Origin of the sequence: Arthrobacter sp. AZCC_0090, assembly GCF_014207375.1 — a bacterium.
In the GTDB taxonomy this organism is placed as follows: Bacteria; Actinomycetota; Actinomycetes; order Actinomycetales; family Micrococcaceae; genus Arthrobacter.
Genome location: NZ_JACHEE010000022.1, coordinates 1 through 46,667 on the forward strand (window position 1 = coordinate 1; position 46,667 = coordinate 46,667).

The 46,667-nt window shown below is 63.4% G+C and carries 43 protein-coding genes and 2 pseudogenes; 20 read left to right on the forward strand and 25 right to left on the reverse strand.

Features of this window, described 5'->3' with window-relative positions:
- The 4 genes and pseudogenes from HNP00_RS22380 to HNP00_RS22395 all read right to left on the reverse strand — a co-directional run.
- The coding region (locus HNP00_RS22380; RefSeq protein ID WP_184741921.1) for an ABC transporter permease at window positions 1-869 on the reverse strand (869 nt) is incomplete at its 3' end.
- Window positions 847-1,789: pseudogene (locus HNP00_RS22385) on the reverse strand (ABC transporter permease). The pseudogene HNP00_RS22385 and the gene HNP00_RS22380, both read right to left, overlap by 23 nt.
- 97 nt (window positions 1,790-1,886) lie before the next feature.
- On the reverse strand, window positions 1,887-3,560 hold the full coding sequence (locus HNP00_RS22390) for an ABC transporter substrate-binding protein (protein WP_184741922.1): 1,674 nt from the start codon (window positions 3,558-3,560) through the stop codon (window positions 1,887-1,889).
- Between the two features lie 314 nt (window positions 3,561-3,874).
- Window positions 3,875-6,847 carry a BTAD domain-containing putative transcriptional regulator gene (locus tag HNP00_RS22395; RefSeq protein WP_184741923.1) on the reverse strand — a complete coding sequence of 991 codons (2,973 nt, stop codon included), beginning with the start codon at window positions 6,845-6,847 and terminating at the stop codon, window positions 3,875-3,877.
- 568 nt (window positions 6,848-7,415) lie between these two features.
- Between HNP00_RS22395 and HNP00_RS23570 the strand changes: the two genes are divergently transcribed.
- The 3 genes from HNP00_RS23570 (at window position 7,416) to HNP00_RS22400 (ending at window position 9,043) form a co-directional block, all read left to right on the forward strand.
- Window positions 7,416-7,541 carry a hypothetical protein gene (locus HNP00_RS23570; RefSeq protein WP_260405132.1) on the forward strand — a complete coding sequence of 42 codons (126 nt, stop codon included), beginning with the start codon at window positions 7,416-7,418 and terminating at the stop codon, window positions 7,539-7,541.
- Window positions 7,542-7,593: 52 nt separating this feature from the next.
- Window positions 7,594-7,719: a hypothetical protein gene (locus HNP00_RS23575; protein ID WP_260405133.1), complete on the forward strand. Its 126-nt coding sequence runs from the start codon at window positions 7,594-7,596 to the stop codon at window positions 7,717-7,719.
- Between the two features lie 244 nt (window positions 7,720-7,963).
- Window positions 7,964-9,043, forward strand: coding sequence for a tetratricopeptide repeat protein (locus HNP00_RS22400; protein ID WP_184741924.1), 1,080 nt, complete (start codon window positions 7,964-7,966; stop codon window positions 9,041-9,043).
- 1,360 nt (window positions 9,044-10,403) lie between these two features.
- On the opposite strand, the gene HNP00_RS22410 is transcribed toward HNP00_RS22400, so the two are convergent.
- From HNP00_RS22410 to HNP00_RS22425, 4 genes are all read right to left on the reverse strand, one after another.
- A complete protein-coding gene (locus HNP00_RS22410) occupies window positions 10,404-11,906 on the reverse strand; it encodes an NAD-dependent succinate-semialdehyde dehydrogenase (protein ID WP_184741925.1) in 1,503 nt (500 codons plus the stop codon).
- A 33-nt stretch (window positions 11,907-11,939) separates the two neighbouring features.
- Window positions 11,940-12,467, reverse strand: coding sequence for an NUDIX domain-containing protein (locus HNP00_RS22415; RefSeq protein ID WP_184741926.1), 528 nt, complete (start codon window positions 12,465-12,467; stop codon window positions 11,940-11,942).
- Window positions 12,468-12,593: 126 nt separating this feature from the next.
- Window positions 12,594-14,027, reverse strand: coding sequence for a cytosine permease (locus HNP00_RS22420; protein ID WP_184741927.1), 1,434 nt, complete (start codon window positions 14,025-14,027; stop codon window positions 12,594-12,596).
- A gap of 104 nt (window positions 14,028-14,131) precedes the next feature.
- Window positions 14,132-15,070, reverse strand: coding sequence for a flavin reductase (locus HNP00_RS22425; protein WP_184741928.1), 939 nt, complete (start codon window positions 15,068-15,070; stop codon window positions 14,132-14,134).
- 139 nt (window positions 15,071-15,209) lie between these two features.
- Here HNP00_RS22425 and HNP00_RS22430 point away from each other — a divergent pair, with 139 nt between their 5' ends.
- The 9 genes from HNP00_RS22430 to HNP00_RS22465 all read left to right on the forward strand — a co-directional run bounded on the left by HNP00_RS22430 (window position 15,210) and on the right by HNP00_RS22465 (window position 23,122).
- The gene (locus tag HNP00_RS22430) at window positions 15,210-15,893 is read left to right on the forward strand and encodes a GntR family transcriptional regulator (RefSeq protein ID WP_184741929.1); all 684 of its coding nucleotides are present in this window, start codon (window positions 15,210-15,212) and stop codon (window positions 15,891-15,893) included.
- Between the two features lie 3 nt (window positions 15,894-15,896).
- Complete coding sequence (locus tag HNP00_RS23580; protein ID WP_260405134.1) at window positions 15,897-16,022, forward strand: hypothetical protein; 126 nt, start codon at window positions 15,897-15,899, stop codon at window positions 16,020-16,022.
- Complete coding sequence (locus HNP00_RS22435) at window positions 16,022-16,630, forward strand: amino acid synthesis family protein (RefSeq protein ID WP_184741930.1); 609 nt, start codon at window positions 16,022-16,024, stop codon at window positions 16,628-16,630. The genes HNP00_RS23580 and HNP00_RS22435 overlap by 1 nt, the downstream gene beginning before the upstream one ends.
- Complete coding sequence (locus HNP00_RS22440; RefSeq protein ID WP_184741931.1) at window positions 16,627-17,181, forward strand: amino acid synthesis family protein; 555 nt, start codon at window positions 16,627-16,629, stop codon at window positions 17,179-17,181. The genes HNP00_RS22435 and HNP00_RS22440 overlap by 4 nt, the downstream gene beginning before the upstream one ends.
- A 12-nt stretch (window positions 17,182-17,193) precedes the next feature.
- Window positions 17,194-17,931, forward strand: coding sequence for an alpha/beta fold hydrolase (locus HNP00_RS22445; RefSeq protein ID WP_184741932.1), 738 nt, complete (start codon window positions 17,194-17,196; stop codon window positions 17,929-17,931).
- On the forward strand, window positions 17,921-19,408 hold the full coding sequence (locus HNP00_RS22450; RefSeq protein WP_184741933.1) for an aldehyde dehydrogenase: 1,488 nt from the start codon (window positions 17,921-17,923) through the stop codon (window positions 19,406-19,408). The genes HNP00_RS22445 and HNP00_RS22450 overlap by 11 nt, the downstream gene beginning before the upstream one ends.
- Before the next feature lie 62 nt (window positions 19,409-19,470).
- Window positions 19,471-19,671, forward strand: a complete 201-nt coding sequence (locus HNP00_RS22455; RefSeq protein WP_184741934.1) for a tautomerase family protein — start codon at window positions 19,471-19,473, stop codon at window positions 19,669-19,671.
- A gap of 57 nt (window positions 19,672-19,728) precedes the next feature.
- The gene (locus HNP00_RS22460) at window positions 19,729-20,796 is read left to right on the forward strand and encodes an LLM class flavin-dependent oxidoreductase (protein WP_184741935.1); all 1,068 of its coding nucleotides are present in this window, start codon (window positions 19,729-19,731) and stop codon (window positions 20,794-20,796) included.
- Window positions 20,797-20,965: 169 nt separating this feature from the next.
- Window positions 20,966-23,122 carry a glycogen debranching N-terminal domain-containing protein gene (locus HNP00_RS22465; RefSeq protein ID WP_184741936.1) on the forward strand — a complete coding sequence of 719 codons (2,157 nt, stop codon included), beginning with the start codon at window positions 20,966-20,968 and terminating at the stop codon, window positions 23,120-23,122.
- Window positions 23,123-23,141: 19 nt separating this feature from the next.
- Here the strand turns inward: HNP00_RS22465 and HNP00_RS22470 are convergent, their stop codons facing one another.
- From HNP00_RS22470 to glnT, 7 genes are all read right to left on the reverse strand, one after another.
- Window positions 23,142-23,780 carry an XRE family transcriptional regulator gene (locus HNP00_RS22470; protein WP_184741937.1) on the reverse strand — a complete coding sequence of 213 codons (639 nt, stop codon included), beginning with the start codon at window positions 23,778-23,780 and terminating at the stop codon, window positions 23,142-23,144.
- A gap of 47 nt (window positions 23,781-23,827) precedes the next feature.
- Entirely contained in the window at window positions 23,828-25,081 is a 1,254-nt protein-coding gene (locus HNP00_RS22475; RefSeq protein WP_184741938.1) for an allantoate amidohydrolase, read from the reverse strand.
- 63 nt (window positions 25,082-25,144) lie between these two features.
- Window positions 25,145-26,302, reverse strand: coding sequence for an FAD-dependent oxidoreductase (locus tag HNP00_RS22480; protein WP_184741939.1), 1,158 nt, complete (start codon window positions 26,300-26,302; stop codon window positions 25,145-25,147).
- Window positions 26,302-27,663, reverse strand: coding sequence for an FMN-binding glutamate synthase family protein (locus HNP00_RS22485; protein WP_184741940.1), 1,362 nt, complete (start codon window positions 27,661-27,663; stop codon window positions 26,302-26,304). Before HNP00_RS22485 ends, HNP00_RS22480 begins: the two co-directional genes overlap by 1 nt.
- A gap of 13 nt (window positions 27,664-27,676) precedes the next feature.
- Entirely contained in the window at window positions 27,677-28,387 is a 711-nt protein-coding gene (locus HNP00_RS22490) for a protein glxC (RefSeq protein WP_184741941.1), read from the reverse strand.
- Window positions 28,375-29,283, reverse strand: coding sequence for a glutamine amidotransferase (locus tag HNP00_RS22495; RefSeq protein ID WP_184741942.1), 909 nt, complete (start codon window positions 29,281-29,283; stop codon window positions 28,375-28,377). Before HNP00_RS22495 ends, HNP00_RS22490 begins: the two co-directional genes overlap by 13 nt.
- 29 nt (window positions 29,284-29,312) lie before the next feature.
- The gene (gene glnT, locus HNP00_RS22500) at window positions 29,313-30,701 is read right to left on the reverse strand and encodes a type III glutamate--ammonia ligase (RefSeq protein WP_184741943.1); all 1,389 of its coding nucleotides are present in this window, start codon (window positions 30,699-30,701) and stop codon (window positions 29,313-29,315) included.
- A gap of 254 nt (window positions 30,702-30,955) precedes the next feature.
- On the opposite strand from glnT, the gene HNP00_RS22505 reads away from it, so the two are divergent.
- Entirely contained in the window at window positions 30,956-32,245 is a 1,290-nt protein-coding gene (locus HNP00_RS22505) for an ammonium transporter (protein WP_184741944.1), read from the forward strand.
- A gap of 253 nt (window positions 32,246-32,498) precedes the next feature.
- On the opposite strand, the gene HNP00_RS22510 is transcribed toward HNP00_RS22505, so the two are convergent.
- Genes HNP00_RS22510 through HNP00_RS22520 form a run of 3 tightly spaced genes read right to left on the reverse strand, consistent with a single transcriptional unit; the run spans window position 32,499 to window position 35,886 of the window.
- Window positions 32,499-33,278 (reverse strand): enoyl-CoA hydratase/isomerase family protein, encoded by a 780-nt coding sequence (locus HNP00_RS22510; protein WP_184741945.1) that lies wholly within the window; start codon window positions 33,276-33,278, stop codon window positions 32,499-32,501.
- Window positions 33,275-34,570: a CaiB/BaiF CoA-transferase family protein gene (locus tag HNP00_RS22515; RefSeq protein WP_184741946.1), complete on the reverse strand. Its 1,296-nt coding sequence runs from the start codon at window positions 34,568-34,570 to the stop codon at window positions 33,275-33,277. The genes HNP00_RS22510 and HNP00_RS22515 overlap by 4 nt, the downstream gene beginning before the upstream one ends.
- A complete protein-coding gene (locus tag HNP00_RS22520) occupies window positions 34,567-35,886 on the reverse strand; it encodes an MFS transporter (RefSeq protein WP_184741947.1) in 1,320 nt (439 codons plus the stop codon). Before HNP00_RS22520 ends, HNP00_RS22515 begins: the two co-directional genes overlap by 4 nt.
- Window positions 35,887-36,130: 244 nt before the next feature.
- Here HNP00_RS22520 and HNP00_RS22525 point away from each other — a divergent pair, with 244 nt between their 5' ends.
- A complete protein-coding gene (locus HNP00_RS22525) occupies window positions 36,131-36,832 on the forward strand; it encodes a FadR/GntR family transcriptional regulator (RefSeq protein WP_311770655.1) in 702 nt (233 codons plus the stop codon).
- A gap of 760 nt (window positions 36,833-37,592) precedes the next feature.
- Here HNP00_RS22525 and HNP00_RS22530 read toward each other — a convergent pair.
- Window positions 37,593-37,802: a hypothetical protein gene (locus tag HNP00_RS22530; protein ID WP_184741949.1), complete on the reverse strand. Its 210-nt coding sequence runs from the start codon at window positions 37,800-37,802 to the stop codon at window positions 37,593-37,595.
- Between the two features lie 194 nt (window positions 37,803-37,996).
- On the opposite strand from HNP00_RS22530, the pseudogene HNP00_RS22535 reads away from it, so the two are divergent.
- From HNP00_RS22535 to HNP00_RS22545, 3 genes and pseudogenes are all read left to right on the forward strand, one after another.
- Window positions 37,997-38,305: pseudogene (locus HNP00_RS22535) on the forward strand (sugar ABC transporter ATP-binding protein); the annotation flags it as partial.
- Between the two features lie 162 nt (window positions 38,306-38,467).
- The gene (locus HNP00_RS22540; RefSeq protein ID WP_184741950.1) at window positions 38,468-39,958 is read left to right on the forward strand and encodes a mannitol dehydrogenase family protein; all 1,491 of its coding nucleotides are present in this window, start codon (window positions 38,468-38,470) and stop codon (window positions 39,956-39,958) included.
- Between the two features lie 129 nt (window positions 39,959-40,087).
- Window positions 40,088-41,134, forward strand: a complete 1,047-nt coding sequence (locus tag HNP00_RS22545; RefSeq protein WP_184741951.1) for an NAD(P)-dependent alcohol dehydrogenase — start codon at window positions 40,088-40,090, stop codon at window positions 41,132-41,134.
- Window positions 41,135-41,476: 342 nt separating this feature from the next.
- Here HNP00_RS22545 and HNP00_RS22550 read toward each other — a convergent pair whose 3' ends face one another.
- Both HNP00_RS22550 and HNP00_RS22555 read right to left on the reverse strand, forming a co-directional pair.
- Complete coding sequence (locus tag HNP00_RS22550; RefSeq protein WP_184741952.1) at window positions 41,477-42,130, reverse strand: hypothetical protein; 654 nt, start codon at window positions 42,128-42,130, stop codon at window positions 41,477-41,479.
- A gap of 443 nt (window positions 42,131-42,573) precedes the next feature.
- Window positions 42,574-43,176, reverse strand: a complete 603-nt coding sequence (locus tag HNP00_RS22555) for a TetR/AcrR family transcriptional regulator (protein WP_184741953.1) — start codon at window positions 43,174-43,176, stop codon at window positions 42,574-42,576.
- A gap of 105 nt (window positions 43,177-43,281) precedes the next feature.
- Here HNP00_RS22555 and HNP00_RS22560 point away from each other — a divergent pair, with 105 nt between their 5' ends.
- Entirely contained in the window at window positions 43,282-44,019 is a 738-nt protein-coding gene (locus tag HNP00_RS22560) for an SDR family NAD(P)-dependent oxidoreductase (RefSeq protein ID WP_184741954.1), read from the forward strand.
- A gap of 67 nt (window positions 44,020-44,086) precedes the next feature.
- On the forward strand, window positions 44,087-44,434 hold the full coding sequence (locus tag HNP00_RS22565) for a VOC family protein (protein ID WP_184741955.1): 348 nt from the start codon (window positions 44,087-44,089) through the stop codon (window positions 44,432-44,434).
- Between the two features lie 187 nt (window positions 44,435-44,621).
- Here HNP00_RS22565 and HNP00_RS22570 read toward each other — a convergent pair whose 3' ends face one another.
- The 4 genes from HNP00_RS22570 to HNP00_RS22580 all read right to left on the reverse strand — a co-directional run bounded on the left by HNP00_RS22570 (window position 44,622) and on the right by HNP00_RS22580 (window position 46,377).
- Window positions 44,622-44,969 (reverse strand): UBP-type zinc finger domain-containing protein, encoded by a 348-nt coding sequence (locus HNP00_RS22570; RefSeq protein WP_184741956.1) that lies wholly within the window; start codon window positions 44,967-44,969, stop codon window positions 44,622-44,624.
- Window positions 44,970-45,095: 126 nt separating this feature from the next.
- Window positions 45,096-45,815: a DUF5996 family protein gene (locus tag HNP00_RS22575; RefSeq protein WP_311770656.1), complete on the reverse strand. Its 720-nt coding sequence runs from the start codon at window positions 45,813-45,815 to the stop codon at window positions 45,096-45,098.
- Between the two features lies 1 nt (window position 45,816).
- Complete coding sequence (locus HNP00_RS23045; protein ID WP_221451742.1) at window positions 45,817-46,038, reverse strand: DUF5996 family protein; 222 nt, start codon at window positions 46,036-46,038, stop codon at window positions 45,817-45,819.
- A 120-nt stretch (window positions 46,039-46,158) separates the two neighbouring features.
- Window positions 46,159-46,377 carry a hypothetical protein gene (locus HNP00_RS22580; RefSeq protein WP_184741957.1) on the reverse strand — a complete coding sequence of 73 codons (219 nt, stop codon included), beginning with the start codon at window positions 46,375-46,377 and terminating at the stop codon, window positions 46,159-46,161.
- Window positions 46,378-46,488: 111 nt separating this feature from the next.
- On the opposite strand from HNP00_RS22580, the gene HNP00_RS22585 reads away from it, so the two are divergent.
- The coding region (locus HNP00_RS22585) for a TetR/AcrR family transcriptional regulator (protein ID WP_184741959.1) at window positions 46,489-46,667 on the forward strand (179 nt) is incomplete at its 3' end.

A 46,667-nucleotide genomic window follows, 5' to 3' on the forward strand; every position in this document is an offset into this window, starting at 1 on the left:
GCGGTTGCCGGGTAAAGCAGCACTTCGGGGTTGGTGCGCAGCGTATCCTTGGCCGCCGAAATGTCGTTGCCCCACGACATGATGCTGCCGGGCAGGCCGATGCCGAGGAAGGACAACGTCGCCTCCGTCACGATGAAGACACCCAAATCCAAGGTCGCCAGCACGACAACGGGAGCCATGGAATTAGGTAGTACATGACGGACCAACGTGCCGATCTTCGAGACGCCTAGCGAGCGTGCAGCGGTGACGAAGTCGGCGTTGCGGACCTCGATCACGGCGCCGCGCGTAATGCGGGCCATTTGCGGCCACGCCAAAATGGAGATGACAAGAACGACGGTCCAGACGCTCTTGTTCTCCCGGAAGAACGGAAGCTGAGTGACCACGAGGGCGCCCAGGACCAGAGGCAGCGCGAAGAAGATGTCGCCAAGGCGGGCAATAACGGTATCGATCCAGCCGCCGAAGAAGCCCGCGAGCGCGCCGAGGGTCACACCGATAACTAAGTCCCCGAGGACCGACAACACCCCGACTGCCAATGACGCCTGTGTCCCGTGGATGACACGGGAGTAGATATCGCAGCCTTGGAAAGTGAATCCAAGTGGATGACCCGGCATCGGCGGTCCGCTCGAGTTTGCCAGAAGGCAGTTTCTATTCGGTGCCGTCTGGGTGAAGAGCCCCGGGAAGACCGCCACAACAGTGATCAGCAAGATCATGAATGAGGAGATGATGAACAACGGCCGACGCCGGAGCTTCCGCCAGGCATCGGCCCAGAAGCTAAGTGGCACTGGCCCTGCATTGACGGAATCCGCGGGCAGCAGAGGGGTGTCATCTCCCGATGCCACGAAGTGGCTATTTTGATGATTGCTCTTCATACCGGATCCTCGGATCAAGCCACGCATAAAGGAGGTCGACGAGAAGGTTAGCCACCACAAAGACGAGCACCAGCACGCTGACAATAACCAATACCGTTGGCCCCTCACTTCGCAGGACGGCCTGAAAGAGCTTGTTGCCCACTCCAGGGACGTTGAAGATTCCCTTCGGTGACGACCGTGCCGCCCATCAACCCGCCCAGGTTCGCGCCCAGGTAGGTGACTACGGGAATCATGGAGTTGCGCAGGATGTGCGCCAGGACCACGCGAGGGCGCGATAGACCCTTGGCGGTAGCGGTGCGAACGTAGTCGGCATTCATGTTCTCGATCACCGAGGCGCGCGTCAGCCGCAGCACGTAGGCGAACGACACCAGGCCGAGCACTGTTGCGGGCAGGATGAGCGTGCCCCAATCGGCGTTGGATCCTACTGTCGGTTTTGCCCAACCAAGCTGCACGCCGACGACGAGCTGCAGCACGAAGCCGAGGACGAAGGTCGGGACGGCTATGACGACGAGCGAAGCGACCAGGACGGTGGAGTCAAAGAGCTTCCCCTTGCGCAGGCCGGCGATCAGGCCGAAGGCCACACCGAAGACGGCCTGGATGGCAAGGGCCTCGACGGCGAGCATGGCGGTCACCGGGAAGATCCGGCCAAGGGTCGCGGCGATGGGCTGGCCGGTGAAGTCGACGCCGAGGTTGAAGGTGAACAGGTTCTTCAGGAACAGTCCGTACTGGACCCAGAACGGCTGGTCGAGGTTGTATTGCTGGCGCAGCGCGGCAATGACGGACTCGCTGGGCGGCCGGTCACCGAATAGGGCGCGGATGGGATCGCCCGGGAGGGCAAACACCATGAAGTAGACGAGGAGCGTGGTTCCCAGGAAGACAGGAATGACCTGCAGCAAACGCCGGAGGATGTAACGAACCAACTTGCGGCGCTCCTTCCAGTGCTGATGCTGAAGAGACCCCGGTTGCTTGCGAGCAACCGAACCCTAACGCCATCACGGCAGCTTCAGATCCGGCGGACTATTTGGGCGAAACGTTGTAGTACAGAATGGCTCCATTCCAGCCCGTCTCGGCCGAATTGACATGGTTGCTCCACACAATCGGATGGTTGACGTACCAAAGCGGCAGTCCGGGAAGTTCTTTGAACAGCACCTCCTGGGCCTGATTGAACTTGAGGTCCGCCCCGGTCGTGTCTTTCGCTTGGAGACCTTCCTCGAGCAGGCTGTCAAACTCTGGATACGAAAACCTCTCATAGTTGGACGCTGCTCCGGTCTTCCATACCGGTCCAAGGAAGTTATATAGCGACGGGTAGTCGCCCTGCCAACTACTAGGGGTCAGACCTGGGAGAGTCTGAGATTTACGCAAGTCTAGGAGCTCGGCAAACCGGGCTAGGGATTGAATCTCGACTTGGATGCCGAGGTTATTCCGGAACCCGTTTGCCACGGCTTCCACCCATTCCTTGTTGCCACCGTCCGTGTTCGAGGCAATCTGCAGCGGCTTGGACGAGTCATACGGCTTGATCTTCTCAGCCTGAGCCCACAGATCCCTTGCCATCGCAGGGTCGAATCTCAGCACATCGTTGCCCGGGATCTTGTCGCTGTAGCCGTCAAGGACAGGCGCAGTGAATTCCGTAGCCGGGATTCGTGTACCGCTGAACACCACTTGGCAGATTTCCTCGCGGTTGATCGCATGAGAGAGCGCCTGACGGCGGAGCTTCCCCGCCTCGCCTTGGAAGTTCGGGTTGTAGGGCGGGATGTTCAGTATTCCGTTCAATGCGGCAGGCTTGGCCGCATTCCGGTTTTGGAAGTCTGTTTTATACGTTTTGAGAGCGTTGGATGGTACCACGTCGGTTAGGTCCAGGTTGTCTGCCTGCAGGTCGACGTAGGCTGGGCCTGGATCGGTATAGAACTTGAACGTGACTCCGCCGTTCTTAGCCTTGCGCGGTCCGTCGTACGCATCGTTCCTGACCAGGGAGATGGACTGATCATGAACCCATGCGCCCGTCTTGGCGAATTTGTATGGGCCGTTACCAACGGGATTCTCGCCGTAGGTCTTTGGGTCCTTCAGCGCCGCCGATGGCAAAGGATAAAAGGCAGAATAGCCGAGGCGCGTTGACCAATCTGCTTCCGGTTGGGCGAGCTTTACAGAAATCGTCGAGTCATCCTTGAGCACCAAGCCGGACATAACCTGGGCCGTTGGAGCAGGCACCGTGGTGGTTTTACCGTCGGCGCCGATCGACGTCTGGACGGCGCTCACGGCGTTGTACCCCTCAATAGATTCAAAGAACGAACCGTTAATCTGCAGGTTGGTGCTGAGAGCGGCGAAGTTCCACGAGTCCACAAATGTTTTTGCCGTGATCTCTTCACCGTTGGTGAATTTCTCGCCCTTCTTGACTTTGATGTTCCAGTTCTGAGCGTCAGCGGTCTCGATTGATTCAGCTAATGCATTGACTGGTTTGCCATCCGAGTCGTACGCCCGGAGACCTTCGAACAGTAATTCAACCACCCGGCCACCAAAAGTCTCGTTTGCGTCTGCGGGCAACAGTGGACTCTGTGGCTCATTGCTGTAGGCAGTGATAATTCGGCTTGGGTCGCTGGAGGTACCGCCACCCGTGTTGCCGCCGTCGCATTGAGTCAGGGCAACCAAAGCGATCGCCGCCATACCCAAAGCCGTAGCAATGCGCGTGAAACGCATTCCGCCTCCTCTATGCCGCTGGAGTGGCCAAGGCCATTCGTGCGGAAGCTTTGGCTCGCGCTAGTCGTGCGAGGTGACCTGCGTAGGACCTAATTTTAGTCTCATGGGGTCCAAACTTAGGAAGGCTTTTCGAAACCGGATTCTATGCTTAGGGTGTTTCGCAAAGGGTCCTCGCCAATGTTTTAGCGGTTCTGAATGCGGCCGGCTGTGCTCGGGTGATCCTCGCAAACCGTCTTGCCGAATATACCCAGCGGCACGGTTATAGATGTTTTCGTATCGTCCTTGAACGTGGGACTCGTCCTGACAGGCGAGGATCATTCCCATGGCGCAGCGTTCAGGGTCACGGTGGCGGCCGGGCCGGAGTCTGCGGGAATATGCTGATCCGTTGCTAGTTCCTGCTGTGTACTTTCCTGTTCGATGTGGAGCACTTCGCGGACAACCTGGGTGAGGGTCAGCATGTGTCCACCTGACCAGGCCAGACCGAATTGGATAGGTCCGGCTTGGGACCGCGCCCTAGTGATGATTGATTCGATGCGTCGCTGTTCGGCGGCGAAGAGTGGACGCCCTCGGTCTATACGGTGAGCATCGGCGGCTGCAAGCACGCGGATGGCCTGCTCAACGCGGTGTTGTTCGATGTAGACCCCCGCAAGTGACTCGAGGAGGGCCACGACATTGCCCTGTGCACCAAGCTCAAGAGTCGCGTCGATTGCCTCGTAGATGAGGTGTTCTGCTGTGTCGTAGTCGCCCGCTTGCTCTGTGCTGTCGGCCAGATTGAGCAAGGTGTTCGCAAGGAGAGCACGATCGCCGAGCGGTCGGGCGAGTTCAACGCATTGGCGGCACAGATCGAGGGAACGGGCGAAGTCCCCTGAGTAGAACGCCAACAGACTCAGAACAATCAAGGACGCGACACGTGTCCGAGTGCTTGCACTCGGCAGCGATAATGCTTCTGCCGCGAGTCCCTGAGCAGTGATAGTGTCGTCTCGCTCGGCCGCCTGTGTAGCTAGGCACATCGTTGCCCAAGCAACGCCCTGGTCGTTGCCAGCGCTCAGGAATGCTTGGCGTGACTGGTTGTGAAGGTCGGTGGCTTCGTCGTTGCGACCGAGCATCCAGCACAGTGTGGCTGTTCCGCTGAGGGCGGGAGCCTTAAGTTTCGCCGGGACATCCCGAGCGTCTGCGAGCAGCTTGAGTGCGATTTCGCATTCTTCGGCGACGTTTCCAGTGAGCTCCCAATAGCGCCACAGTTGTCCGACCAGCCGCAGCGCTATGTCAGTGGAGCCGTCCGTGCCGGTGGCCCATAGGAGTGCGGCGCGCAGATCCTGCGCATCGGCATGTAGCAATTGGAAAGTCTCCACTTGATTCTGTCCCCACAGCCGTGGGCCGACGGCTTCGGCTAGGCAAAGGTAGAACTCGGCATGCCGGCGCCGCACCGTTGCCGCATCGGCATGTAATCTGAGGCGGTCGCGGGCGAATTCCCGGATCGAATGTAGCATCGACAGCCGGGTTGCCCCCGAGGTGTCGATGTAGCGACGGAGCAGGCTGTGGCGTGCGAGTACGGTAAGTAGGTCATCGGTCACGTCCTCTAATTCGCGAGCTAATCCGCAGATACTACTGATCGCCGCGATTGTGGGGTCAGCGGCGAAGACTCCGAGCTGATCGAAAAGTTGCCGTTCGGCGGCGCCGAGTAGCTGATAGCTCCATTCAATCGTCGCGGTGAGTGTCCGCTGACGTTCCGGGAGATCGCGGAACGCTGCGGGGAGTGCGGCAAGACTGATCTCGAGATCGTCAAGGAGCGACTGCTCGCTACGATGCCGCAGTTGGGCTGCGGCCAGTTCGATTGCCAGAGGGAGACCGTCCAAGAGACGGCAAAGCTGCGATACGACGGCGGCGTTGCTGGTGTCGAGCCTTAGCTGCGGACGGGCGGCGCGACCGCGTGTCAGAAAGAGTTTCACGGCTGGCACTTCCTGCAGCATCTGCGGCGTCAGCGGCGGGTCGACTGGTGGGAGAGCCAAGGGTGCGAGCTCGTATTCGTACTCTGCGCGCAGTCCAAGAGGTCGTCGACTGGTTACCAGGATGCGCACTCCGGGCGCAGAGGTGAGCATGTCGAGCACCACCGGCCATGCCTCATCTAGTTGCTCGAAGTTGTCCAGCACCAACAACAGCTGGCGGGACCGCAGGAAACCAATCAAGATCTTTAGCAGGTCGACACCTGCCCAGTTGTCCAAGCCAAGCGCGGTGGCTATAGCTGCTGGCACTTGCTCTATCTGAGTAAGCGGGGCAAGGTTGACCCAGCAAATGCCGTCAGCCATTTGCGGGCCGAGGTGCCTTGCGGCCGCCATCGCCAGCCGAGTTTTTCCGCTCCCGCCCGGCCCCGTTAGGGTGACCAGCCTCCATCCTTCGGCGTCGTACAGGGCGCGCAGGGCTTCCAGCTCCGCATCTCGCCCAATTAGTGGCGTAAGATCGGACGGAAGGTTGTCCAGTCGTTGCCTGATCCTGCGATGCCCATCAGCGGCAGGTGCTGCGATTGAACTATCTTGTTGAAGAATCGACCGCTCCAATTGTCGTAGACGCGATCCTGGATCGATGCCCAGTTCTTCCATGAAGACCTTGCGGGCGCTGCGGCAGGTTGCAAGCGCGTCGGCCTGCCGATCGGAGCGGTATAGCGCGAGCACTAGCGACGCCCACAACCGCTCCCGATACGGCTGCTGGGCCACCAACGACTGCAACTCGCCCACCAGCGCGCCGTGCCGACCCAGCGCTAGCTCAACGTCCATCAGGTCCTGGAAGACGTCCAACCGCGTTTGTTCCAACTCATCCAACTCTGGTCGGAGCATCTCGAGATCGGCCAGATCAGGAAAGGCTGGTCCGTTGAAGAGCTCCACTGCCTGGCGAATACTATCGGCTCCTCCGAGCAGATCCCCGGCTTGCACTGCAAGTCCACCGGCAGCCACCTGCTCGCGGAATCGAAGGAAATCGAGCTCGTCCTCTGTTACAGCCAGCACGTAACCGCCGGGATGGCTCGCCAGACGCTGGGATGGAACGCTCGTCGGCCGGCTAGGTTCCAGCATGCGTCTCAGACTCGATATGTACACCTGCAACTGCGGGCCCGGCTTTGCGGGCGGGTTATCGGCCCAGAGAGCTTCTACCAAGAAATCGGATGTCACGACCGAATTGGCCCTTAGTGCAAGGCATTCCAGGACGATTCGCTGCTGACGGGCGCGTATTGCGACCGGCAATCCGTCAACGACAATCTCCAACGGACGTAGGACCCGTATCCAAAGCGCACTCATCGCATTGCACCCCTCACCGGTCGACCCTGCCACCCACCCGACTCACCGCTTATTTGAGATTGGGAGTTGAAGGTCCGCCGCTTCATCCCAATGATGCCCTGCGAACGATAGAGGGTCCAGTGTGTGCCCTTCAAGGCCAGCCCCGGCTCGCAAACGATCCGTGAAACCAGAAACACACCACTTCGCCGACCGCCTAGATCGCTAGGTGTTCGCGGCCAGTCGGATTAAGGCTCGCTTAAGCCCTCGGAGCGACCCTATTACCAAGGACCGATACAAGTCGTACCGATCCGAAGGCACTAGGTGATCAAGAGGAGATTCTGATCATGAAAAGAGTAGAAACTTCCGGGATCAGCAAACCGTCGCACGGGAGCACTTATGTGGAGGCAGCCCGAGTCCATTACCCGCTCGCGGGGTCAGCATCAAGCACTGAGCGGCGGACCACACTGATAAAAGATCACCATGAAAGCTGGGGTCAGAATCTTTGGCCAGACTGCCTGGACTGACGGCCCGCAGCGCGCGCCGCCCCTTTTCAGCAAAACCACCCGCCGACATTCATCTGGAGTTCGTCATGATCCGCAAAATCTGGACAACAGCCATCCTTCTCGCCACCGCCCTCGGTTTCGCCGCTGCCGCTGCCGGACCAGCAGCCGCCGGGCTACAGACGAACCACTGCGAACCGCCAAACCGCCGCTGACCCCGCGTCGCGCTCCGCCAAATCCAAGCTCATCACCTGATAGGAGATCGTCATGTTCCGCAAAATCTGGACAACAGCCATCCTTCTCGCCACCTCGGTCGGTATCGCCGCAGCTACCGCGGGCGCCGCAACTGCCGGAGAAAGACTCAACCACTGTGAACCGCTCATCGTCCGCTGACACTCGGGCCAACCCAATTATTTGCCACAGGACCTGGAGCGCATCATTTTCCGCAGAATTTGGACGAGCGCCCTTTCACTGATAGCCGTCATCGGCTTCGCAACCGCCGGCCCAGCAGCCGCAGGAGTGGCAATCAACCATTGCGACCCGGTCCGCAGTCGCCAATCATCGACCTCCCCAGTCCCTTGCCCTCAGCATCGTCACTGAGGGCAGGGGCCGGCGACGACAACGGGAGGGGATCTAGATGATACTGACAGCCATCAAGGCGCGACGGCTGCACAACAAAGCCCGCTCCCTCTGGAGGGCTGGTCAAGGTGAACGTGCAGGTCAAGTAGCGCTCCGCGCACTGGAGCTATTGCCTCCGCCTCGAGGAAAACGCTTATCCCAAGCCGCTGACCGCGTCGCGACCCTGGTGACCCTCGCACAATTCGCTTCCGGTCTAGCAGAACACGACGAGGCACACAGTCGATGCGACGAAGCTCTGACCCTTCTCGAGCAGGCCGAACCTGGCTACCGTAGGGACAAATGGCTCGTCGAAGTCCTTGTCCATCAGGGAAACACACAGCGGTTGACTGCACGATTCAGTGAAGCGCTGGCCACACTGACCCGTGCATTGGAAATCTCTCAGCATGTCCCAGACGCACCGGTGCTGCCGTCCGGCCCGCTCAATGCCCTTGGGATCCTGGCGAAGGATCTCGGTGACTATGCGGAGGCAGCCCGCCGCTACAATGATGCCCTGCAGTTGCTGAGGAAGAACGGAGGACGCAACTCGGCACAGCTCGCGGGTATTCACCACAATCTTGCAGGCCTGGCCTATGCCCAGGGATTCTTCTATCAAGCTGACGACCCGGCGCATGAAGCGGTCCGGTTGCGGCGCAGCGCCGTTCCTCCGGACCTTGACGGACTCGCCGCCGATTTGTCCGTCCTTGGCTCTGTCCTTGCGGGGCAAGAGCGCTTTGAGGAAGCCGGATTGGTCCTGTCCGAGGCACTCGCTTACTGGCGCTCACGCTACGGCGACAGCCACTACGAAGTGGCCGTCCAACTCAATAGTCTCGCTGCGATCTATCAAACCCGGCGAGAGTATTCATCTGCCGAGGCAGCACTCGACGAAGCCTTGGCGATCAAACGTAACCTCCTCGGAGATCACCATCCGGAAATCGCCGTAATACTGAACAACCTTGCAACTGTGTACACCGATACAGGTCGCAAGTGGGCGGCGGCGAATTGCTACAAGGAGGCCATCGAGATATTCAGCCAGACCCTGGGGGGAAACCATCCGAGCACGCTCATTTGCCTTCAGAACCAACGTGGGCTCGCGGAGTAGCGCCTCAGAAGAACGAACCCAAGCCCGCAAACAATCGCCCAAGCGCCGATCGCTGTGCCAGCCCGCGCCCCACGACGACAGAGGGAAAAGAAGGCTCAGTGCAAACGATCCGTCCCCCACACCGGAAAATAGCCTGGCATTGCTTCGGGTAGTCATGTTGCCTGCCATCCCACGCCCCATGGACGAATGACAGACCACGAAGGCGCCACCTTCAGACACAGGAACAAGGACCCCCATTCACTCGACGCGGATCACAGAAGAGCGACACGCACACCCGCTCGACCCAAGTCATGTTGCCACCCGATCGAGCGACCATGAACAAATGAAAGACCACACAAGCCGCACGGCACATGAGGAGCGGAACAAGGAGTAGATGCGCAACATCCGACCCGGAGGAGCGAACCGGCACCAATTCTGCTCAGGTCATGTCGCCAAAGATCCCAGTCGCCATGAACAAGCAGGAAACAACAACAGGGCACGCGCCAGCAGAGGGAAGAGGAACCAAATGCACACGACACGACTCTCGGAAAGAGAAGCCGGAAACGGCTTGATCCTCGTCATGCGCCAGGACCAGGACCACCCATGGAGAAGTGCTGATCACCCCAACGGCGGACCACGGCAAAGGAAAGGAGAAAGCCGGCCACAACAAGGGCCACCACCAAAACTCCATAATGCTGTACACACCAAGAGATGATTTGTGCACACTCAGAGGCCCAAAAAGGGCCCCTGACATGGGAAAACGTGCCCGAGGTGGGACTCGAACCGCATTCCTCCCCTTGATATCCCGCCCCTCCCCCGAAAACATAGCCAATACGAGCCAGTCCGGCCGATATACGGCCGACTCCGACACCCCAGGGTGTGTACGTTGTACACACCTTCTTTTCTGGCCACTTTGCTGCAAGATCCAGACGATTGCCGCGCCTGCCGAGGCGCGATAATTCTGCATCACGCCCAAACTGAATCAGGTCCCGATGGCCAGCTGTCAAGGATCGCGCCGGGACGAAGCCGATCGCGGCGGCGACCGAAGGCCGATGGAAGCAAAAAGAAACGGGCTGGAATTCGATGGATGGCATGGCGCGGTCTTCACTCCTTTCAACCATCTCATGGCTTGAATGGCCGGAACCGGCGTGACCGCACACTAACCGGGGCGGCAAGAGCAGTCAGAAACGGCGCACGATACCGTTCGGTAACATAATGGAATCCAACGTGGGAGGACACATGGCAGATGCCAACAGCATCGACACCCCGCGAGGGCCGGTGGCCTTATCGGTTCCCGCCGTAAGGAACAAGGGCTTTCGCAACAGGCGCTGGCCGATGCCGCCCGGGTTTCACGAAAATTCGTCGTTGATCTCGAAGCCGGTCACGAACCCTGGCTGGCATGGGGATCGGCGATGCCAATGTATTGGGTGGTTGTGTACTCGGCGATGCCTTCGGCGCCGCCCTCGCGGCCGAGTCCGGATTGCTTGACGCCGCCGAAGGGTGCTGCGGCGTTAGAGATGACGCCGGCGTTGAAGCCGACCATGCCGAACTCGATCTGCTCGGCTACGCGGAACATGCGAGCGTAGTCGCTGGTGTACAGGTATGAGGCGAGACCGTATTCGCTGGCGTTGGCCAAGGCGATCGCTTGTTCCTCGGTGCTGAAAGTCGTTATCGGCGCGACGGGACCGAAAATCTCGGTACGCAGGATTTCGGCATTGTTGGGGACGTTGGCCAGCACCGTGGGCGGGTAGAAGTAGCCGGGACCATCCACGGGTGCACCGCCGGTGACCGCGACGGCTCCGGCGTCGACGGCGGCACTTACGAGGGCATGGACTTCGTCGCGAGCGCGGGCGTCGATGAGCGGGCCGACCGTCGAGTCCGGTGCGGTGCCGCGGCCGGTGGTGAGGGCGCCCATGGCCGCGGCGAGCTTGGCGGTGAATTCCTGGGCGACGGATGCCTGGACGAGGAAGCGGTTGGCCGCGGTGCAGGCCTCGCCCATGTTCCGCATTTTGGCGGCCATCGCGCCTTGCACGGCCTTATCCAGGTCGGCGTCTTCGAAGACGATGAAAGGCGCGTTGCCTCCGAGGTCCATCGAAGTACGCAGGACGTTCTGCGCGGCGTCGGCCATGAGACGCTTGCCCACCGGGGTGGAGCCGGTGAAAGAGACCTTCCGGAGCCGGGGGTCTGCGAGCAGCGGCCCGGAAATCCCGGAAGCGCTGGCGGACGCCACGACGTTGAGGACTCCGGCGGGAAGGCCTGCGTCGAGCATGGTCTGGGCGAAGAGCTGGGCGGTCAGCGGGGTGAGTTTGGCGGGTTTAAGGACCATAGTGCAGCTGGCGGCGACGGCGGGGGCGACCTTGCGGGTGGCCATGGCGAGGGGGAAGTTCCACGGGGTAATGAGCAAGCACGGGCCCACCGGTTTGTGCTGGACCAGGATCTTGTTCTTGCCCTCGGGGCTCGTGAGGTAGCGTCCGTAATCGCGGACCGTCTCCTCGGCGAACCAGCGCAGGAACTCCGCACCGTAGGCCACCTCGCCACGGGCCTCGGCCAGGGGCTTGCCCATTTCCAGGGTCATCAGGAGCGCGAAGTCCTCCGCCCGTTCGGTCACTAGGTCAAACGCGCGGCGCAGGATTTCGGACCGTTCCCGGGGTGCGCTGCGCGCCCAGGCGGCCTGGGCCGCGTCGGCGGCGTCAAGGGCGGCGACAGCGTCCTGGCTCGTCGCGGAGGCCAACGTGGAGAGCACGTCCCCGGTGGCGGGATCGTTCACGTCGAACGTGCCGCCGTCGGACGCCTCACGCCACTGCCCGTTGATCAGCAGCCCGGTCGGGACGGACGCGAGGAGTTCTGCTTCACGCTCGAGGGTAACGGTGTTTCCTGCAGCCACTGAGGGCTCCTTCCAAAGGTCTTGGTGCGTTGGTCATCGTGTGGAAATCTCCATCCTCGATCCGGTCGTTGAAGAGCTGGATGATCCAGTTTCCGCCGTGGGGCACCGCTCAGCCGCAGTGAGGACCTCATCGAGCCACGCCACCCGATTGCTGAATCGGGTGATCTTCGAAGGCGCCGCCCACCGGAAGGCGTCGTGTTCGTCATTGATCGTCAACCTGCGTCGCGGCGTGACAACCGTGAAGGTGTGCACGAGCCATGGATTGCCTTCCTGGTCTACGAGGAGAAGCAGCGCCCCTTGGCGGAAATCGATCAGCTCGTTGTCGGTCAGCCCTGTTTCCTCGCGGAGTTCCACAAGAGCATGCTCTTCCGGTGTGGCTCCGGACTCCAGATATCCGGTAATGCAGTGCCAGCGTCCCCGGTCGTGTCCGACGGATTGGCTTCGTTTGAAGAGGGCAATTCGTCCGCGCCACTCGATGATCACAGCCACTACCTCACGGGCCGTGGATTCTGCGGGCGGGCTTGCTTCTTCGCTTTCCGGTAACAGGGTTGCGAGACTCATCTTGATCCTCGTCCAGTTCGATCGGTGGGCGGCGGGTTGGATTGCGCCGGGTGTCGGCGCCGGCCGAACCGCCGTCGTGCGGTCGGGTCCGTGGCTCCCCGCATGTCTGTGGGGAGCCACCTCGCTTTAGAGGGTCCGTCCAGTTGCGCTGCGGTCCAGCATGTCGTGCCCGGAGAGGCGCCGACGGCGGTGGGTGAGGAAGTAGACGCCGGTCGCGACGGCTGCTCCGACGTAGTAGGAGAGGTCACCGATCTGCGGGAATGCTGTGGCGATGGGGCCGGTGTAGATGGACGACATCCAGAACGGGGAGGAAAGGACGACGCCGGCAGCCCAGGCCACGAAGCCCCATTCGAACTTCCTGCTCTTATCGAATAGCTCGCGAAGTCCTCGCTCGGTCCGCCGGCCTCCGAACAAGTAGTCGCAGACGAGGACCGCGACGTACGGGGCGATGCAATATGCGGTCAGGTTGAGGAATGCCGTGAAGCCTTCGTTGAACCCGCCCTGGCCCCAGAGTGCCACAAGGTAGGAGGCAATGCAGATGAAGATGACTCCGGTGTGGCGTTTGACGGGCACACCCATGGTCTGGATGGAGATGGCACCGCCGTAGACGTTCAGGAAGTTCTGCGTGAAGGAGGACAGTGCGACGACGCCGAGGCCGATCGGCGCCCACCCGCCCATGAGTTCCTTGAGGGCGCCGATACTGTCGGAGGCGGTGGCGGTTGAGCCGAGGACCGTGCCGAGAATGCCCATCCAGACCATCGTGACGGCGTTGCCGAGCATGGTGGCCCATCCGGCGCCGCGGCGGTTGCCGGCGGTGTTGGGCAGGTAGGGAGAGTAGTCGGAGGCGAAGGGCATCCAGGCCACGATGAAGGAGAAGAACCAGCCGAAGAAGATGATCCATCCGCCGATGCCGTCGAAACCCTTTGCCGCGGGATTGAAGTCATTGACGATACGTCCGTTGGCGGCGGCCACGACGGTGATGAAGACGAAGCCGATCACCAGGACGAAGGAAAGGATGCGCTGGAGGAAGTGAATCAAGTTGTACCCGATGACCGCCACGCCAAGCTGGATGCCCATCAGGACGAGCGACGAGAGCCAGAAGGGAATGTCGGTGAGCAGTGCGATGGCCTTGCCGCCGAGGATGACAGTCACTGCCGCCCAGCCGATGCCGGCGAAGACGTTCACGTATGCCACGGGGAACAGGTTGCCGATGAATCCGAGCGGACCGCGCCCTTGCATCTGCTGCGGCACGCCCAGCCGGACGCCCATCGCGGAGAGGTAACCCATTCCGGCCGAGGAGGTCACACCTGCAAGCACGATCGCCAGGGCTGCGGCCCAGAAGGGGAGTCCGAAGTAGGTGGCGCTGAAGCCGAGGACGACGATGGGGAAGTTCATGCCGGCCGCGAACCAGAGGAAGAACTGCGAACGCGGCTTGCCGTGGCGTTCGACGTCGGGGATGTGCTCGATGCCGTACGGCTCGATCTTGGTGAGGCTGTCGCGATAGCCGCGATCTACAGCAATGCTGTCTTCTGAGACGGAACTCATGGTGTCTGGGCTCATTTTTTGTCCTATGGTGGAATGCGCACCTAGGTGCGCTGCTTGAGAGAGCAGGTTGTGTCGGTGCGGCTGGTTTCCCGTGCAAGGCTCATCAGCCGTGCCGACACTTAGAGTTCGGCGAGATTTCCGCCGTCGTAGAACCGTCCGGCCTTATAGACCATCGGCGCAGAGTCGTCGATTTCGGCGTGCCGGACTCGACAGATGAAGACCGTGTGGGTCTTGGCTTGGAAGCGCTCTTGGATCTCGGCTTCCAACGAGGCCGCCGATCCATCCAGAAGCGGACTGCCGTTGGGTCCCTCGTGCCACTCGAGCTCTGCAAACTTGTCCGGAGCTTTGGAGGCGAAAACACGAACAGTTTCGCGTTGTCCGGTTCCCAGGATGTTGATGCCCAGGTGGCTCGATGAGAACAACGCCGGGTATGTGCTCGAGGTTTTCTGGACACAGATCAAAACCAAGGGCGGCTCAATGGAGACCGAGCAGTACGAGTTTGCGGCCAGCCCTTTAGGGGTTTCGCCTTCCTTGGTGGTGACCACGGTGACGCCGGTGATGAACTGGCGGTTGAACGCTTTCATCAAGTCTGCGTGAAGCTCCGGGGACTCCCCGCTGTCTCCAACTTCAGGTGTAGCCGTCCCCCGCAGTGGGCGAATCCCGAGTGCGGCCAGCAGCTCACTACCGTCCCACGTCACGGTTTCCTTCGTGATCTTTCCGTCCTTGAGGACCAGGATGTTTGAGCCCCTGGTCTGGACGGTGAGTCCTGTTGCCGGAACGCCGAGGTACTCGTGGATGTGGGTGCCGGTGGACGTCCAGAAGACGGCAACCGTTCCGTCCCCTTCAACGATGTTGTCGATGGTCGTGCGCAGGTCCGGGAAAGCTTCCCGCACCGCGGCGATCTCGGCTTTTAGACCGGTGATGTCGACGGTTGCGCCCGTCGCCTTGCTGATTCGCGTGTAGCCATCCGCTACGAGACCGTCAAGGGCATTGAGGTCACCCTTGTCCCAGGCGTCGCGCCAAGCTGATGTGATGAGCGGTTCCAGAGTCTGTTGCATACCAATGACGGTAAGGCAGGTCACATGTTGGGGTCAATAGTCTGACTAAAAGTCCTTGAAATTAGCGGAAGTTCCCGGAAGTCGAGAAAAGTTGATCGAACTCTTGACCGGCTTCATGCATGCATCATAAGCTGCTTGCATGCAAGACGCTCTGATATCCACTACCGAAGCCGTCGAGCAGGAAGGCCTCCTCGACAGGATCCGGAGGCTCGTCCTGGGCGGCGAGTTCCCGCCCGGCGCGCTCCTGCCCGAGGCTTACCTCGCCCAGGAGTTCGAGGTCAGCCGGACTCCTGTTCGGGAGGCGCTTAAACAACTCCAGCAAGAAGGGCTGGTGGAAATCCGCCCGAAGGTCGGAACCTTCGTGCGGGAGCCCACCCGTCGGGAGATCGTCGAACTCTTCCAGCTCAAGGAATCCTTGGAGGGCTTGGCCGCATCGCTGCTGGCCCGGCGCGGGGAGGCCTCCGAGCTGTCGGTGCTCCGACGGAACCTCCAGGACTCCGACGAGGCAGTCCTCACGGGAGACAAGGAGGCCTATGCCCGGCTCGTCCACGAATTCCACTGGACGATTGTCCGCGGCTCGGACAACCTCAAGCTTTACGAACACTATGAACGGCTCATGAACCAGCTGGCGTACCAGAGGCTCGTAGTGCGCACCGTCGAACACCCGGGCCGGATCGCCGCCTCCACCCGGGAGCACCATGCAGTCCTCGAAATGATTGAGCACAAGGACCCCTTCGGCGCGGAAGCGGCCATGCGGAACCACGTATACGCTACGTCCCGCGAAGCCCTGAACCCCGACCCTGCGTTGGAACGCCGGAACTAACAGATGACAACACGAGAGGAAGCCATGCGTTTCTCCATTATTAAAGAGCTGCAGCGTGCAGTGGGGCTCGTCTCCCGGAAGGTCATGCCCCGGTTCGCCAGTCAACCCGCCCTGGCCGGTACCAAGTGATGAGCGACCAGGGCTGCGGTATCCGCAAGATCGTCTATTACAGCGAGGAGTTCCTCCTCGAAAACGGGTCTGCCCCGGCTGTGCCCGCAGTCCGTGCTACGGCGGCCGCCGTCGTCGCAAATCCCTGGCTGGGCGGAAAGCCAAGCGATGACCTGTCCGCGGAAGTGGTCCAGTTTGCCCCCGTTCTCGCCCGGAAACTCACTGACGTCCTCATTGCCGGGCTAGGTGGCGTGGATGCCATCCAGGCCTTCGGCAAGGCAGCGATCGTGGGCACGGGCGGTGAGATCGAGCACGGCGCTGCGCTCATTCACACTCCGTTTTTCGGCAACCTCGTCCGCGAGTATTTCGAAGGCGAATCGATCATCTGCTTCGCAGATGACCGGGGCGACGCCGGCAGCACTCTCGTCGTGCCCCTTTGGCATAAAAACGCTGCCGCAACCCGCTCGCACTACCAGACCATCACCACGCGGATCGGTGACGCTCCCCTGCCAGGCGAGATCGTCGTCGTACTCGGCGCATCCACCGGGCCCCGCCCCCATTCGCGTATCGGGGACCGCCTCACCGACCCGATCGTTAAAGCAGACACACTAGGAGAATTGATTTCATGAGCATCCGCAAGATCGTCACCTTCACCGAAGACGTACTCATCGAAGGCGGACGGGAGGTCGCACCCTCCGCGCGTGTCGCCGTCGTCGCGGCCATTGTCAAAAACCCCTGGGCCGGCCAGGGCTTCGTCGAGGACCTCTCCGCAGGAATCGACGCTAACGCCTCCGACATCGGGGCGCTGCTTGCCCCCCGCGTGCTCGAAGCTCTCGGCGCCCCCGCCCAAGCGTACGGCAAGGCCGCAATCGTCGGCCTGAACGGTGAAATCGAACACGGTTCCGGCCTCATCCACACCCTTGCCTTCGGAAACCACTTCCGTGACGCAGCCAACGCCACAACGCTCCTGCCAGCCGTGGAAAAGCGTGGGCCCGCCGGGGTTGTCTTCGACATTCCCCTCAAGCACATCACGGACGCGACCATCCGCTCCCACCATCAGAGCATCGAGGTCCGCATCAATGACGCACCCCACGCAGATGAAATCGTGATCGCCCTCGCCGCCGCTTCCCAGGGACGCCCGCAGCAACGCCTCGCGGCGTTCGCCACCGAAACGAAGTAGGTGACCGCCGTCGTGAGCCGCGTCCGCATAGCACTGATCCACGGCGTCGGCCTCGACGGCTCGATGTGGGGGCCAGTGCGCGAATTCCTTGAGCCGGAATACGACGTCCAGGTTCTCGAACTCCTCGGGCATGGACAGCGACAAAAAGCCCCCGAAGGCGTCACGCTTGGCGAGCTTGCCGCAGACGTGGCGGAGCGCCTCGAACCGGGCACCCATGTTGTCGGCTTCTCGTTGGGCGCCCTGGTAGCGCAGCATCTGGCCCGGTTCCGGCCCGACCTCGTCGCCTCCCTGGTTTCGCTCGGATCCGTGTGTGCCCGGACCCCGGATGAGCACACTGCGGTGATGATGCGGCTGGCCGCAGCGCAATCGGACTTCGCCGCAACGGTGGAGGCATCAATCCGCCGTTGGTACCCAGAAGGCACCCCCGTCCCGGCGGAACAAGTCGAGGCCACACGCAGGGTGCTGCAGCGCAACGACCCGCAATCGTTCGTTGCCTGCTACCGCGTGTTCGCAACCGCAGACGCGGAAATAGCGCCCGAACTCTCCCGGATCACCGTTCCCTCCTATGCAGTGACCGGTGCGCTGGACCCCGGGTCGACGCCGGAGATGAGCGCCCGGCTGGCCGCGGCCATACCCGGCAGCACCTACTCCGTCATCAGCGGGGCCAGGCACATGATGCCGGTAGAACGTCCCCAAGAGCTCGCCACCGCTCTCATCGCATTCATCAAGGAGCATTCACATGTCCACTGATCGCCGCTACGAACACTTCATCAACGGGGAGTGGATGCCGCCGTCCTCCGGGGATTACTTCGAAAGCACCAACCCGGCGACCCTGGACGTGCTGTATCGGGCCGCTCGCGGCAACGAAGCCGACGTCGCCCGGGCAGTGTCTGCCGCGGCGGCAGCCTTCGAAAATCCTGCATGGCGGGACCTCAGCCAGACAAAACGCGGGCACTTGCTGCGCCGCTTGGGCGACCTCGTGGGCGAGCACGCCGAGGAACTCGCCCGGATGGAGTCCGAAGACAACGGCAAGCTCCTGCGGGAAATGCGCGCCCAGCTCGCCGCAATGCCCGAGTATTACTACTACTATGCCGGGCTGGCTGACAAGATACAGGGCGACACTATCCCGGGCTCCAGCAAAGCAATGCTGAACTACACCCTCCGCGAACCGCTCGGGGTGGTGGGTGCCATCACCCCGTGGAACTCTCCCTTGACGCTGACCACAAGCAAGCTCGCCCCGGCCCTTGCGACCGGCAACACCATCGTGATCAAGCCCTCCGAGTACACCTCGGCAACGGTGCTGCGCTTGGCGGCGCTGGCCGACGAAGCCGGCTTCCCGCCCGGTGTCATCAATGTGGTCACCGGCTTCGGAGCAGAAGCCGGAGCGGCCCTGGTCGATGACCGCCGCCTGGCCAAAATCTCGTTCACCGGCAGCACCGCCACGGGCGCCCGCATTGCTTCCTCTACCGCGTCCCGCTTCATCGGTTCGACGCTGGAACTGGGCGGCAAATCACCGAACATTGTCTTCGCCGATGCCGACGTCGCCAATGCCTCGATGGGAGTGGTGGCCGGCATCTTCGCCGCGGCCGGCCAGACCTGCATCGCCGGCAGCCGCGTGTTCGCCCACAAGGCCGTTTACGACGAACTGCTGGAGCGTGTCGCCAACCGTGCCCGCAGCATCGTGATCGGAGATCCGCTCCTTGACGCCACCGAGCTGGGGCCGCTGGCCTTCCAGGACCAGCGGGACAAGGTCGCCGGCTACGTCGATCTCGGCGTCTCCGAAGGTGCCACTGTCCTCACCGGCGGCGGCCGGCCCAACATCGGGCTCGGCGGCTACTTCTTCGAACCTACAGTCCTCACCGACGTCGACAATTCCATGCGCGTGGTCAGGGAGGAGATCTTCGGCCCTGTCGCAGCCATCATGCCGTTTGAAACAGAGGAGGAAGTGCTCCGACTGGCAAACGACACCAGTTACGGGCTGGCCGCCGGAATCTGGACGACCAACCTTGCCAGGGCCCACCGAATGGCCAGCCGCCTGGAAGCAGGCACGATCTGGGTCAACACCTACCGCACGATGTCTCCCCAATCACCGCGGGAGGGCTTCAAGACCAGCGGGGTCGGCGTCGAACACGGCATGGAGAGCATCCGCGAATACACCAGGCTCAAGAGCGTCTGGATCAACACGGACGAATCCCCTATTGCCGACCCTTTCATCATGAGGAGCTGACCATGCCCCTCCTCAACCAGCCTGCTGCGTCGGTTCGTCCTGCGTAGTTAAGGGAGCCCGTCATGCCTCTTATCGAAGTATCCATCGCCCGGGGCCGCACCCCGGAGCAGCTCCGCGCGCTCATCCGCGAGCTTCACCGTGCCGCCGAAAGCTCGGTGGGCGCTGCACCCGAAAACACCACGGTTATCATCCGCGAAATCGAGCATGAACATTGGTCCCGCGGAAATCAAACCATCGCCGAACGCAACACTGCCGCCCAGTAAGCGGCACCCATCCAGCACGTGTCGGCGAACGTCGCCGGTAGAACGAAGGAGTCACTAATGCGCTTTTCCCTTTTCGCACATATGGAGCGCTGGGACGAAACCGTCTCACACCAGGAATGCTTCGAAAACCTGACCGAGCTCGCGCTCATCGCTGAGGCCGGAGGCTTCAGCACCATCTGGATCGGTGAGCACCACTCGATGGAGTACACCATTTCTCCCAGCCCCATGCCCCAGCTCGCATACTTGGCGGCGCGCACGTCACGCATCCGCCTGGGTGCCGGAACGATCATCGCACCCTTCTGGAACCCGCTCCGCGTCGCCGGCGAGACGGCGCTCCTGGACGTCATCAGCAACGGCCGGATGGAAGTGGGACTGGCACGAGGTGCTTACCAGTTCGAGTTCGACCGACTCACGGGCGGCATGTCCGCCGTCGATGGCGGCAAGCATTTGCGCGAACTGGTACCTGCCGTGCGTGCGCTCTGGCAAGGTGACTACGCCCACGACGGCGAGATCTGGCAGTTCCCGACCTCGACGAGCGTCCCGAAGCCCGTGCAAAAGCCGACGCCGCCCATGTGGATCGCCGCCCGTGATATCTCCTCACACGAGTTCGCGGTCGCAAACGGCTGCAACGTGATGGTCACTCCCCTCATGAAGGGCGACGAAGAGGTCGAAGACCTTGCGCACAAATTCGACACCGCGGTTGAACACAACCCCGGAGTCCCCCGCCCCGACCTCATGGTGCTCCGCCACACCCATGTCCACCCCGCAGACGAGCCCGAGGGATGGCGGCGCCCTGCCGAGGGCATTCAGAAGTTCTACCGGACGTTTGATGCCTGGTTCGGAAACAAGACCACTCCAAAGAACGGCTTCCTCGAACCGAGCCTGGCCGAGAAATTCGCCGACCGCCCGGAGTTCACCCCTGAATCCCTCCACAAGACCGCAATGATCGGGACGCCTGACGAGATCATCGAGCGCATCCGCCACTACGAGGCACTCGGCGTCGACGAGTTCAGCATCTGGTCCGACAACAGCCTCACCCACGAGGAGAAGAAGCGCTCCCTGGAACTCTTCATCGAACACGTCATGCCGGCCTTCCAAGAGCAGCCCGTGTCCGCGGCACACTGAAGTCGGCCATCAGCATCCCGGAAGGCCGGCGATCCCGGTCCCCGGGTGCGCACCGCCTACTATCAATGCCCGCATAGGCGTAGCGTCTATTCAACGGAGTAAGCGATCGACGGGTTGACCCAGAGCCGCATAGCGCCGCGCCGGTCTTGAGCCGTTGAAGGAGGCGGGGATGGCGGGATGGAATGCTGACACGGCAGCCGGGCCGGTGGGGTCCGGCACGGTTACCTTGGTGGAGGGTTCGTCCTTCTGTATTTCCTCGGCCAATGGAGACATCCATCCCGAGCATCCGCACGGTGTTTTCCATGACGACACCCGCATTTTGTCCCGATGGAACCTCGCAATCAACGGCCAGTCCCTGGAGCCGCTGACGGCTGAGACGAAGGAACCCTACCGGGCTTTGTTCATTGGCCGTGTTCCCCGCTCCGACGGGTACGCGGACAGCCCCATGATCGTGGAACGCCTGCGGGAAGTCAGCGCAGGGATCCTGGAGGAGATCACCCTCCGGAACTACTCCTCCGACAACGCCGAATGCGTTGTCACCCTCGGCGTCGAAGCCGACTTCGCGGATCTCTTCGAGGTAAAGGAGGCGCGCGTCCAGCGGCGCTGGGAAGAATCCCGCCACCCGGTCGGCGACTCCCTGACCATTAGGGCCGTCTGGCAGGACCTCCAGAAGGGTATCGTCGTCAAGGCCAGTGGCGCCGACGTCTCCCCGGAGGCCCTGAGCTACCGGCTGGTCGTCCCGCCGCACGGACACTGGAGCACCCGGGTGAGCGTGGTGCCCGTAGTCGACGGCGCCGCGCCGGTGGCATCGTTCGTTCGTCCGGCCGAGGGGGAGGTATCCCGTAGCGACCGCCGCCGCCAGGAGTGGGTGGAGAAGATTCCCAAACTGCATATGGGCAACCGTTCCGTCGAACGGACCCTGCGGCGCAGCTACGACGACCTGGGCGCGCTTCGCATTGAGGATCCCGCCCATCCGGAGCGGATCGTGGTGGCCGCCGGCGCTCCATGGTTCATGACGCTCTTCGGCCGGGACTCGCTCTGGGCTTCGGAAATGGCGCTCCCCGTGGACCCGTCCCTGGCGCTGGGCACCTTGCAGACCCTGGCCGACCGCCAAGGCAGCGTCGTGGATCCCGTGAGCGAGGAAGAGCCGGGAAAGATCCTGCACGAGGTCAGGCTCGGCGTCTCCAGCGGGCTCTCCCTGGGCGGCAAGTCCGTCTACTACGGCAGCGTCGACGCGACCCCGCAGTTCGTGATGACGCTCGGATCGGCGAGCCGCTGGGGTTTTGCCAAGGACACCATCGCCGCGCTGCTCCCCCACGCCGACCGCGCACTGGACTGGGTCCGCACGTACGGGGACAAGGACGGCGACGGGTTCGTCGAATATGAGCGCCTCAACGACCAGGGCCTCATCAACCAGGGCTGGAAGGACTCCTGGGACGGCATCAACTTCGCTGATGGCCAGCTGGCCGAACCCCCGATCGCGCTCTGCGAAGTCCAGGCCTTGGTCTACACCGCGCTACTGTCCCGGGCATGGATGGCGTACGACGCCGGCGACGCACCCTTGGCCGCCCGGCTCACCGGCGAAGCTGCGCAGTTGAAAAGACGGTTCAACGAACAATTCTGGATGCCCGACCGCGGCTACTATGCCATCGCCCTGGACGGCAAGAAACGGCAGGTCGACGCGTGTGCGTCGAACATGGGGCAATGCCTGTGGCACGGCATTATCGATGAGGACAAGGTACCACTGGTCGCCCAACGCCTCATGTCCCCCGAGATGTTCAGCGGCTGGGGAGTGCGAACCCTCGCGTCGGACATGGGCGCCTACAATCCCGCCAGCTACCACAACGGATCGGTCTGGCCGCACGACAACGCAATCATAGCCGTCGGCCTGATGCGCTACGGCTTCGTGAAAGAAGCACAGCGAATCTCCACCGCCCTCTTCGAGGCGGCCGATCACACCGACGGCAGGCTCCCCGAACTGTTCTGCGGCTTCAGCCGCGACCAAGTCACCGAGCCTGTCCCGTATCCAACAGCATGCTCACCCCAGGCCTGGGCAGCGACCACGCCGATCATGTTGGTGACGAGCCTGATGCGCTACGACGCCCACATTTCACGCGGCGGATTCTGGATGGACCCGGCACTCCCGGAATCATACGGCGACCTGCACATCACCAACGCGCCGATGGCGGGAAGCCGGATCACCATCGACATCACAGGTTCCGGACCTTCCGTCCAAGGACTGCCCGAAGGAATCGTCTTCCACCGTGCCCACCGGCCATGGCTGACAGAACTGATGGAACAAGCCGGGCTGGGAGAGCCGGGCTAGCGCCGCCGTCCGAGCGTCGCTATTTAGCGGAGATGGCCAGGAACCTGATGGGCAGTTCCATCAGCTCCAGCGGACCATGCGGCCCTTCGCCGTCGAGAAGAAGCGAGTCCCCGGCCTCCATCGTGTACTCGTAGGCGCCGTGGCCGTAGACCATCTTGCCGGAGAGCATGTAGATGAATTCCGTGCCGGGGTGCTGGAACAACGGAAAGACATCCGAGGCGTCCGTCAGCGTCACCAGCGTGGGCTCGAGGGCGTCCGTACGGCCCTTGAGGGTACCCAGGACGCGGTATTCGTGCCCGTGCTGGGTTCCGCTGCGCACGGTCAGGCTGCCTTCACCGTTCCTGGTGAAAGTTGCATCCCTGTCGGTGTCCGCGCCCCGGAACAACGCCGTGACAGGGATGTTCAGACCGTCCGCCAGACGCTGCAGCGATGTCAGGGAACAGGAGGTACTAGCCGACTCGATCTTGGAGATCATCGCCTTGGAGAGGCCGGTCCTGGCGGCGAGTTCGGCCGCCGAGAGTCCCTGGGCCGAGCGGTAGCGGCGGAGCTGCCCGGCGATGACGCGTTCAAGTTTGCCGGGTGCGTCCGGGCCGTCGGTGCCTGCCGAACGCTGGGTTTCCGCGGGCAGGTTCGTGTGGCTGGTTGCGGGACTGGTCATTGAGCCATCATAAGTCGGGTCCGCCCGTTCGAATGCAGATGGCCGTTCTAGCCCAGGTGCCTGGCTTCACCGAGCAACCCGGCCAACGCATCGGCAAGTGCCATGGCACCTGCCTCGGCGTCTTGGTCCTCTACCAGTTCCTCGGGCGAATGCGAGATCCCGGTCGGGTTCCTGACGAACAGCATCGCGGTGGGGATGTGTCCTGCGAGCACTCCGGCGTCGTGGCCTGCGCCCGTGTCCAGGACAGGCGCATCCGGTAGCAGGTTCTGGAGCCGGCCCCGCAGGCCCGTGTCGAAGTGAACCGTGGGGCTGAGCGATTCAACGCCGAAGGTCACGGTGCAGTTTTCCTCGGCGGCGATGACCTGTGCGTTGAGGTGGATTGATTCCACCAGCGCTGCAGTGACTTCATCGCGTGGGTGCCGGACGTCGATCCACAGGTCGACCCGGGAGGCAATAACATTGGTGCCTCCCGGAACCGGCTGCAGGCGGCCCACGGTCGCGCGGGCGTCCCGGTAATTCCTTGCCGTGTCCCGGATGCCGATCATGATCTTGGCTGCTGCGATCATCGGATCTCTCCGGTCCTTCATCAGGGTGGTTCCGGCGTGGTTGCCCTGGCCGTTCACGGAGAGTTTCCACCGGCCGTGGCCCAGGATGGAGGATCCGATGGCCACCGGTTGGTCCAGATCGATAAGTCCCCTCCCCTGTTCGACGTGCAATTCAACGAACATGCCCAACTGCTGGAGGGCTTCGAGGTCTGCGCCGATGAACCGGGGGTCCTGTCCGTTGGCCGCCGCCACATCCGCGTAAGTGTTGCCGTCGGCGTCCTTGAGGTTGCGGGCCTTGTCCGGGTCGAGGGCGCCGGTAAGAAGCCGGGAGCCCAGGCAGGCGACGCCGAAGCGGGAGCCTTCCTCTTCCGGGAAGACCGCGATGGCCAAGGGCCGGCGCGGCCGGATGCCGCGGGCCTTGAGAACATCGACGGCGACGAGGGCCGAGGCGACGCCCAGGGGTCCGTCGTACTCGCCGCCGCCAGGTACGGAGTCCAGATGGCTGCCCGTGACGACTGCGTCCTTGCGGGTGCCGGTCGCGGTGTCCCACCAGGCCCAGATGATCCCGTTGTTGTCAGCGGTGACGTCCAACCCGCGCCGGCCGGCCTGCTCGATGAACCAGCTCCGCAACTCGGTTTCGGCGTCCGAGAAGACCGGGCGGGAATATCCGCCGCGGCGCGGGTCTGTCCCGACGCTGGAGATGTCCCGCATGAGGCCGGTGACGGTGTCGCTTGCCGGTTTCGTCGCCGAGGTCATTGGCTGGTTCCGTTTCTGTAGGAGTGTCTTCTGGCTTGCCACAACTGGTTCAAGCTGAACGGTTCAGCTGATGCTGAGCTGTTCAGTGGTGCTGATGCGGGCGGTTGCTTGGCGGAACCGGGAGGGCACGTCGCCGGTCCCGGTGGCCAGGTCGGCCGCCCACCGTCCGATCAGCGGGGCGAATTTCGCGCCGTGCCCCGAGCAGGGCGACAGGACCGTCAGCTTGTCTGCCCGGTCGATGAGGAAGTCCTCGTTCGGGGTGTTGGTGAACAGGCAGGTCGTTTCCGCGTATGGCTCCGGGTCGAGGCCGGGTAGGTATCTGTGCACGTAGTCCACGACGCGCCGTCGGTTGTCCGGGTCCACGGCGCCGGTTTGGGCTGCTGCTGACGGGATGAATTTGCCGCCGTTGTATTCGGCGACCTTCTGCCCGGCGAATCCGGCGTCCCGGCCTCCGGGCAGCCCGTATGTCTGGATGTCGGCGCTTTTGTGGATGAACGTGGGCCAGGGACCGTCGTCGGAACGGTAACGGAAGTGGTAGGCCTGCTCCTGCCGGACGGTGAACTCCGGCAGGCCGGCAAGGAACCCCGCCGGAAGCGGCAACTGTCCCAGCAATGACGGCAGCCAGCCGCCGGCGCTAATGACGACGTTGCCGGCATCGAGCGTCTCCCAACCGTCAGAAACCACCCGGTAGCCAGATCGCCGCTTGTCCACGCGCGAGACGTTCCAGCCCGTCAGCAGTCGGGCGCCGTGCTTCACTGCCTGTTCGATCATGGCGTGGACGGAGCTTTCGGCGTCGATCACGCCTGCGCCGGGGTGCCACAGCACGGCGGTATCAAAGGCGATGTGAGGCCAGCGTTCCCGTGCCTCGGCTGCGCTGAGGAGTTCGTGGCCGACGCCTGTCGCCGCGAGGATCCGGGCGAGCTGCTCCGGTTGCCGCTCGGAACCATAGTCAACCGCCCCGAAGGGCGTGATCAGTTCCAGCCCGCTGGCCCGGTCCAGTTCATCCCACAAGGCCTTGGACTCGATGACAGCCCGGGTATAGAACGCGTCGGGGTAGGCGTAGCGGAAGATCCGGGCGGATCCGTGGGAACTGCCGTCGTGGCCGGCCGGCCGGGTGCGTTCAAGGATCGTGACGTCATGGCCGCGGGCGGCCAGCTGCCAGGCCGTGGCGGCGCCGGCGAGGCCGGCGCCGACCACAACGTATTCAGAGGACTCCGGCATTACTTGGCTCCGGGGATCCAGTTGGTTCCGGCCAGCGGAACGCGGGCCATGGCGGAGGCCTCGATGGTGAGGGCCACAAGGTCCTCGGGTTCCAGGTTGTGCAGGTGGGATTTTCCGCAAGCCCGGGCGATCGTCTGGGCTTCCATCGTCAGGACGCGCAGGTAGTTGGCCAGGCGCCGGCCCCCGGCAACGGGGTCCAGCCTTGAGGAGAGTTCGGGGTCCTGGGTGGTGATGCCGGCGGGGTCGCGTCCGTCCTGGAAGTCGTCGTAGAACCCTGCTGCCGATCCCAGGGCGGCGTATTCGGAGGCGTAGCGGGGGTCGTTGTCCCCCAGCGCGATGAGTGCGGCGGTGCCGATGGCGACGGCGTCGGCACCGAGGGCCATGGCCTTGGCTACGTCGGCGCCGGTGCGGATGCCTCCGGAGACAATCAGCTGGACTTTGCGGTGCATGCCCAGTTCCTGCAGGGCCTGGACTGCTTGCGGGATGGCGGCCAGGGTGGGGATTCCGACGTTCTCGATGAAGACTTGTTGGGTGGCGGCGGTTCCGCCCTGCATTCCGTCGACAACCACGACGTCGGCTCCGGCCTTCACTGCCAGTGCGGTGTCGTAGTACGGCCTGGACGCGCCGATCTTGACGTAGATCGGGGTCTTCCAGTCGGTGATTTCGCGCAGTTCGCCGATCTTGATTTCGAGGTCGTCCGGTCCGGTCCAGTCGGGGTGGCGGCTGGCGGAGCGCTGGTCGATGCCGACGGGCAGGGTGCGCATCCCGGCGACTCGCTCGGTGATCTTCTGGCCCAGGAGCATGCCGCCGCCGCCGGGTTTGGCGCCCTGGCCGAGCACGATTTCGATCGCGTCGGCCTTGCGAAGGTCGTCCGGGTTCATGCCGTAGCGGGAGGGCAGGTATTGGTACACGAGGTGCTTGGACTGGCCGCGCTCCTCAGGCGTCATGCCGCCGTCGCCCGTTGTGGTGGAGGTTCCCACCTCGCTGGCCCCGCGGCCCAGCGCTTCCTTGGCGTTCGCCGACAGTGCGCCGAAGCTCATCCCGGCGATCGTCACCGGGGTCTGCAGGTGCAGCGGTTTGCTCGCGTGGCGGTCGCCGAGGACGACGTCGGTGTCGCACTTTTCGCGGTAGCCCTCAAGCGGGTAGCGGGACATGGAAGCGCCGAGGAAGAGCAAGTCATCGAAGTGCGGAACCTTGCGTTTCGCGCCCCAACCGCGGATGTCATAGACCCCTGTGGCAGCTGCGCGCTGGATGTCGGCGATGGTCGCGCGGTCGAAGGTGGCTGATTCGCGCAGGCCAAGCTCTTCGGTATGCTGCGCTGGCGGGAGAACGGAGTCCTGGGGCAGTGAGGTGGTGGTCATGGGATTGTCCTTGCTAGTACGAGGCCGAGTTGTGGACGCTGAAGTGGTAGAGGTTCCGTGCGGAGCCGTAGCGTTTGAAGTCCGCGGGGTCCTCGCTGCGGCCGGCGGCGGCGAGCAGGCCGGCGAGTTCGTCGAGGTGTTCGAGCTTCATCGGCTTTTCGATGCAGTCGGCGCCCAGGGAAGCCACGGATCCTTTGACATAGATCCGCGCTTCGTAGACCGAATCGCCGAGGGCTTCCCCTGCGTCTCCGCAGACCACGAGCCGGCCGGCCTGGGCCATGAAGGCGGACATGTGGCCGATGTTCCCGCCGACGACAATATCCACGCCCTTCATCGAGATCCCGCAGCGGGCCCCGGCGTTGCCGTCGATGACCACGAGCCCGCCGTGTCCGGTGGCCGCCGCCGACTGGGAGACGTCGCCTTTCACGTGCACCGTTCCGGACATGATGTTCTCCGCGAGCCCGACGCCGGCATTGCCGCTGATGGTCACGGTGCCCGTTTTGTGCATCCCGGCGGCGTAGTAGCCGGCATGGCCATTGATGGCGACGCTGATGTCGGCGTCGATTCCGACGGCGAGGCTGTGCTTGCCGCCGGGGTTGGCGACGGTCCAGGACTGGCCGTCGGTGGCCTCGTGCAGGGCCTGGTTCAGGTCCCGGACCGGGCTGTCGGCCAGGTCAATGGTGGCTATTGGGGTTGTTGTTTCGGGGGCTGTCAGAGTGACCATGTGTAGACCTTTCCGGGTTCCGGTTCAAAGATGCGGGCTGTTTCGATGCCGGGCAGGGACGCCAGGGCACGGTATTCGGACGCCATGGCCACGTAGTCCTCGGTTTCGGCGATGATGGCGGGCTTGCAGGCGATCGGGTCCCGGACCACGGCCATGCTGTCCGCGGTAGTGACGACCAGGGTGTAGAAACCGTCGAAGACCTTGCCGAGGTTGATCAGGGCCGTCTCCAGGTCGTCGCCCTGCTGCAGGCGCGAGGCGATGTAGCGGGCGCCGACTTCGGTGTCGTTGTCCGAATCGAACACGACCCCTTCGCGCTTGAGCTCCCGGCGGATGGTGGCGTGGTTGGAGAAGGAGCCGTTGTGGACCAGGCACAGGTCATCCGCCACTGAGAAGGGGTGGGACCCGCCGGCAGTGACGGCGGACTCGGTGGCCATGCGCGTGTGGGACAGGCCCTGGCTCCCGGCCATGGCCTCCAGGCCGTGCTCGGCGGCGATGTGCATCGGGTGGCCGACGCTCTTCATGACCGCCACGTGTTCGCCGCGGCCGATGACGGTGGAGCCCGGGAGGGTTTCGCGCACCGCCTTCACCAGCAGATCGGTCCCGACGGCGGCGCTCACCAAGGTGGTGTCGCCCACGACCCTGACGGCCGGCGTCGCCGACGGCGAGAGCAGGCTTTCCAGTGATTCTGTGATCTCACCGAGCGGCAGGCCTTGGTCTTTGCCGAGGAGGCTGAGGGTGGAAGTGCCTTTGGAAACGAGGCCCGGGGTGTCGTAGACGGCCAGGCCGGCGGAGTCCGGTCCGCGGTCCACGATCTGGCACATCATGGAGGACAGGAGACTGCCCATTTCGGGGTGCAGCGAGGGGTTGCGCAGTTGCAGCGCAGCGATTCCGCACATTGGTGTGTCCTTTGCTAGTAGCGGGGTTGTCAGATCGAGGTCAGGTAGGTGCGGATTTCCCAGTCGCTGACCTGGTTGTGCCAGCTCAGGAACTCTTCTTCCTTGGCATCGGCGTAGTACTCGCCGATCGCCGCATCGCCGCTCAGGCTCGAGAGCATCACCGGGTCCCGGCGCAGGGCCTCGACGGCGTGCAGGAGTGTCGCGGGCAAAAGGTGGGCGCCCTCGCGTGCTTCGCCGGGGCCGGACGGCGCGCCGGGGTCGGTGCGGTTCGTGACGCCGTCGAGCCCTGCTTCGATCGCCGTAGCGATGGCCAGGTACGGGTTCGCCGAGCCGTCCCCCGAACGGAGTTCGATCCGTTTTTCGTCCGGGACCCGGATCATGTGCGTGCGGTCATTGCCCCCGAACGAGGCCTTGCGCGGTGACCAGGTGGCTCCGGATGAGCTGGTGGTGGCGCCCGAGCGTTTGTAGGAGTTGACCGTCGGCGCAAGGAAGGCTTGAAGGGCCGGCGCATGCTCCAGGATGCCCCCGATGAACGAGTAGGCGAGGTCCGAAAGCCCAAGTCCCCTGCCGCCGTTGTCCGCGCCATCGTCGTCCCGCGGGAACAGCGCGTCCGCCCCCGACCACAGGGACAAGTGGAAGTGCAGGCCGGTGCCGGTCCGGTCGGTGAACGGTTTAGGCATGAACGTTGCGGTCATGCCGCGCTGTTCGGCGAGGATGTTCAGGATGTAGCGCAGCGTGATCACGCGGTCGGCCGTGGTGAGGGCGTCGGCGTAATTGAAGTTCTGTTCAAACTGCCCTGCGGCGTCCTCGTGGTCGTTGGCGTAATTGCCCCAGCCCAGGCCGTTCATCGCCTCCGAGATGGACGTCAGGTGTTCGTACATTCGGGTGACGCCACGGGCGTCATAGCAGGGACGCGGCGAGTCATCGCGGGCGTCGGCAGTGCTCAGGGAGCCGTCGGGGTTCTTGTTGACCAGGAAGTACTCCACTTCGGCGCCGACCTTGGCCTGCATGCCCTTCTCCCCCAGGCGGGCGAGCGTGTTTTTCAGGATGACCCTCGGGGCGTAGGGCCACGGAGTGCCGTCCACGTGCGGGTCGCAGTGGATGATCGCCAGGCCCTCCTTGATGAACGGCACAGGCGTGAAAGAGGTGAGATCGGGTATTGCGATGAGGTCCGAATCCTGGGGCTTCTGCCCGATCAGCCCGGCGGCGTACCCGGCAAATCCCATCGCGCCGGCCTCGAGCTCGCCCGCGGCTTCGACCGGGACCAGCTTGGCGCACGGTTTGCCGGTCATGTCCACGAACGTCGCCAGCAGGAACCGCACGTTGTGCGCCTTGGCGATGTCCGCGAGGGAAATCTGTCCGGCCTCGGCCGGTACCGATTGCCCGGTCTGTACTTCAGGGGTTGCGACACTGGTCATCGGAACTGTCCTGTTCAATTGATGTTACCTAAGGGGAAACGCTGTTGAACCACAGTAGTCAAAATGATGTTACAGGCGCACTCCCGAAGTGTTAAATCCACAAGTCGCGATCAGGCGGCGAACGCAACGGGAACTTAACATGAGCGAAACCCGCAATCGTTCACTGTCATGAATCATGGTTTCATCCCACGGTCACGTTGAGCGACGCCTTCTGCGTCTACGGCCGCCAGACTCCCCTTCCTGATTGGAGCCCCATGAATTCTGGAGATACCGCCTGGATCCTCGCCGCAGGCGCCCTGCTGTGCATCATGATCCCCGGCCTTGCCCTGTTCTACGGCGGAATGGTCGGTTCCCGCAGGATCCTGAACATGATGATGATGTGCTTCGGCGGAATGAGCATCGTCGCGGTGCTTTGGGCCGTATTCGGCTACTCGATGGTCTTCGGCAACTCGGTCGGCGGTGCCGGCCTCATCGGCAACATCACCGAGTACTTCGGGATGGAGCAGTTGCTCGCCGAGGACCCGAAAGCGCCCATACCTGCTGCCCTGTTCGCCTCCTTCCAGCTGTTCTTCGCCGGAATCACGACGGCGATCATCGCCGGCGCGGCGGCCGGACGCATGAAATTCGGTGCCTGGATGACCTTCGCCGCGCTCTGGGCAACCCTGGTCTACTTTCCCGTCGCCCACTGGGTATTCGCCTTCACTTCAGCCGACGGCTCCGTGACCGGCGGCTGGATCGTCAACAACCTCAGAGCCATCGACTTCGCCGGCGGAACCGCCGTCCACATGAACGCCGGAATCGCAGCCCTCGCCCTCGCTTTAGTCCTTGGACGCAGCGCCGGCTGGCCCAAGAGCGAACACACCAAACCCCACAGCCGGCCGCTCGTCCTGGTCGGCGCAGGACTCCTGTGGGCCGGCTGGTTCGGCTTCAACGCAGGCTCCGCACTCACCGCCGGCCAGTCCGCATCCGTGGTGTTCCTGAACACCGCCGTCGCCGCTTGCGCCGGCCTCCTGGCCTGGGCCCTGGTGGAACGCATCAGGCTTGGCAGCGCCAGCAGCATGGGCGCCGCATCCGGCCTGATCTCGGCACTCGTCGCCATCACTCCCGCGTGCGGCGCCGTCAGCCCACTCGGCGCCCTCGCCATCGGTGTGATCGCCGGCGCCGTCTGCTCCCTGGCCATCGAACTCAAGTTCCGCCTAGGCTTCGACGATTCCCTCGACGTCGTCGGTGTGCACCTGGTCGGCGGCATCCTCGGAACCCTACTGATCGGATTGTTCGCCACCGATGCAGCCCCGAACAAGGTCAACGGGCTGTTCTACGGCGGAGGGTTCGGCCTGCTCGGCATCCAGACCGTGGCGACACTTGCCGTGCTCGGCTATTCCTTTATCGTCACCTGGGTCATCGCCAAGGTCCTCAACATCACGATGGGCCTGCGCATCCACGAAGCGGATGAACTACGCGGCATCGACATCACCGCCCACTCCGAGGCCGCCTACCTCAGCGACGAAGAACCCGTGGAACTAGGCTCCCCGCACCGGGCCTAGACCGGCGCCGGCCGGCCCTCCGCAGCGAACGCCTTAAACGTCGATCGTCGGCACGGGGCGCCCCCCGTATCCCATGAAAGAGGAGGCAGGTACCACTCGGGAGGCTGCCAGGTTCCCAGCTTCCCGAGGACCGGCAGTCTTCCGGTGGAGGATCAGCCTGGGCCATCGTCCAGGACTCCAACAGGCAATTTCCTTCGCCTCACCGGAATCCTTCGGATCCGAATAGCCATCGGACGGGCTTACGTTTGCCTAGCTAGCGTCGCGGGTTGTGGCGGTGCAGGAAGGAGTTCACTCGCCAGGCGAATTCCTGTGGGTCTGATGCGGGGCCTTGTGGTGCTTGCCGGGCGGGGTGCGCGACCGGGCTGAGCCCGAGGTCCACTGCGGCTTTGGAGGCCCGCTGTGATGCGGCCGAAAGGCCGTCCCAGCGAGTGAGGAGTTCTCCTAGTGCCGCGTCGACGTCGTCGTCAGCTACCACTGTGGTGATGAGGCCGATGTCGTTGGCTTGCTGGGCGGTGAGCAGCCGTCCGCCGTAGAGCAGGTCTTTGGTCCTCGATGGGCCGATCCGTAGTGACATCCTGTTGGCGAAGGTCGCCGGCACCAGGAGGCCGAGGCGGGCTATGGGCATGCCGATTTTGGCGGAGTGGTTCATGAGTTGAAGGTCGCAGGCCAGTGCGAGTTGGCATCCTGCCCCGGTTGCGAAGCCTTCCACCGCGGCGACGGTGGGGACGGGAAGGTCTTCGATGGCTTGCAGTGCCGCTTCCATGCCGGCGAAGCTGGCGCTGACAGCGTCGGAGGATGCGCTTTCCCATTCCCTGAGGTCTGAGCCGGAACAGAACACGCCTCCCCGGCCGCGGATGACGACGGCTCTGAGCGCTTCGTGTTCAGCCAGTGAGGCGGCTGCGTGTTCCAGGGTTTCCCATTCCTGCTGTCCGAGGGCGTTGAAGCGTTGGCCTGTTCCGATGGTCAGGGTCGCGACGGACCCGGAGTCGTCCAGGGTGATGGTGTCCAGCTCTGCCGGGCTCGGTGAGGTCATTGGACTGCACCGGCTTCGCGCAGGGAAGCTATGCGGTTTGTGCTGAAGCCAAGCCCGGACAGAATGTCATCGGTGTGCTGGCCCAGCAGGGGCGGGGCCGTCCTGATCGATGCAGGGGTACGGGTGAGCCGGACCGGACAGCCGACCATTTTCAGTGCCCCCACCGTGGGGTGCTCCAGTTCTGCCACCATGCCCCGGGCGATGACCTGTGGGTCTATGAGCGCCTGATCGACGGTCTGGATGGGGCCGACCGGTACACCCGCCAGGTCGAGTGCCTGTACCCATTCGTCCGTTCTTCGGGTGAGCATGATCTCCTCGAGGAGGGGGATGAGGATGTTGCGGTGCGCGACCCTGGACGGGTTGCTCGCGAAACGCTCATCGACCGCCAGCTCTTCGCGGTTCAAGGCGGTGGTCAAGCGTCTCCACAGTCCGTCGTTTCCCACGGCGACCATCACGAATCCGTCGGCGGTGGCGAATGCCTGGTAGGGGGCGATGGTGGGGTGCGCCGAGCCGTAGCGTTGGGGCGTTTCGCCGCTGGCAAAGTACCCGCTGGAAACGTATGTCAGCCAGGAGACGGAGCCGTCGAGCAGGCTGATGTCAACCCATTGGCCGCGCCCGGTGCGCTTTTTCTCGTGCAGGGCGGCCAGGATGCCGATCGTCGCCCACATGCCGGCCACGAGATCGGCGCTGCTGACACCGACCCTGACCGGCGGTCCGCCTGCTTCACCGGTCACGCTCATGATGCCGCTCCGAGCCTGGGCAATCGCGTCGTAGCCGGCACGTGCGGCATCTGGACCGGTCTGTCCGTAGCCGCTGATGGACGCGTAAACAAGGCCGGGGTTCTCCGTGGAGAGGTCCTCGTAGCCCAGGCCAAGGCGGGCCGCCGTCCCGGGCCGGAAATTCTCCACCAGCACGTCCGCCTTCAGGGCCAGTTGACGCACGGCGGCCAGGCCTTCGGCCGACTTCAGGTCCACGGCCAGGCTGCGCTTGTTGCGGTTGACGGAGAGGAAGTAGGCCGCTTCTTCGCCCTGGAAGGGCGGCCCCCACTGGCGTGTGTCATCGCCTTGGCCGGGCTGTTCGATTTTGATCACGTCGGCGCCGAGGTCCGCCAAGGTCATGGTGGCGAAGGGGCCCGAGAGTATCCGGGTCAGGTCCAGCACCACCAGGTCCTGCAAGGCTCCGCCCGATGCCTCCCCGGAAGGGTCCGTGAGGGGGATCAGGCCCGGGGTTGGTTCCTGGGGACCGCCACTGCGGACACTCGTGTCCCGCACGCTTTCTTCTTGGATGCTCATGCGGGGTTTCCTACGGCTTTCGGGGTTGTGGCGGCCAGGGCTTGCACTGCCCTGGGTAGCAGGATCAGGGCGGCCATGCTGACGACGGTACAGATGACGATGTAGATGGAGATGGCGGTGGAATCCCCGTAGTGCTCCAGAAGGGCGGCAGCAATCAGGGGCGCCGGGCCGCCGGCAACCACGCTGGCGAGCTGGTAGCCCATGCCTGCACCCGTGTAGCGGATTTCCGGGTCGAAGCTCTCCGCAATCAGTGCTGCCTGCGGCCCGTATTGCATATCGTGGATCACCAGGCTCACGACGACGGCAATTCCGACCAGAAGGGCATTGCCGGTGTTGAGCAGCCCGAAGTAGGGGAAAGCGAACAGCGCGGTCATTACGATACCGATCCCATACACCCGGCGGCGGCCAAAGCGGTCCGAGAGCCGCCCGAACACGGGGATGCTGATCAGTCCCAGTGCGGCCGCGATGAGGGTGTCATCCAAAATGGAGTTGCTGTTGAGCTTCAGATGCTTGACGGCATACGTGAGGACGAAAGTGATGAACAGGTAGAACGGCGCCTGCTCTGACGTCCGCAGCAGGGCGGAGAGAATGATCTGCTTCGGCTGACGCTTGATGACCTCCAGAATCGGGTTCTTGATCACCTTGTTCGATGTGCGGACGGCCTCAAACTCCGGGCTCTCGACCACGCGCAGCCGCACGAACATGCCGACTCCGATCAGCACAATGCTCAGAATGAAAGGAATCCTCCAACCGAACGCGGCGAATCCTTCTGTCCCCGTGACTCCCGAGGTCAACCGCACAACTCCGGTGGACAGAACAAGGCCGAGCGGCACGCCCATCTGCGGCCAACTGGCCGACAGCCCGCGTCGCTTTTGGTTTCCCCATTCCATACTGAGCAGAACGGATCCGCCCCATTCCCCACCGACACCGACGCCCTGGATGATCCGCAGCAGCACCAGCAGGACAGGAGCGGCGACACCGATGCTCTGATACGTCGGAAGGAGCCCGATCAGCACCGTACCGAAGGCCATCAGGAACAGCGTCGCCATCAGCGTGGTCTTACGGCCGATCCGGTCACCGAAGTGACCAAAGATCGCAGCGCCGACCAGACGTGCCACGAAGCCCACAAACTGGGTGCCGAAGGCCGCCAGAATGCCGGCAAAGGCGGACTGGCCCGGAAAGAACAGCTGCGGAAAAACCAGGGCAGCCGCCGTTCCGTAAAGGAAAAAGTCGTACCACTCAATGGTTGTTCCAACCACGCTGGCCACGGTGGCACGCCGTACGGCCTGCTCCCGGGTCACTTGTTGAACAGTCATCATCACTCCATTGGTCTGATGTTCCGGGCGCGGTGCCCGGTGGGGGATATGTGGGGTTGTGGCTATGCGTCTCAGGGGAACTCATCGAGTTCGCCTTGGGCGGGCCGCTGGGGCCTCCCTGGACAGGAGATCTGATGTGATGTCGACTACATTATCACTGGACTAGCCTCTAGTACAGTGAGTCACCTTGTCAATGCTCCTCCGTGTATTCTTATTACTCAGAGGACTATGTGAGGAGGCATACGTGCGCGAGACCGCACCAACTGATCCCTTGGCGCGTGTTTCCAGACCCCGCCTGTACGAACAGCTCGTGACGCAGCTCCTTGGCTACATCGAGTCTGCCCAGCTTGGTCCGGGTGATCTGTTGCCAGCCGAACGGGATCTGGCGGAGCGGCTCGGAGTATCCAGAGCCACGCTGGTCCAAGCACTTGTGGCACTGGAGGTCCTGGGCGTCATCGACGTGCAACACGGCACCGGCGCTGTCCTGGTATACCGGCCCAGCATCGCCACCGTGATCAAAAGCCTCAGAGAACACAGAAACAGGCTTCCCGAGATCGTCGAAGCCCGAAGCACCCTCGAAGTGAAACTCGCCGGACTCGCCGCGGTCAGGCGCACCGATGCCGAGATGGAGGCAATCGACTCGGCACTTCAGGTGATGGCCGATGAGATTGCCAGCGGAGGCAAAGGCGTGCACGGAGACGAACTCTTCCACCAGGCGGTCACGGCTGCAGCCCATTCATCAGTAATGGCCCAGCTCATGACCTTCATCGCGGAAATGGTCCTCGAAACACGTCTGGAATCCCTGGGGCAGCCGGGACGGCCCGAGCAATCACTCGCCTCCCACCGCAAGATAGCAGACGCGATCCGTGCCCAGGACCCCGAGGCCGCAGCGGAAGCGATGCTGACGCACATCGAGCTTGTCTCCGACGTCGATCTACTCAGGTAACGATCGCCCACGGACCCCAAGTGGTTCCGGCAAGGCAGCTGGGCCTCGTTCATTCTCGTGATCGCTCGCCTCCTGCAGGGCACTCCCAGAGCCAAGACGACGATCGCGGTGATGTACGGCCACCTCCGCGGCCTGCGCGCCGCATGCTGGAGAGACGATCCGTCCCCCGTCCACCGGCGCTGCGTCACAGGCTCCGGCACCCAAGCCGCTCCATGCTCTCCATACTCCTGCAGCAGGAACAGCGGCTGCTGCCGGGCGACGGCGAACGAGGCCCGTCCGGCCGCCCGGTTCACCGGGGCATTCGGCCGCAGGGAGAAGTAGGTGCGGACCAGGGCGAAGATGACACCTGCACCGCCCACCACGAAGAAGGCCAGCCACGCGGCATCCATCGGGACCGCCGCGTCATGGCAGGCGAGGGTGACCACGGCCTGATGCGCGAACGCCGCCGGACAGTCCTTTGCCACCGGCAGCAAGAAGCCACCAAGAAATCCCGCGGCAATGAGTGCCAAACCGCAGACCGCCGCCACGATCGCCAACAGCTTCGAGCCCGGGGACGGCCAGCCGCGGGGCAACGGCTCCACCGTCCCGGGGACCATGTCCTCCTGTCCCGCCAGACGGCCTTCGGGACCCCGCTCGTCACTCATCTCATTCCCCCATCAAGGCCCGCTCTAACAGCTAAGCAAGATTATGGGGCCAATGCGGGCCGAACTAAACGCATTCCACGAAATCGATCGCATGAACCAGGCGCAACGCGAAGCCCCTACGGTGCAAAAATCGCGAACACAAACCACAACGCGCCGATCAACATGTAGACGAATCCCATGCCCTTGAGTGTTGGAACATCCGCGAAGGCGAAGCCTTCCGGAGAGATGCCCCGGCTCTTCTTGTATATACGCGACCACGAGCGCGCGGCGCCGTCGATGTCCCTGAAGACGCAGAAGCCGAAGAGAACCAGAGCTAGGCCTGCCACACCAACGGCGAGGCCAACCAATATGAGAAGCGGCAGACTCGTTCGAAGTCATGTCGTTAAGCCTCGGGATTACCATGAACAAGCAGGACCACAGAACATGCTCCTCAATAAGGAAAGCGGAGGCGTGCGGATACAAGAAAGGGCCCCCGAAGGGGCCCTTCACAACATGACCGGTACACACAGAGCACTCCGGAGGCCAGCGCCAGGCCGTCGCAATCGGCAGGGCCGTGACATGGGCACGCAAGGTGATCATCCTCGACGAGCCCACGAACCACCTCGGCGCCCGACAGTCCAAAGAAGTCCTGGACGTCATCCGGACGGCGAAGGCCCGCGGCCTCGGGGTGATCTTCATCTCGCACACCCTTCCCCACGTCCTTGAAGTCACCGACCGGGTTGTCGTGCTTCGCCTGGGGCGGGTGATCCGGGAAGCCCCGACCTCGGAGTTCGACGCCGAGAGCCTGCTCGGGACCATCACCGGACTGCTTACTTCCTCCGGCGGATAATCGCGCCCGGTGGACTGACCCGGAGGATTCCCCCGACAGCCCACTGAACCGGGCCCCGCCCGAAGCCAATCTTCGGGCGGGGCCCCTACGGGCGACACAGGAAATTCCCGCATGCCGCCCTGCTTTATCGACACTTCGACCATTTTCAAGCCAAAGGCTGTTATGAACCACCTCGACAACCAAAAGCTGGCACACCTGCCACACGATCTGCACACGCCCGGCTACGACCGTGCTGACCTCCGCCCCGGAATAGTGCACATCGGCGTCGGTCACTTCCACCGCGCCCATCAGGCGATGTACCTGGACAGGCTTTTCGAAGCCGGCCTCGACCAGGACTGGGCGATCTGGGGCGTGACCATGAGGCCCCTGGCACAGGACAACCCTTTCGCGGCACAAGACCACCTCTACACCTTGACCGAGAAGCACAGCGACGGCAGCCGCGTCTCACGCGTCATCGGCTCCATCATCGGATTCGAGAGCGCGCACGACAGCACCGAATCCGTCCTGAACAGGATCGCGTCACCATCCACTCGCATCGTCTCCCTCACGATCACCGAAGGCGGCTACGGCATCGACCCCGCCACGGGGACATTCACCGGCGCCGGCGACCGCCTCATCGCCCACGACATGGCACACCCCGGGGACAGCCAGTCCTGGCTCGGCCTCCTCCTGAACGCACTGCGCCTGCGACGCGACCGCGACGCCGGGCGGATCACGCTGCTTTCCTGCGACAACATCCAGGACAACGGCAAAGTCGCCGAACGCGCACTCAAGTCCTTCGCCGCCCAGGCCGGGCCTGACATGTTGGACTGGATCGACGAGAACATGACCTTCCCCGGATCCATGGTCGATCGCGTCGTCCCGGCGACAACGGACGCCGACCGAACCTACCTCGCAAGCCGGTTCAACCTCGAGGACGGCTGGGCAGTCACCTGCGAGCCCTTCACCCAATGGACGATCGAAGACAACTTCGCGAACGGAAGGCCCCCACTCGATAAAGTGGGAGTCGACCTTGTCCCCGATGTCGCACCGTACGAGCGAATGAAGCTCCGTCTGGCCAACGGCGTCCACCAGGGCCTTTGCTTCTTCGGGCGGCTGCTCAACTACCGGTACGTCCACGAAGCCATCGATGATCCCGACATCCACTCGTTTCTGATCCGATACATCGACGAGGAAGCGGTCCCCTCCCTGACGCCGATCGACGGCGTCGACTTCACCGCCTGGGGCAGGGAGGTCCTGACCCGGTTCGCGAACCCCCAGCTGCAGGACCCGATCGCGCGCATCTGCGCAGAGACTTCCGACCGGATCCCAAAATTCGTGCTTCCCGTCGTCACAGACCGTCTGCGGGCTGAAGGTTCTGTGGAAGTCTGCGCCGCGATCGTTGCCGCCTGGGCCCGCTACGCCCAAGGCAAAGACGAACACGGCGCCACCATGGAAGTCATCGATCCACGGCGCGAAAGCGTGATCCGAGCGGCCCAAGCCGAACGCGAGACACCGGGGGCCTTCCTCCAGATGCGGGAGGTCTTCGGGGACCTCGGAAACAGCCCGGACTTCGTCAAGCACTTCATATCCGTCCGCGAATCGCTCAACAGCATCGGGGCCCGCGCGACTCTCCTTAACCTCGTCCAGCGAAAGCGGGCAGCCATCGCCTGAGTGGCGGTGGAGCCGACCCGGCCACCGTGCCGGCAGGGCGCCACCTCCGCTCCGCTGCTTCAGCGAAAGCGCCCGACCCTTCCATCGCGCTCAGACCCTCCGAGCCACATAGCCAGAAAGGCTAAGCCCATGCCCACAGTACGCGCGTACGCGGTCCCGTCAGCGACCGAGCCGCTCGTTCCGACGACGATCGAGCGGCGTGAACCCGGACCCCGCGAGGTCCTCATCGCGATCAAGTTTGCCGGCATCTGCCACTCCGACATCCACACCGCCCGCGGGGAGTGGGAATGGGGCGTCATCTCCTATCCCATGGTCGTGGGCCACGAGATCGCCGGCATCGTCGAGGCAGTCGGCAGCGAGGTGACAAAGTATGCTGCAGGCGACCGGGTCGGCGTCGGCTGCTTCGTCGACTCGTGCCGGATGTGCGCCAACTGCCTCGCCGGAGAAGAACAGTACTGCCTTGAGGGCTACGTCGACACCTATAACTCCATCGGCCGGGACGGCCAGCCGACCGCCGGAGGCTACAGCACCCATATCACCGTCGAGGAGAACTACGTCCTGCGGATCCCGGACGGGCTCGGGCTCGACGTCGCCGCCCCACTCCTGTGCGCGGGCATCACGCTCTATTCCCCGCTCAAGAACTGGGAGGCCGGTCCGGGCAAGCAGATCGCGATCGTCGGGATGGGCGGGCTCGGACACATGGGCGTGAAGATCGCCCACGCACTGGGCGCCGAGGTATCCGTGATCAGCCATTCACTCAAGAAACAGGACGACGCATACCGGTTCGGCGCGAATCACTATTACGCAAGCTCGGACAAGAACACGTTCGAGGACCTCAAGGGCCGTTTCGACCTCATCATCAGCACCGTCTCTGCGGACCTCGACCTCGACGCCTACCTCGCCCTCCTCGCACTCGACGGGACCTTCGTCGTCGCCGGACTCCCGGCCGACCCAATGAACTACAAGCCGGGGTCGCTCGTCGCGTTCCGCCGCCGCCTCGCGGGCACGAAGAACGGCGGCATCCGCCAGACACAGGAGATGCTCGACTTCTGCGCCGAGCACGGCCTCGGGTCCGAGATCGAGATCATCCCGGCCGAAAGGATCAACGAGGCGTGGGACCGTGTTGTCGCGAGCGACGTCCGCTACCGGTTCGTCATCGACACCTCGACGATCTAGCCAGCCCCGCAAGAAAACTCACCAGGACCACCACGGCCCCGGTCACCCCAACTGCCGCGGCTAAATCACACAGCTTGGATGAGCGGTGCTTTGGAACCGCTTAGGGAACCTCCACCAGGCCGCTGCCTCGGCCGAGCTCTCACTTGCCAGCTCGTTCAAATCGGCTCCCGAAGTAGCAAGGGCCCAATCAACCGAAGGTGCCAGATCGACGAGCTATCGGGCACCTGGCTCGAGACCCGAGCCCGGCAATACCGGTAGCGAGTCCTTCCAGAACAGAACACGGCCCGGCGCGGGGAACAGGCTCCCGGCGCGAGAATCTCGCCCAGACGCTGAACTCTGGGCTCAGTCGCGGGGCGCCGGCAGGTCTAGGTTCCAGTGGCGCGAGACCATCAGCAGCCACTCGGCGTCGTCTTCGTGGCCCGGGCCGCCGGGTCCTGGCGTGATGTAGAAACGAGAGACGACGCGCTGGGAGCCCTCGGCATCTCCGTAGAGCACGTCGACGGCGAAGCCGTCACCGGCTGCTCCCTTGGTTGCGTTACGGTAGTCGGCCGACGCCGGGTCCCGGATCGCGACCTGGCAGAAACCGGTGTCGTTGGAGGGCACGTAGATGTCCCGGGTCAGCCGGTGGAAGTCCTCGACCGGCGACAAGGGAGCCCTGGCGTCCGGGGGCAGATGCCAGCCATGCAGGACCGCCACCCCTGCGCCGGCGTTGCGCACGGACATCAACAGGTACACCGCGTCGTCGGCGATCTCGAGGGCGGCATGGCCACCGTGCACGAGCATCCACTTGCCTTCCATGAACCGCACCTTCTGCGGGGCGTCCGACCAGTTGGAGGGCAGCAGGATGGGGCGCAAACCATTCAGCAGGGCGCGCTCCGCCAGCCGCGCCGACCGGTTGGCCGACCTCGTGGAAATGAACGTCGCGACGGCGAGCACCGTCGTACCGAGAGCGGTGCCGAGGTTTGAGAGTAAAACCCAGTCGACCATAAGGCACATTCAACGCCATGTCCCGCCTCGTCGGCAATCGACTTCGAGTGTCTACGGCGTCGACCCCGGTGGAGCGACTCAGTCGTTCCGGATGACCAGGCATGCGGGTCCTCAGCCGACCTCATCGAGAGACGTTCGTCTCACCACGCTCGCCCGTTCCGCCGTCGCAAGTGGCACAGCCTTAACCGACCGATTGCGAGACTAATGCCACCGAGCTGTCACCGTTCCGGCAAACGCCGGGAGCACATAGAGAAACCTAGTGCCGATATCCATGTTGCCTATCTCCGCCAGGCGATGATTTCTGGAGATGGCCGCCGGCTGCCGCGCAAACCGGTCCCCCGCAGCGACAGCCGCCGCACTCTCCCCCGCCGCGAAGAATCCTCTGATTGTTAACTCGAAATGGCGGTTTTTTCGCAGCTTCAAAATGGCGGTTCCGGGAATCTGGACGGCGTCTACCCGGCTGCCTGCGCCGTCTGGCTTCTGGAGGCTGACGACTCCACGGCCATCGAGGCGAGAGTCCTCGCGGTTGCGGCGGAGTGATGCGATTTGTCCATCTGCGCCGCGGTGACCGCGCCGTCGTAGAGGACGACAAGTTGATCGGTCAGGTCCTGCGGATTTCGCGAATTGAGCGCTGCGACGAGGTCGCCGAAGAGTTCGTGCAGCCAGGATCGATAGTTGGCGGCGGCCTTGATCTCCGGTCCGTCGGCCGGCGCTTCGGCGACGGCGTTCATGAACGAGCAGCCGCGATAGCTTGGCTCGGCGAACAATGTGCCGAGCGCATCGAACACCGCGAGGATCTTCTCGGCCGGGTCCTTCGCCTCCGCGACGGCTTCATCGACACGGGCGGTCCATGCCGCGTGGCGTCCGAGCAGGTATTCCCTGATCAGGTCGTCCTTGCCCTCGAAGTTGTAATAGAGCGACCCCCGGGCCACGGACGCCTTGTCGATGACGCGATCGATAGTGACCGCGTGGACGCCCTCGTTGTAAAAGAGCTCGTCCGCCGCGGCGAGGAGCTTCTGCCTCGGGGACGGCTTCCTTTCCGCTTTCTGGACCATCCCGGAATTATATCAGACTGGTTAGTCTAAAAAAGTGTTGCATGCTTAGACTAACCGGTCTAAAGTGCTGTTTTAGACGGACCAGTCTAAAACAAGGAGCAGGAAATGTCGGATACACAGATCAAAGACCTCCAAGGCCAAACGGCCCTGGTGACCGGAGCGACCTCGGGCATCGGGCGGGCGGTTGCCGTCCAGCTCGCAGCCCAGGGTGCGACCGTTTTGGTACATGGACGTGACGTCGACCGCGGCGTCCGGGTCCTCGAAGAGATCGAGCTCGGCGGCGGCCATGCGCGGTTCGTGGGAGCCGACATCAGCACCGCCGAGGGAATCCAGGAGCTCGTTCAGGAAGCCGGTGACGTTGACATCCTCGTGAACAACGCAGGGTTCTCCTGGTTCGGGCCCTCCGTCGACCTTGACGCCGGAAAGTTCGACGCAATGTTCGATTCCAATGTGCGGGCACCGTACCTGCTCGTTTCCGCCTTCGCCCCGGCGATGGCAGCCAAGGGAAGCGGCAGCATCATCAGCCTTGCCAGCATGGCCGGACTGATCGGCCTCGCCGGCGGAGCGGCGTACGGCGCCACGAAACTCTCCCTGGTCGCACTCACACGCTCGTGGGCCGCCGAGTACAGCCCGAGCGGAGTGCGCGTAAACGCGATCGCCGCCGGACCGGTTTACACCGCATCGGATCCCGCACGGATCAAAGCCCTCGGCGAGACCACCCTTCTGGGACGGGCAGCAGTGCCCGAAGAGATCGCGAACGTCATCGGCTTCATGGTCTCACCCCGCGCCAGCTACATGACCGGCGCCGTCATCGCCGTCGACGGCGGCCGAACCGCAGTCTGAATCACCCGGCGCGCCGCCCTCACGGCAGGGCATCGGCTCACACACCACAAAACAAAGGAATCAAACCATGACAACCACCATTCTCGGAGTCAGTTTCGACACGAACGACGCCGCCGCGATCGCGACGTTCTGGGCCAGTGCGCTCGGACGGACGGTGAACGAGGGCGCATCCGAAACGTTCGCCGCGGTCGCCGCGGGCGACGGCAGCCCGGTGCTGATGTTCCACAAGGTCCCGGAACCCAAAACCGTCAAGAATCGGCTGCATTTCGACCTGAAGACCAGCGACTTCACCGCCGAGTCGGAGAGACTCCGCGGTCTCGGCGCCACACAACTGACCACCCTCGCGGACAACGACGGCAACTGGGTAACGTTCGCCGACCCCGACGGCAACGAATTCGACCTCATCCCCGGATAGCTCGCACGGGTGGCTGTGGCCAGCCCTTTCCCTTGCTGGAAAGCGCCGGTCGCGTTACGGCGCCGGCAAAGCAGGGAATCGATGATCTGCCGAACTAAGGCAGGTCAAAATCGTTTTAGAGACGCGGAGGCGGCTCCCACTTTGAGACGCGCGCCTGGGTGGAGTGTGGTCCGGTCTGGCACCCCCGTCAGCGCAGTTGCTGCTGCCAGTCAGCCGGGACGCGTGAGGCTGGGCCAGGAACGCTTTGATCGAGTGGGTGATACGCCGGCGGTTCAAGTTCCGGTCCGGCGAAAAATGCGGAGTCGGGATAATTGAAGAACCAGTCCTCGCCCGGTTCGAAGCTGCGGATGACCGGGTGACCGCTGGATTGCGCATGGGCTGTGGCGTGTTGCCCCGGCGAGTTGTCGCAGCAGCCGATGTGCCCGCACTGGGCGCACCTGCGCAGATGCAGCCACCAGCCTCCGTTGGCCTCGCATTCAACGCAACCAGGTCCGCTAGGCGGAATCGAAACGTCGATTCCTGGTTTTGCATTCATTGTGGCTTTCCCTCGGATTGGAGTGGCCGTAGACCACCCACTACTTTACGCCCACAGCCATTCCGCGCCGAAGGAATGGTGACCGAGCGGTGGACCGTCCGGTGGTCCCTGCTGTTGGCCTCGTCGTCAGCGCCGCCAACGGGCAGGATCCGCCTCCGGCCCGGCGCGGTTCCAGAGTCCCGTCTCCGCGGCCGCCTCGTAGGTGGATTGCAGGAACCGCAGCAGCATCTTGTCGGGGTTCTGCGCGGTTCGGACGTTCTCATGCGGGAGGAGGTAGAGCCTGGCGTCATTGCTGTAGGCCGCACCGTCGGCGTCGCTCACATATTCGGCGTAGCCGGCCGGCTCGGGATAGGAGTAGGCATAGAAGGATCCTTCGTCCCCTCCTCCGGGCCAAAACCCGCAGCTGCTCAACTCGTGGGAGTACCCCTCCACCATCACCCAGTCGGCGCAGTTCGGGACTCCTCCGGGGTGGGTGGGCGCCACCCGGCCGGAGAAGCGGGCATACGCCAGGTCCATGCCTCCCCAGAAGAAGTGGACGTGACTGGCCTTGCCCCTGAACCGGGACCTGAATTCGTTCAGGACCCGGTCCGACTGGACTAATTGCTGCCAGAACAACCGGATAGCCCCCGGGTCGTAGGATGCATGCTGATGGTCCTCGGCGAAGGGTATGGCCGGGTCCACCTCGTTCGGGACGCCGCGGATGGCCGCCTCGATACCGAGGCTGCCCAGGGCCTCGAACACCTCGGCATGGAATTCGGCCACCGATTTGGCTCCGAGGACGACGAATGCTGAAGTTCCGTTGCTGGAGCGTATATGCAGCCGGTGGTCACAGAAATCGAATTCGATGTCATAGGCCCCCGAGGCCGTACGGGATCATTGATGTCGTCAGTCCGCGCGGCGTGACGTATGGCGTCCCCTGCCACCAGTGGTTCAGCATCGGGGCGTGCGCCATGCGGATTTTTCCGACGATCTGCGTCCACATGTGCACGGTCTCCCGGGTCTGGGTCCAATCGTCGACCCGAAGCCGGGGCCATCCAGGGTGGGCCATCTGGCCTCCAAACTGGACCATCGCTGGTCCTTCCGCCGTCCCCGTCGCGTACCGTCGGCAACGGCGCCTCATCCGCAGTCGCCGTGGCAACAATTCTGCCACCTTTACCGCCACAACCGCCTGGGTCCGGCGCTACGGAGCCTAAGCCATCATGTCGCGTACCAGCGGAGCCACCTGAGACCCAAAGAGCTCGATGCTGGCCGTGATTTTGGTCTGGGTTATCCCGGGCATTCCGTACTTCAGGTCGAAGCGGCTTGCCCCGAGCGTCTTGAGCGTTTCTGTGATCTTTCGGGCTACGGTTTCGGGCGAGCCGACATACAGTGCTCCGCCTGGCCCGACGTCGTGGAGGAAGTTTTGCATGGTGGGAGGCCTGAATCCTCGCACCCTGGCGGCTTCCGCGAACGCGGTTTCGTAGTGGGGCCAGAACTCTTCGATCGCTTGGTCATCAGTCGCGGCGACGTGCCCGGGCGAGTGCACGCCGGCGGGGTCGCGTCCCAGCCGCTCGGACGGCGCGAGCGAAATAAGCAGCAGAAGCTCGATCGCATCACTGCCGCGGCCAGCGAGCTGTTCGCTGAACACGGAGTCGAGGATGTCACGACGCAGCAGATCGCCGACAAGGCCGACATCGGCACCGGGACCCTGTTCCTCTA

Bases quoted from the DNA above. Each gene is read 5' to 3' on its own strand.
- HNP00_RS22390 (WP_184741922.1), bottom strand. From the start codon at position 3,560: ATGCGTTTCACGCGCATTGCTACGGCTTTGGGTATGGCGGCGATCGCT.
- HNP00_RS22395 (WP_184741923.1), bottom strand. From the start codon at position 6,847: ATGAGTGCGCTTTGGATACGGGTCCTACGTCCGTTGGAGATTGTCGTT.
- HNP00_RS23570 (WP_260405132.1), top strand. From the start codon at position 7,416: ATGATCCGCAAAATCTGGACAACAGCCATCCTTCTCGCCACCGCCCTC.
- HNP00_RS23575 (WP_260405133.1), top strand. From the start codon at position 7,594: ATGTTCCGCAAAATCTGGACAACAGCCATCCTTCTCGCCACCTCGGTC.
- HNP00_RS22400 (WP_184741924.1), top strand. From the start codon at position 7,964: ATGATACTGACAGCCATCAAGGCGCGACGGCTGCACAACAAAGCCCGC.
- HNP00_RS22415 (WP_184741926.1), bottom strand. From the start codon at position 12,467: ATGAGTCTCGCAACCCTGTTACCGGAAAGCGAAGAAGCAAGCCCGCCC.
- HNP00_RS22420 (WP_184741927.1), bottom strand. From the start codon at position 14,027: ATGAGCCCAGACACCATGAGTTCCGTCTCAGAAGACAGCATTGCTGTA.
- HNP00_RS22425 (WP_184741928.1), bottom strand. From the start codon at position 15,070: ATGCAACAGACTCTGGAACCGCTCATCACATCAGCTTGGCGCGACGCC.
- HNP00_RS22430 (WP_184741929.1), top strand. From the start codon at position 15,210: ATGCAAGACGCTCTGATATCCACTACCGAAGCCGTCGAGCAGGAAGGC.
- HNP00_RS23580 (WP_260405134.1), top strand. From the start codon at position 15,897: ATGACAACACGAGAGGAAGCCATGCGTTTCTCCATTATTAAAGAGCTG.
- HNP00_RS22435 (WP_184741930.1), top strand. From the start codon at position 16,022: ATGAGCGACCAGGGCTGCGGTATCCGCAAGATCGTCTATTACAGCGAG.
- HNP00_RS22440 (WP_184741931.1), top strand. From the start codon at position 16,627: ATGAGCATCCGCAAGATCGTCACCTTCACCGAAGACGTACTCATCGAA.
- HNP00_RS22450 (WP_184741933.1), top strand. From the start codon at position 17,921: ATGTCCACTGATCGCCGCTACGAACACTTCATCAACGGGGAGTGGATG.
- HNP00_RS22455 (WP_184741934.1), top strand. From the start codon at position 19,471: ATGCCTCTTATCGAAGTATCCATCGCCCGGGGCCGCACCCCGGAGCAG.
- HNP00_RS22460 (WP_184741935.1), top strand. From the start codon at position 19,729: ATGCGCTTTTCCCTTTTCGCACATATGGAGCGCTGGGACGAAACCGTC.
- HNP00_RS22465 (WP_184741936.1), top strand. From the start codon at position 20,966: ATGGCGGGATGGAATGCTGACACGGCAGCCGGGCCGGTGGGGTCCGGC.
- HNP00_RS22470 (WP_184741937.1), bottom strand. From the start codon at position 23,780: ATGACCAGTCCCGCAACCAGCCACACGAACCTGCCCGCGGAAACCCAG.
- HNP00_RS22475 (WP_184741938.1), bottom strand. From the start codon at position 25,081: ATGACCTCGGCGACGAAACCGGCAAGCGACACCGTCACCGGCCTCATG.
- HNP00_RS22480 (WP_184741939.1), bottom strand. From the start codon at position 26,302: ATGCCGGAGTCCTCTGAATACGTTGTGGTCGGCGCCGGCCTCGCCGGC.
- HNP00_RS22485 (WP_184741940.1), bottom strand. From the start codon at position 27,663: ATGACCACCACCTCACTGCCCCAGGACTCCGTTCTCCCGCCAGCGCAG.
- HNP00_RS22490 (WP_184741941.1), bottom strand. From the start codon at position 28,387: ATGGTCACTCTGACAGCCCCCGAAACAACAACCCCAATAGCCACCATT.
- HNP00_RS22495 (WP_184741942.1), bottom strand. From the start codon at position 29,283: ATGTGCGGAATCGCTGCGCTGCAACTGCGCAACCCCTCGCTGCACCCC.
- glnT (WP_184741943.1), bottom strand. From the start codon at position 30,701: ATGACCAGTGTCGCAACCCCTGAAGTACAGACCGGGCAATCGGTACCG.
- HNP00_RS22505 (WP_184741944.1), top strand. From the start codon at position 30,956: ATGAATTCTGGAGATACCGCCTGGATCCTCGCCGCAGGCGCCCTGCTG.
- HNP00_RS22510 (WP_184741945.1), bottom strand. From the start codon at position 33,278: ATGACCTCACCGAGCCCGGCAGAGCTGGACACCATCACCCTGGACGAC.
- HNP00_RS22515 (WP_184741946.1), bottom strand. From the start codon at position 34,570: ATGAGCATCCAAGAAGAAAGCGTGCGGGACACGAGTGTCCGCAGTGGC.
- HNP00_RS22520 (WP_184741947.1), bottom strand. From the start codon at position 35,886: ATGACTGTTCAACAAGTGACCCGGGAGCAGGCCGTACGGCGTGCCACC.
- HNP00_RS22540 (WP_184741950.1), top strand. From the start codon at position 38,468: ATGAACCACCTCGACAACCAAAAGCTGGCACACCTGCCACACGATCTG.
- HNP00_RS22545 (WP_184741951.1), top strand. From the start codon at position 40,088: ATGCCCACAGTACGCGCGTACGCGGTCCCGTCAGCGACCGAGCCGCTC.
- HNP00_RS22550 (WP_184741952.1), bottom strand. From the start codon at position 42,130: ATGTGCCTTATGGTCGACTGGGTTTTACTCTCAAACCTCGGCACCGCT.
- HNP00_RS22555 (WP_184741953.1), bottom strand. From the start codon at position 43,176: ATGGTCCAGAAAGCGGAAAGGAAGCCGTCCCCGAGGCAGAAGCTCCTC.
- HNP00_RS22560 (WP_184741954.1), top strand. From the start codon at position 43,282: ATGTCGGATACACAGATCAAAGACCTCCAAGGCCAAACGGCCCTGGTG.
- HNP00_RS22565 (WP_184741955.1), top strand. From the start codon at position 44,087: ATGACAACCACCATTCTCGGAGTCAGTTTCGACACGAACGACGCCGCC.
- HNP00_RS22570 (WP_184741956.1), bottom strand. From the start codon at position 44,969: ATGAATGCAAAACCAGGAATCGACGTTTCGATTCCGCCTAGCGGACCT.
- HNP00_RS23045 (WP_221451742.1), bottom strand. From the start codon at position 46,038: ATGGTCCAGTTTGGAGGCCAGATGGCCCACCCTGGATGGCCCCGGCTT.
- HNP00_RS22580 (WP_184741957.1), bottom strand. From the start codon at position 46,377: ATGCAAAACTTCCTCCACGACGTCGGGCCAGGCGGAGCACTGTATGTC.